Below are 56058 nucleotides of genomic sequence, written 5' to 3'. Positions count from 1 at the left end.
CGCGATGGCGGCGGCGGGGTTCGAGGATGCCGTCGCGCCGATGGGCACCGCGCTCACCGAGCGGCAGCTCGAGATGCTTTGGCGGCTGGTCGATGCGCCGATCCTCTGCTTCGATGGCGACAACGCGGGTCAGCGTGCAGCAATGCGGGCGATTTCGCGGGCGCTCCCGATGCTGGCGCCGGGCAAGACCCTGTCGATCGCGCGCCTGCCTACGGGTCTCGACCCTGACGACCTGCTCAAGCAGCAGGGTACCGGCGCAATGGAGTCGCTTCTGGCGGGGCCTGCGAGCCTGCTCGATACGCTGTGGGAGTTCGAACGCGCCGCCGCGCCCTTGCGGACGCCGGAAGACAAGGCCGGGCTCAAGGCCCGCCTGAACGCCCACTGCGAGGTCATCCAGCACCCCGATATCAAGTCCCTCTATCGCCGCGACCTGATGGAGAAATTCTCCGCATTTGCCTTCCCGCCCCGCCCTCCGCGGGAGCGCCGCGACTGGAAGCCGGGTTCATGGAAGGCGGCCCAGCCCACGATGTCGCCGGAGACCGCCGGTCGATTGCGCAAGGCCGCGAGCGGCGGCGGGCGCGACCTGCTGGCGAGCGCGGTCGTGGCCGGCCTTCTCCGCTTTCCCGACCAGATCCTCGTCCACGCCGAGCCCCTCGGCAGCTTCGCCCGCAACGATGGCAAGGTCGGCCCAGCGCTGGAATCGTTGATCGAAGCGGCGGAGATGCTTGAACCGGGCGAGGATGCGCCCATATCGTCGCCACAGGGCTTTGCGCCGCCGCCGGACATCTCTCGCTATGCCTTCCTCGATGAAGGCGCCGATCCGCGAGCCGCGCGCGAGGACCTGGCCGAAGCCGTGTCGCTGCTGGTCGAACGGCCCGCGCTGGAAGCCGCTCTAGCGGCAGCCACCGCGCGCTTCGAGACCGATCCGGAAGCGGCTTTCGCCGAGCAGCAACGGCTGCTTAAACGAAAGCTGGCATTCGAGAAACGACTCGGGCTAATGGCGAGCCGCAGGGCCGCTGGTGCGGCCCTTACCGATTCAGACTCTCCGTCGGCTCCGTCCGGCGCCGCGGACGAGGACAGCGAGTGACACAGGACGACATGGCAACCAACGACGACGGCGGCGAAGGCAAGGACGACGCCGCAATCATCGATCTCAACGAGGCTTCGATCAAGAAGCTGATCGCCAAGGCCAAGCGCCGTGGCTACGTCACCGTCGACGAACTCAACGAAGCCCTGCCGCAGGACGAGCTTTCGAGCGAGCAGATCGAGGACGTGATGTCCGCGATCAGCGAAATGGGCGTCAACATCGTCGAGAACGATGAAGACGCAGAAGCCGAGGGTGAAGGCGAAGAAGTCGACGAGATCGCCGACGACGAGGAGGACGGCGACGACGACGGCTCGCCGAAGCCTGCGCGTCCTGCCGCCGCAGCCAAGAAAAAAGAGACCATCGAGCGCACCGACGATCCGGTGCGGATGTACCTGCGCGAGATGGGCGCGGTCGAACTGCTCAGCCGCGAGGGCGAGATCGCCATCGCCAAGCGCATCGAAGCAGGCCGCGACATGATGATCATGGGGCTGTGCGAAAGCCCGATCACCTTCCATGCGATCATCCTATGGTCCGAAGCTCTCAACGCCGAGGAAATGCAACTGCGCGAGATCCTCGATCTCGATGCGATGCTCTCCAAGGAACCGCCGGTCGACAAGATGACCGACGATGCCGAAGACGACGACGACGACGGCGAAATCTCCGAAGCCACCGCCGGCCCCTCATTCAAGGAAGAAGAAGAGCCCGAGGAAGAGGAAGAGGTCGACGAGCTGGACGAGGACGGCGAGCCCCGTGCCAAGCGCCGCGAGGAAGATGACGAGGAAGACAACACCCTCAGCCTCGCCCAGATGGAAGCGGCGCTGAAGCCGGCGGCACTGGAAACCTTTGCCCGTATCACCGACCTGTTCAAGAAGTTCGAGAAGCTGCAGGCCGAACGCGTCGAAGTGCTGGGTCGGGGTGAGGACTTCCCGAAAGCGAAAGAAAAGAAATACGAGGACCTGCGCGAGGAACTTACCGCCGAGGTCGAGAGCGTGCAGTTCCACGCGACCAAGATCGAATTCCTGGTCGACAACCTCTACGCGTTCAATCGCCGACTGACGACGTTGGGCGGGCAGATGCTGCGCCTGGCCGAACGGCACAAGGTGAAGCGCGCCGATTTCCTTGCCGTCTACATCGGCAACGAACTCGACGATGCCTGGCTGCAGGACAACGCGAAAAAGGACAAGAAGTGGGCCGCCTTCGCCGAGAAGGAGGCCGACGCGGTCGAGCGCATCCGCGCCGAGATCGCCGACATCGCCAGCGCCACCGGCATGTCGCTCCCCGAGTTCCGGCGCATCGTCAACATGGTCCAGAAGGGCGAGCGCGAGGCGCGCATCGCCAAGAAGGAAATGGTCGAGGCGAACCTGCGGCTCGTGATCTCGATCGCGAAGAAATACACCAATCGCGGCCTGCAGTTCCTAGACCTGATCCAGGAAGGGAACATCGGCCTGATGAAGGCGGTCGACAAGTTCGAGTACCGCCGCGGCTACAAGTTCTCGACCTACGCGACCTGGTGGATTCGGCAGGCGATCACCCGTTCGATCGCCGACCAGGCCCGCACGATCCGCATCCCGGTCCACATGATCGAGACGATCAACAAGCTGGTTCGCACCAGCCGCCAGTTCCTCCACGAACAGGGCCGCGAGCCGACACCCGAGGAAATGGCCGAGCGCTTGTCGATGCCGCTGGAGAAGGTCCGCAAGGTGATGAAGATCGCCAAGGAGCCGATCTCTCTCGAAACGCCGATCGGCGACGAGGAAGACAGCCACCTCGGCGATTTCATCGAGGACAAGAACGCCGTCATTCCGGTGGACGCGGCGATCCAGTCGAACCTCAAGGAAACCGTCACCCGCGTGCTCGCCTCGCTGACCCCGCGTGAGGAACGCGTGCTGCGTATGCGCTTCGGGATCGGCATGAACACCGATCACACGCTCGAGGAAGTCGGCCAGCAGTTCTCGGTCACCCGCGAACGCATCCGACAGATCGAGGCGAAGGCCCTGCGCAAGCTCAAGCACCCGAGCCGCAGCCGCAAGATGCGCAGCTTCCTGGATCAGTGATCTGAGTCAGGGTCGGCGCCACGGCGTCGACCCAGACGAGTTTGGCCTGCCGCAGTTAGCTTCGACGGCCGGCCAGTGTTCCGAACTGGATGGACGTGCGCCAGCGGATCATCAGTTCGCGCGCCTGCGGACCGGTGAACCGCCCCTCGAAATTCGTCGGGCCCGGATCGCCTGGGAGAGTGAGCGTTCCCGAGAATGTTCCGTCCGCAGCGATGGTAGCGGTCGCGACCGTCACGCGAGGCTCGCCAGATCGGCCGAATGATCCCGTCAGCCGCCGCGCTGCAAAATCGGCTTCCAGGGTTCCCGTGAAGGCATCGCCCAAGCTGGCTTGGCCGGTCTGGCCCGCTGGTCGCGAAGCGGAGTACCCGTACAGCGCGAAGCTGGCCGTGCCGGACGCCGGCAGATCGGTTGCTGCCGTTGGCACGCCATAGACGATCGTGCCCGAGACCTTGTCTTCCGCGGCCGTCGCGATTCCTTGCCAGCCGATCCAGCCGGCGCTCGTGTATTCGAGCGGGAAGATCCGGTTCTGCGTACCGGGCACCAGAAGCAGCATTGCCACGCCACGATCGAAGAATGTCGAAGATCCGAAATTGGGGTCGATATGCGAAAAGCTGAGGTCGTCGGTCGTCTCGGTCGGGAATTCGATTAAAGCGCCAGTCGGAAACCCAGGGACGGTCACAACGTTCAAGCGTCGCTGCGCGTCCCAGCCGAATTGTACGAGGGCCGATCCATCGGCGTCACCCGCGACATCCGGGCGGTAGATCCAGGACAGAGCCGGAAATTGCGCTAATTGCGTCAAGCCGACCCGGGAGTTGATCCCCGAAACGGATGATGGCGTCGGCGACGGAGTTGGTGTTGGTGTTGGAGTTGGACTGGGCGTGACTGCGAGGGACTGACCTCCACCGCTCGACGATCCACCGCCACATGCCGAGAGTGCGGCGAGGGTCGCCAAGACACCGAAAAACCGACGAGACCCCATGACACCGACTCCCCGAATACCACGCGCGGAAGATCGGATCTGGACGTGAATTACGCTATGGTGGCGAGGTGATCTTTTGCCGATCGATTGCCGATCACGAGCGCAAATATTGGCAAATGCTCAGAACGGTGGTGAAATCGCGCGATGGATCAACTCGTGGCCGATCCTCTGTCGTCGACGGTGTCGCTGGCGGATTCGCCCGACTTCATGATTCGCGACCTGAGCGTTCGACCGGCGCTGCGCCTGATCGAGCATGGGACCGAACGTCACGTGGTGCAGCCCCGGGTGATGCAAGTGCTGGTCGCACTTGCACGCGCGGCGCCCGAAGTGGTCTCTCGCGATCGCCTGGTGACCATGTGCTGGGACGGGCGCGTCGTCGGTGATGACGCCCTCAATCGCTGCATCGTCATGTTGCGCAGCCTCGGCCGTGATCTCGGCGACGCATTCCGCATCGAGAACGTGGCACGCGTAGGCTACCGGATGGTCGTTACCGATACAGGCGATGATGGTGTTGCCAATACGGTCGCTTCCTCCGTTTCTCGCAAGACCCTGTTGTGGATGGCGGGTGCGGCGCTCGTTGCAGTGACGGCTGCGGCCGGCTGGTTTGCCTCCAGAGATGTAATGGCCGGGGAGCGGGCATCGAACGCTTCCCCCGCAGCGCGCAAGCTGGTCGAGGATGGAAACGCGCTTTTGCGAACCGGCAATCCGCAAGTGGCCGGCGATGCCCGCAGCGCTTTTGAAAAGGCCGTCGAGGCGAGTCCCAGTTTCGCCGAGGCGTGGGTCGGGCTCGGGCGCTCGCTTCGCGCGGAGGCTTCGCTGGAGGGCCCTGAACGGATCATCGTCGTGCTGCCCGCGATCCGCGAGCGCTTGCAACGCGCTATCGCGATAAATCCCGAACTGGCATCCGCTCATTTCGCCCTGGCCGAGGCAGCGGGAATGGATTCGCCCGAAGCGCAGTCCGAACTTGTCCGGGCGTTCCGGCTGGATCCTGCCAGCGCCGAAGCACAAATGGGCATGGCCTCGGTCCATCGTGCGCGAGGACATTTCCAAGCCGAGCTTGCCGGATATCGTCGCGCACGTGCACTCGACTCGAACTGGTACCGACCGGTCCGCGACCAAGCAATTGCGAGCGCCGAGATGGGCGATCGCAAGGGAGCGGTTCGCCTGGCGACCACGATCACCTTCGGCTCCGGCGAATGCGCCGGACCGCAGGCGCGGATTGCATTGATCTACGGCGACATCGCCCGCAGCGCACGGTGCAACGCCGACGGGACCAAAGTGGAAACGATCTGGCGCGCACCTGCGCGCGTCGCCTACCAGTCCGCGCTACTCGCGATGGGGCTCGCGACCGATCCGCTCGCCGCTGCACCGCTCCATGTCGCGGATGCCCGGCCGCCACAGGGCCGCGTCTGGATGACCAGGCCTCCCACGCCGGGAGAGTGGCGTCACCGCAATCGCAGTGCCGATGCTGCGCTGGCCTATCGCCTAGAGAATTTCGTCGCCGCCAAGATGCTGCTGGCTGAGGGAAGGTCCGCCGAACTCGTGCGAACCTACGACAGCCCAACAGGCCTGATCGGCCTGAAACGCGGCATGGCGGTCTCGGCGGCCACGCTCCCCGCTGCGCCCGTCGTCGCACTGGCTTTGCGTAAGGAGGGGCGTGGCGAAGAGGCAAACGCCATCCTCCGTTCGGCGAACGAGGCCATCGCCGCGGCGCGCCGCCATGGCGAAGTGCCCTTCACTTTCGACGCCGAGGCAGCGGCGGTTCATGCCGCCGCAGGCGAGACCGATCTCGCACTTTCAGCCCTCGAACGGGCTCGCCGGCGCGGTTGGGTGAACGTCGGATGGGGAGACATGCTCGACTTGGGGCGGGAGCCCGCCCTCCGATCTCTCCGTGGCGAACCCAGGTTCGAAGCGATCTGCGCGGAGCTGAAGGCGCTCTATGCGCGCGAACGGCGCACATTCCTCGCTACGCGGGACTGAAGCATCCCCTGACGAAAAACCCGTCCGACGGGGTGGCGGGAATCGCGCGCCTTGCCTATGTGCCCGCCATGCGCATCGCCATCGCCAGTGACCACGCGGCGGTCGACCTGAAGTCGGCCCTTCGTGAATGGCTCATCGACCAGGGGCACGAGGTCGCCGACCTTGGCCCCGACAGCCACGACAGCGTCGATTATCCGGACTACGGTTACAAGCTGGCCGCTGTCGTTGCCGAGGGCACTGCGGAGCGCGGCATCGCCCTGTGCGGATCAGGAATCGGCATCTCGATCTCGGTCAACCGCATCGCAGGCGCGCGTTGTGCACTCGTGTCCGAGCCGCTGTCGGCTGCGCTTTCCCGCGAACACAACGATGCGAACGTCGTCGCGCTGGGCGCTCGGCTGACCGGCATCGACATGGCCAAGGCCTGCGTCGAGGCCTTCCTCGCCACCGATTTCGCCGGCGGGCGCCACCAGCGCCGCGTCGACAAGCTGTCCACCCCTCCCGCCAAGGAAACGGCATGAGCACCGCCGCCACCATGACCCGCACCGACACTGCTTCCGACCCGCTCGACCGCTTCTGGGGCGACGATCTCGCCACCGCCGATCCGGCGGTTGCCGAGGCCATCCGGCACGAGTTGGACCGCCAGCGCAACCGCATCGAACTCATCGCGAGCGAGAACATCACGAGCCGTGCCGTGCTTGAGGCGACCGGCAGCGTCTTCACCAACAAGTACGCCGAGGGATACCCGGGCAAGCGCTATTACGGCGGCTGCGAATATGCCGACGTGGTCGAGAACCTCGCGATCGACCGCGCGAAGGAATTGTTCGGCTGCCAGTTCGCCAACGTGCAGCCCAATAGCGGCAGCCAGATGAACCAGGCGGTGTTCCTCGCCCTGCTGACACCCGGCGACACTTTCATGGGCCTCGACCTCAATTCGGGCGGCCACCTGACCCACGGTTCGCCGGTCAACATGAGCGGCAAGTGGTTCAATCCAGTCAGCTATGGCGTGCGCAAGGACGACGAGCTGATCGACATGGACGCGGTTCGCGCGACCGCGCTGGAGCACAAGCCCAAGCTGATCATCGCAGGCGGCACCGCCTATTCCCGCGTCTGGGACTGGGAAGCCTTCCGCAAGATCGCGGACGAGGTCGGCGCGTTTTTGATGGTCGATATGAGCCACATCGCGGGCCTCGTCGCGGGCGGCGCTCACCCCTCGCCCATACCGCATGCGCATGTCGTCACCACCACCACGCACAAGTCGCTGCGCGGGCCGCGCTCGGGCGTGATCCTGTGGAACGACGAGGAACTGACCAAGCCGCTCAACATGGCGGTTTTCCCCGGCCTGCAGGGCGGACCCCTGATGCACGTCGTCGCGGGCAAGGCGGTCGCTTTCGGCGAGGCGCTGCGGCCCGACTTCAAGGACTACGCCCGCCGCGTGGTCGACAATGCCCGCGCTCTGGCGAAAGGCGTCGAAGCTGGCGGTCTGCGCGTGGTGTCCGGCGGAACCGACAACCACTCGATGCTGGTCGATCTGACCCCCAAGGACGTGACCGGCAAGGCAGCCGAGCATGGCCTCGACCGCGCCTGGCTGACCTGCAACAAGAACGGCATCCCCTACGACACGCGCAGTCCCTTCGTGACAAGTGGCATCCGCCTCGGCACCCCGGCGGGAACCACGCGTGGGTTCGGAACCGCAGAATTCGAGGCGATCGGCGGCCTCATCGCAGAGGTCGTCACCGGCCTTTCGCGTAACGGCCCCGAGGGCGATGCTCAGGTAGAGGAAAGCGTCCGCCGCCGCGTGGCGGAACTGTGCGAGCGGTTTCCCGTCTATCCCGGAAGGAGTTGAGATCATGGACAACAACGACAGCGGCAACAACGGCGGCAAGCAGGACTGGGTCGAGGACGTGAAGTCCGAGGTGACCGGGATGGCCAAGCAAGGCATGCATCACCCCTCGACCAAACCGGTGCTGACCGGCGCCGCGGTCGGCGCGGTAGCGGGCGCGGTTCTCCCACTAGTGAGCTGGCCGCTCGGCCTCCTCGCGGGGGCTGGCTACATGCTCTACACCCGCGTCAAGAAGTAGGCTCCGCGCACGATGCGCTGTCCGTTCTGCGCGCACGAGGATTCGCAGGTCAAGGACAGCCGCCCGGCCGAGGACGGCGCCGCGATCCGTCGGCGCCGCCAGTGCGATGGCTGCGGAGCGCGCTTCACCACCTTCGAGCGGGTCCAACTGCGCGAAGTGACCATCGTCAAGTCGGGCGGCAACGACGGCGAGGCGCGGCGCGAGCCTTTCGCCCGGCACAAACTGGAACAGTCGATCGCCCTCGCCTGTCGCAAGCGCGGGATCGAGCAGGAGCGCATCGACCAGCTCGTCAGCGGCATCCAGCGCCAGATCGAGACTTCGGGCGACAGCGAAGTGCCGTCCGACCGCATCGGTGAGCTGGCAATGGAGGGTCTCCGCCGCCTCGACAGCGTCGCCTACATCCGTTTCGCCAGCGTCTATCGCGATTTCGGCGAGGCCAAGGATTTCGAGGATTTCGCCGGAAGCGTGCGCGATGTCAGCGCGGGTTGAACCACCCGTTATCGTCCTCGTCCGCCCGCAACTTGGCGAGAACATCGGCAAGGCAGCGCGGGCGATGCTCAATTTCGGGCTGGTCGAGATGCGTCTCGTCGCCCCGCGCGATGGCTGGCCGAACCCCTCCGCCGGTCCCGCCGCTTCGGGTGCCGACGTGGTGCTGGAAAAGGCGCAAGTCTACGACAGCGTGGCCGATGCCGTTGCCGACTGCGCACACGTCTACGCCACCACCGTCCGCAAGCGCGGCGTGACCAAGCCGGTCGTCACCCCGGAAGTGGCGGCGCGCGCGATTCATGCGGGGCCGGGCCGCTCGGCGATCCTGTTCGGTCCCGAACGATCCGGGCTGGAAACCGAAGACGTCGCACTGGCCCGCACGATCCTGACCGTGCCGATCAATCCAGAATTCGGCTCGCTGAACCTTGCCCAGGCGGTAATCCTCGTCGCCTATGAATGGTCGAAGGGAGAGGCGCTGGCCAGCCCGACGGTCGAGGAACTGCTGCCCCCCGCCCCGCAGGACGAGCTCGACGGGATGATCGGCCAACTGGAAGCGATGCTCGCGCCCAAGGGCTTCTACCGCCCCGCAAGCCGCGCCGCCTCGACGAGGCGCACGCTGCGCAGCGTGCTAACCAAGCCGGGTTGGAACCACCTCGAGGTGCGCACGCTACGCGGCGTTTTGAGCGCTCTCGCGAAACCTGACCGCGAGGATTAAGCGCGAAAACGGTCCCATTCGGCGAACTCGTAGGCAATCGACGCCTCGACGAGCCGGTCCCACAAGTCTTCGATCGCCTGCACCGGCAGCCCCCGCGCTTCGGCATCGTCCACCGCCGCGGCGATCACCGCAGCCTTGCGTCCGTCGTCCCGCACGGCACCGCGATCCTGCTTGATCCGCGCGGCGGCGCGCATGTAACCGAAGCGCCGCTCCAGAAGCGCCATGAGCTGGCGATCGGTCGCGTCGACACCGGCACGCACGTCGGCCATGGTTTCGCAGTCGGCGGGGGTCTTGAGGCTATCGATCATCCGCGCCCGTTGGCGGGTCGCAGCGGCTTTGTCGAGGGTTGACCATCGACCGTTTCCTGCTACGGGCGCGCATCGCATTTGATCCCGCACCCCGGTGAAGCGGCGATCGCGTCTGGCAAATCGGCCAGTCGGGCGAAACCGGGTTGAATGGCCGCCATTGGGGCGGCCGAGCAAATCGAAGGAACGACACATGTCGAAGCGCAAGAGCGCCAAGCACAAACTCGACCGCCGGATGGGCGAGAACATCTGGGGTCGCCCCAGCAGCCCCGTCAACCGCCGCTCGTACGGCCCGGGCCAGCACGGTCAGCGGCGCAAGGGCAAGACCAGCGACTTCGGCCTGCAGCTGCGCGCCAAGCAGAAGCTCAAGGGCTACTACGGCGACGTCACCGAAAAGCAGTTCAAGGCGACCTACGCCGAAGCGAGCCGCATGAAGGGCGACACCGGCCAGAACCTGATCGGCCTGCTCGAGCGCCGCCTCGACATGATCGTCTACCGCGCCAAGTTCGCGCCGACGATCTTCGCTGCTCGCCAGATCGTTTCGCACGGCCACATCCGCGTCAACGGCGTGAAGTGCAACATCGCGAGCCGCCGCGTGGCTGCGGGCGACGTGATCAGCCTGGGTGACAAGGCCAAGGAAATGGCCCTGATCATCGAAGCGCAGAGCCTGCCCGAGCGTGACATTCCCGAATACGTCTCGGCCGACGGCACCGACAAGGTGACCTTCACTCGCGTTCCGTCGCTCGACGAGGTGCCCTACCCCGTCACGATGGAACCCAACCTGGTCGTCGAGTTCTACTCGCGCTGACGCCGTCCCGGACCTGTTCCGGGATCGGTCTCACCGGCTGAACACGAAAGGGCGGTCCCGCGGGGCCGCCCTTTTCGTTTGGACCGGTCGCGGCTATCGCTGACGGCGATGAAGTGGCCGCGCCCGAGAAAGTCCGCCGTCTCGCAGGCACGTTGGGGCCTACCGAGTGCTGCCGCGCCCCCATCAAGCCGCAATTCGCTGATGGGGATCGCCTTTGCGACTGTGCTTCTCTGGCAGCTGCCATTTGGACCGATCCTGCTCTATCCATTCACCATGCTCGCTACGTGGTTCCACGAGATGGGACACGGTCTGGCCTCGATGCTCCTTGGAGCACGTTTCGAAGAGTTGATGATCTTCGCCGACGGCTCCGGCTACGCACAGTCGGCATGGTCGTTTGATGCGCCCGGCCTGTTCCGGGCCCTGACCGCCGCGGCGGGACTGCTGGGTCCGTCGCTTGCGGGCGCAGCGCTCATCGTTGCGTCCCGCTCTCGCCGCGCCACGCGCACGGCACTTGTGTTGCTGGGCACCGCGCTGCTCCTGTCGACGGTCATCTGGGTCCGTTCGATTGCGGGATGGATCGTTCTGCCGGCGATTGGCATGGCGGTTCTGGGACTGGCGGTCTGGGGTTCGGCCTCCGCAAAGCGTCTGGGAGTCGAACTACTCGGAGTGCAGGCGGCGATCAGTCTGGGGCGGGATATCCACTATCTCTTTAGCAGCGGCGCCATGGTCGGCGGCCAACTGCAGCCTTCCGACACGCAGGCCATCGCGAACGAGGTATGGCTACCGTATTGGTTCTGGGGTGGCAGCATCACTGTTCTGATCGTCTATGTCCTCTGGCGAGCCCTGACCTACGCCAGCGCGCCCCGTCGGCAGCCAGTCGGCTGAGGCACGGTCAGGGTTCGATTCGCATTCCGTCCCACCCGAAATGACCGCCGCTGTCGACCGGCTTGAGCTCGTCGATGACTTTCAGCAGATGACTCGCAGAGGCCTCGGGCGTGAATAGCTGGGCCGACGCCACGTTGCGCTGGAAGGGCTCGCTCAGCTTCGTCGCGACCGTGCCGGGATGAAGCGCGACGCACAGTCCCTCGGGGTGGGTACGGCCAAGTTCGATCGCCAACGTGCGCACGATCATCGCCAATGCTGCCTTGGACGCGCGATACGCATACCAGCCTCCAAGGCGATTGTCGGTGATGCTCCCCACGCGCGCTCCGAGAACCGCGAAAACGCTCCTCCCCTCGCGCGGCATCAGCGGGGTGAAGTGTTTGGCGACCATCAATGGGCCGATCGTGTTGACCGCCAAGACTTGGCCGACTGCATCAGGCGCGACGTCGCGCAGCGATTTCTCCGGTCTGCGGCCGTCGGGGGCCAGTATGCCCGTGGCGACGAACACGAAATCGATGGGGCCGCCCGGCTTGATCCGACGGGCGGCGTTGGCAATGGTTTCCTCGTCGGTGAGGTCGAAATCGGCGCGCGTGAGATTGAGCGTCGGCGTCCCGCGCGCTTCAAGGGTAGCCGACATAGCACCGCCAATCCCGCCGTTCGAGCCGACGATCACGGCGCGTGACCAGTTCACCTGCCTGCCGAATAACGGGCGATGAATTCCTCAGCGAAAGCCTTGATTCGGCTCTCTCCAATCGCCCCACGCATCCCCGCCATCAACTGCTGGTAGAACGAAAGATTGTGTTCGGTCAGCAGCATCGCGCCCAGCATTTCACCCGCCTTGGTCAGGTGATGAAGATAGGCCCGCGAATACGTGCCGCAGACTTCGCACGTGCATCGCGGGTCGAGCGGCTCCGCATCTTCTGCGTGGCGCGCATTGCGCAAATTGACGGGGCCGGACCAGGTGAACGCCTGGCCGTTGCGACCCGAGCGGGTGGGCAGGACGCAGTCGAACATGTCGACCCCGCGCAGCACCGCGCCGACGAGGTCATCGGGTTTGCCTACGCCCATCAGGTAGCGCGGGCGGTCCTCCGGTAACTGGCCGGGCGCGAAGTCGAGCGTGGCGAACATCGCCTCCTGCCCTTCTCCGACTGCAAGGCCGCCGATCGCGTAACCATCGAAGCCGATCTCTTGCAGCGCCTCTGCAGAGCGCCCCCGCAAACCTTCGTCGAGCGCGCCCTGCTGGATGCCGAACAGCGCAGAATTCGCGGCGTGTTCGCCCCCCGCGTCGAACGCGTGGCGGCTGCGGCGGGCCCAGCGCATCGACAGTTCCATGCTCGCTTCGATCTCGGCGAGCGGTCGGTCGGCACGGGGACACTCGTCGAACGCCATCACGATGTCGCTGCCGAGCAGTCGCTGGATCTCCATCGACCGTTCGGGTGACAGCATGTGCTTCGAACCGTCGATGTGGCTGGCGAAGGTCACGCCCTCTTCGGTGAGCTTGCGCAGGCTGGCGAGGCTCATCACCTGGTAACCGCCGCTGTCGGTCAGGATCGGCCGGTCCCAGTTCATGAACCGGTGGAGGCCACCGAGCCGCGCGACCCGCTCCGCGCCGGGGCGGAGCATCAGGTGATAGGTGTTGCCGAGCAGGATGTCCGCCCCGGTCGCCCGGACCGTCTGCGGCTTCATCGCCTTCACCGTCGCCGCGGTACCGACCGGCATGAAGGCAGGCGTGTGGATTTCGCCCCGCCGCATCCGGATCGTGCCGGTACGCGCCTTGCCGTCGGTGGCGTGGATTTCGAACTCGAAACGAGGGTTCATCGCAGCCGCGCCTAGCCTTTGTCGGGCGCCGCCGCCAGCCCGACGAGGAGTGGCGATTTCTGCCGCATTTTCGCCATGCGATTGATACTCTTTAATACCGGAACAAGGCAGGAATCTGCGCATTCAATCAGCGACATGACCAAGTATCGTTTCGTGACACCCAATCGCGCCGGCAAGTGGTATTCGTCGCTTGAGCAGGCGCAGCGTTTTGCCGAAAAGATCGGTGCGGGATTCTTCGAACGGATGACCCGTCGTTTCGTGGCGTACAAGGATACGCGGCTCGAAAGCGCCGAGTTTGCCGACTAGGCCCGCAGCCGCCACCCGCTGCGGAAGATCCACGCGATAATCGTAACGCACGCCGCGAGGAACGCGAGGGTCAGGCCGAGCGAAACCTCGATACCCACGTCCGCCTTGCCGAGGAAGGTCCAGCGAAGGCCGCTGACGAGGTAGAAGATCGGATTGAACTGCACGACCGTCCGCCAGGGCTCGGCCAGCATGTCGGTCGAGTAGAACGTCCCGCCCAGGAACGTCAGCGGCGTCAGGATCAGCATCGGGACCATCTGCAACTTCTCGAACCCCTCGGCCCAGACGCCAAGGATGAAACCGAGAAGCGAGAAACTCGCCGAAACGAGGATCACGAACAGCAACGCATAGACCGGGTGCGCGATGGTGTAGTCGACGAACAGCGTCGCGGTGAGGAGGATGACACCGGCCAGAATAAGGCTCTTGGTCGCCGCCGCGCCGACGAAGCCGAGCAGCGTCTCGGCCACGCCCACCGGAGCGGACAGCAGTTCGTAGATCGCGCCGGTGAAGCGCGGCATGTAGATGCCGAAGCTCGCGTTGCTGGTGCTTTCGCTCAGCAGCGTCAGCATCAACAAGCCGGGCACGATGAAGGCGCCGTAATCGACCCCGCCGACTGCATTCATCCGCCCGCCGATCGCAGCGCCGAAGACGATGAAGTAGAGGCTGGTCGTCAGCACCGGAGAGACGATCGAACCGAAGACCGTGCGCATGAAGCGCACGAGTTCGTTGCGGTAGATTGCGTAGGTCGAACGCCAGGAAATCATGCCGCCTTCTCCTCGACCAGGCCGACGAAGATGTCTTCCAGCGAGCTTTCCTTCTGGTCGAGCGCTGTGAACGCGATGTTCTCGCGGGCGAGCGCCTGCGCGATGGTCGCGATCTCTCCCTTCCCCTTCCCCGCTCCGTCGCCGCCGCGATAGACGAGCGTGCGATCGTCGTCCTCAAGCTGAAGCGGATAAGCGCACAAGCTGTCGGGAATGGCGGACAGCGGCTCGGCAAGACGGAAGCGCGCCTCAGTCCTGCCCATGCGCGCCATGATCGCGGCCTTGTCGTCGACGAGGAGAATCTTGCCCTTGTCGATCACGCCAACGCGGTCGGCCATTTCCTGCGCTTCCTCGATGTAGTGGGTGGTGAGGATCACCGTTACGCCCTGGTCGCGCAGGCGGTCGATCTGGCGCCACATGTCGCGTCGCAGCTCTACGTCGACACCAGCGGTGGGCTCGTCGAGAAAGAGCAGTTCGGGATCGTGGCTCAGTGCCTTGGCGATCAGCACGCGGCGCTTCATCCCACCAGACAGAGCACGGATCTGCTCCTTGCGCTTGTCCCACAGGCTGAGCGAGCGGAGCACGTCCTCGATCCGCGCCGGGTCCGGTGCGCAGCCGAACAGCCCGCGCGAATAGGCGACCTGCCGTTCGACCGTATCGAACATGTCGAAGCCGAGTTCCTGCGGCACCAGCCCGATCCGCCGCCGCGCATCGCGCCAGTCGTGCGAGAGGTCTTGTCCGAAAGCTCGAATGGTGCCGCCGGTAACCCGCACCAGTCCGCACACCGCACCGATGAGCGTGGTCTTGCCTGCCCCGTTGGGTCCGAGCAGCGCGAAGATCTCGCCGCGCCGGATCTGGAGGTCGACACCATCGAGCGCCTTGAGGCCGGTGGGATAGACCTTGGTCAGCCCGGCGATGTCGAGAATCGTTTCCATTCGCTACTTGAATGGGTCGCAGCCTCGCGAAGGGCAAGGGGCGCTACGGAATCAGCAGGGAAGAATCCCCGTAGCTATAGAACCGGTATCCGTTGGCGATCGCATGCGCATAGACCGCCTGCATCCGTTCGCGTCCCATGAGCGCGCTGACCAGCATGAACAGCGTCGATTTGGGCAAGTGAAAGTTGGTCATCAGTCCGTCGATCGCGCGGAAGCGATAGCCGGGGGTGATGAAGATCGAGGTATCGCCCTCGAAAGGCCGGATCGTGCCGTCTTCTCCCGTCGCGCTTTCGAGCAAGCGAAGCGAGGTGGTGCCGACTGCGATCACCCGTCCACCGCTCGCGCGAGCGGCGTTGAGCCGGTCGGCGGTCGCGGCATCGATCCGGCCCCATTCGGCGTGCATCGCATGGTCGTCGGTATCGTCGGCCTTGACCGGCAGGAACGTCCCCGCGCCCACGTGGAGCGTCAGATTCTCGGTCGCCACTCCGCGCTCGGCCAGCGCCGCCATCAGGTCGGGCGTGAAGTGAAGCGCCGCGGTGGGAGCGGCGACCGCGCCGTCCTTGTCGGCAAACATCGTCTGGTAGTCGGATTTGTCCTGCTCGTCGGTCGGCCGCTTGCCAGCGATGTAGGGCGGCAGCGGCATCCGCCCTGCCCGCTCGATCAGTACCTCGACCGGCTCGTCACCCGCGAAAGCAAGCGTCCACGAACCATCCGGCAGACGCGATCCTGCGACGGCCGTCACACCTGCGCCGAAATCGATCGCGTCCCCCTCGCGCAGCCGTTTGGCGTTGCGGACGAAGGCCTGCCAGTGCCTGAGGTCGATCCGCTTGTGCAGCGTCGCGCCGATCCGCGCCCCGCCCCGCAGCCCTTCGAGCTGTGCGGGGATGACGCGGGTATCGTTGAACACCAGCACATCGCCGGACCGCAGCAACGACGGCAGATCGCGCACGGTGCGGTCGGCGAAAGCTGCGGGGCCGTCGACCACCAGCATCCGCGCGCTGTCGCGCGGGCTCGCAGGCCTGAGCGCGATCAGCTCGGGCGGTAGTTCGAAATCGAAGAGGTCGACGCGCATCCGCGCCCGCTAGCAGAAAATCAGTTGCTCTGCGGAGCGTTGAGCATGTCAGCGGTCACTTCAGTCGCAGGAGCGGCGACCGGAGCGAACTTCTGCGGCTTGCCGTCGGCGGCGATCGAGGCTTGGACCACGACCGTCGGACTGGCGGGCGGCTCGCCCCGGTTTATCGCGTCGACCGCATCCATTCCGGCGATCACGCGACCGAGGTTGGTGTATTTCCGGTCGAGGCTGAAACGCGGGTAGAACACGATGAAGAACTGGCTGTTCGCCGAATCATCGCTCGCTGCACGGGCCATCGACAAAGTGCCGCGCAGGTGCGGCATCGGATTGAACTCGGCCTTGAGGTCGGGAAGCTCGGATCCGCCGCGACCGGTCCCCGTCGGATCTCCCGTCTGCGCCATGAAGCCTTCGATCACGCGGTGGAAGATCACCCCATCGTAGAACCCGTTGCGGGTGAGCGTCTTGATCCGCTCGACGTGCGCCGGGGCCCAGTCGGGCATCAAACGGATGGCCACTCGCTTACCGTTCGACAGGTCGAGCAGCAGGATATTCTCGGGATCGTTGGCGATGTTGAAATCGACCGGCTGATAGACGCGCGGCGCCGCAGGGGCAGCGGGAGCGGCCACGGCTTCCGGCGCGGCAGCGGCGGGCGCGGCGGCCTCGTCCTGGGCGGCAGCGGGAGCAAACACCAACGCGGCGAGCGCACCGGCGGCAATCAGTCGGTTCAGCATTGTGGACGGCGTCCCAGGAAGTGATGTCATCGAGTGCGCGCCTCTAGCCGCGACGGTCTGTCGATACAATGAATGGTTGCTAGCGTGCGGTGATCCGAGCGAGCACGTCCTCGCGCACCGCCGGTGTGACGAAGCGCGAGATGTCGCCGCCGTAGGTCGCGATCTCCTTGACGAGGCGGCTGGCGATCGGTTGCAGGCTCACGTCCGCCATCAGGAAGATCGTCTCGATCGCGTCGTTCAATTGGCGGTTCATGCCGGTGAGCTGGTATTCGTATTCGAAGTCTGTCACGCCGCGAATTCCGCGGATGATCGTCGCCGCGCCCATCTGCGCCGCGAAATCGACCAGGAGCGAATTGAAGCCGATCACCTCGACGTTGTCCGCAATGCCGGTGACCTCGCGCCGGACGATGGCGATCCGCTCGTCGTCGGAAAACATCGGCGACTTCGCCATGTTGGTAGTCACGCCGATGATCAGTCGGTCGACCAGCTTCGCTCCGCGCTCGATGATGTCCATGTGGCCGAGCGTGATCGGGTCGAAGGTGCCCGGATAGATGCCGATGCGGGTGGTCAAGCTAGCGATCCCTTTCGACGATGTAGCGGGCGAGCGCGCGGAGCAGGTCCGCCTCGCTGCCATGTGCCGACAAATGCCCGACCGCCTGATCGACCAGCGCCCGCGCCTGGGTGCGAGCGGCGTCGACACCCATCAGGCTGACGAAGGTCGCCTTGCCCGCCGCGTCATCCTTGCGCAGCGCCTTGCCCGCGAGTTCGGCGTCCCCTTCGACGTCGAGCAGGTCGTCGGCGATCTGGAACGCGAGGCCGATGTCGCGCGAATAGGCGCGCAGGTGCCCTCGCCCTTCGTCCGGTATGCGACCGAGGATCGCCCCCATTTCGACCGCCGCGCCGAGCAGCGCGCCGGTCTTGAGCTGTTGCAGCCGCGTGATCGTGTGGAGATCGTGCGCCCCGCCTGTCTCGGCCGCGATATCCATCATCTGGCCGCCGGCCATCCCCCCCCAACCGCTCGCCCCGGCGAGCGCGGCGACGAGCTCGGCGCGCACGAAAGGATCGCTCGAGGTTTCGGGCATCGAAAGGATCTCGAACGCCAGCGCGTGCAGTGAATCGCCCGCAAGCACCGCGGTCGCCTCGTCAAAGGCCTTGTGCAAGGTCGGCTTGCCGTGGCGCAGGTCGTCGTCGTCCATGCACGGCAGGTCATCGTGGACGAGCGAGTAGGCGTGGATCGCCTCGACCGCGCAACCCGCGCGAACCGCGGGATCGCGCGCGACGCCGTAGAGCCCCGCCACCGCGACCGTCAGCAGTGGGCGAATCCGCTTGCCACCGCCGATCGCGGCATAGCGCATCGCCTCGACCAGCGGTGCGCGGGTATCTTCGGGCACGGGCAGGAACTGGTCGAACGCCGCATCGACCTCGCGCTGGATGCGCGTCAGCGCATCGGCCAGCAGCGTGTCTTCGGCGAGGCCGGAATCAACCATCGCTTTCAGCCATCGGTGTCGAACGGAACGGTATGGCTCGGCGTGCCGTCGGGACCGGCGACGATCTTCTCGATCCGCGCCTGCGCCGCGTCGAGCCGTGCCTGGCAGTGCCGGCGCAGCGCTTCGCCACGTTCGTACAGGGTGATCGACTGGTCGAGCGGCACATCCCCGCTCTCGAGCCGTCGGACGATATCCTCGAGCGCGCGCAGCGCGTCTTCGAAAGTCATCGCTGCGATCTGGTCGGCGCCCTCATCCATCGTGCCTGCATTGACCGCGCAGCGCGGCACGGTCAAGTTGCCACCTGAGGGAGAGCCGTCATGAAATGGATCGTCGCGTATATCGGAGCGGGCCTCAGTTTCGGAGTGCTCGATGCGCTGTGGCTGCGCTGGGCTGGGCCGAACCTCTACCGACCGGCCTTGGGCGACCTGCTCGCACCCAGCTTTCGCCTCGCCCCGGCGATCGCGTTTTATGCGCTCTACATTGCGGCGATCGTCTGGTTCGGGGTGCGCGCGGGCCATGCGCACGGCGGGATGGGAATGGCGATGCTCAACGGCGCGCTGCTCGGTGCGATCTGCTACGCCACCTACGACCTCACTAACCAAGCGACGATGAAGGTCTGGCCGGTCCACATAACGCTGATCGACATCGCCTGGGGCGCGTTCGCCAGCGCCGTTGCTGCAGGAGCCGGTTGCTGGGCGGCGGTGCGGTTCGGCTGAACTCGGGAAAACCGTGCCCTGCGGGGCTAGCCCCCCGCCCCGCCCGTCGCTAAGGGCGCGGGCAATGTCCCAGATAACGCCCGATGTCGTCGAGGCCCACGGCCTCAGCCCCGAGGAATACGAGCGCGTCCTGCACGCGATGGGGCGCGAGCCCAATCTCGTCGAACTCGGCATCTTCTCGGTCATGTGGTCCGAGCATTGCTCGTACAAGTCGAGCCGCCTGCATCTCAAGAAGCTGCCGACCGAGGCGCCGTGGGTGATCTGCGGACCGGGCGAGAACGCGGGCGTGATCGACATCGGCGATGGGCAGGCTGCCATCTTCAAGATGGAGAGCCACAACCACCCGAGCTACATCGAGCCTTATCAGGGCGCGGCGACCGGCGTGGGCGGCATCCTGCGCGACGTGTTCACGATGGGTGCGCGCCCCGTCGCCAACATGAACGCGCTGCGCTTCGGCCGGCCCGACCACCCGAAGATGAAGCACCTCGTGAAGGGCGTCGTCGCGGGGATCGGCGGCTACGGTAACTGCGTCGGCGTGCCGACGGTGGGCGGCGAGACCAACTTCCACCCAGCCTACGACGGCAACATCCTCGTCAACGCGATGACCGTCGGCGTCGCCGATGCCGACCGTATCTTCTATTCGGCCGCCACCGGACTCGGCAATCCGATCGTCTATGTCGGTTCGAAGACCGGGCGCGACGGCATCCACGGTGCGACCATGGCGAGTGCCGATTTCGGCGACGACGCCGATGCCAAGCGCCCCACCGTCCAGGTCGGCGATCCGTTTACCGAGAAGCTGCTGATCGAGGCCTGCCTCGAACTGATGGCGACCGATGCGATCGTTGCGATCCAGGACATGGGCGCGGCGGGCCTTACCTCGTCGTCGGTCGAGATGGCGACCAACGGCAAGGCGGGAATCCGGCTGGTCATGGACAACGTCCCCTGCCGCGAAGAGGGGATGACGCCCTACGAAATGATGCTGTCGGAAAGCCAGGAGCGGATGCTCATGGTGCTGAAGCCCGGCAAGGAGGCGATGGCCGAGGCGATCTTCCGCAAATGGGAGCTCGATTTCGCGGTGATCGGCGAGGTGACCGATACCGGCCACATGGTGCTCGAATGGCAGGGCGAGGTCGTCTGCGACATCCCGCTCGGCCCGCTCGCCGCCGATGCGCCGCTTTACGACCGACCGGCGATGAGCCGCGAGGAGTACAAGGCCTGGGCAAACGTCGCGCCGCTCGGCGAGGTGCCGACAAGCACCGACATCGGCGCTGACCTGCTCAAGCTGATGGCCTCATCCGACCTCGCCTCGCGCCGGTGGATCTGGGAGCAGTACGACAGCCAGGTCGGCGCCGACACGCTCCAGCTGTCGGGCGGCGATGCTGCGGTGGTGCGCGTCCACGGCACGCGCAAGGCGCTGGCGATGACCACCGACTGCACCCCGCGTTATTGCTACGCCGACCCCTACGAAGGCGGCAAGCAAGCCATCGCCGAGGCCTATCGCAACCTCTGCGCAGTCGGCGCGAATCCGCTTGCAGTGACCAATTGCCTCAACTTCGCCAACCCCCAGCGCCCCGAGATCATGGCCCAGCTCACCGGCTGCCTCGAGGGCATGGGCGACGCATGCCGCGCGCTCGACTTCCCGATCGTGAGCGGCAACGTGAGCCTCTACAACGAGAGCAAGGCGACGGGCGGCGGCAGCGCGATCCTGCCGACCCCGGCGATCGGCGGCGTGGGCGTGATCGACGATTACTCCACGATGGCGACCATCGCGTTCAAGTCGGAGGGCGATACCCTCATACTGATCGGGCACACCGGGGGCAGCGTCGGCCAGAGCCTCTGGCTGCGCGAATGCCATGGCTTCGAAGGCGGGGATGCACCCACGGTCGATCTGGCGCTCGAGCGTCGACATGGCGAGCTTGTCCGCAGCCTGATTGCCACTGGGGCGATCAACGCGGTCCACGATTGCTCCGACGGTGGTGGGTTGGTCGCAATCGCCGAAATGGCCCTCGCCAGCGGAATTGGTGTCGACGTGAGCTTGCCGAATGTCCCCAACCCGGCAGCGATCTTTTTCGCGGAGGATCAGGGTCGATACCTCGTCAGCACGAACGATCCCGATGCCGTTCTTTCCGCCGCTCGCGATGCGGACGTGTTCGCCGCGCCCGTTGGCAAGGTGGGCGGAGCGCAAGTGAGCGGCCCCGGTTTCTCCGTCCCGCTCGCCGACTTGCGCGAAGCCAGCGACAGCTTCTTCCGCGACTGGATGGCGAACTGATCCGATGGCCAGCGGCTATTCCGGCACTCCGCTCGCGAAAAAGCTGTCGTTGCGCGACGAGCAGCGGGTGTGGTTCAGCGGGATGCCCGAGGACGTCGCCGACGAGATCGACGAGTACGCGCTCGACCTGACGTTCGTCGCCGACCCGGCCGAGGGGGTCGATGCGGCGCACATTTTCGTTACCGAACGCGCCGACATGGAGGCGAAGCTCGCTGAACTCCGCAGCCAGATCGCACCCGACGGGCAAGTCTGGGTCAGCTGGCCCAAGAGGGCCGCCAACGTCCCCACCGACATCACCGAAGATACCATTCGCGAGGTCGCGCTCCCCCTGGGTTTCGTCGACACCAAGGTCTGCGCGATCGACGAGACGTGGTCCGGCCTCAAGCTGGTGATCCGCAAGGAGCTGCGCTAACTCCCTCTCCGAGGGAGGCGGGGCGATGCAGTTGCGGTGGCCGGTATTGCTGGGGCTTGTCGCCGGAATGGCTTCGCTGGCCACCGGTTTCTTAATCGGCCACACTCCCACCGAGGACTGGCAACTCGCCGCCCGCTACACCGCGCGGGTCGGGTTTCCGCTGCTGATCCTCGCCTACATCGCCCGCCCGCTGCACCAGCTTCGGCCGAGCGGCTTCAGCAAGGCGATCCTTGCGCGGCGCAAGTGGATCGGGCTCGGGTTCGCGATCAGCCACACGATCCACTTCGCCGCGCTGGTAACGTTCTTCCGGGTGAGCGGGACCGCGCCGGACCCGGTGACCGTCGTCGGCGGCGGGCTCGCCTACCTGCTGCTGTGGGCAATGGCGCTCACCTCGACCGCCGCGGCGCAGCGGGCGATGGGGCACTGGTGGAAGCGGCTGCACCGCACCGGCAGCCACTACCTGTGGTTCATCTTCGCGCAGAGTTATGTCGGGCGCATGTTCGACCCCGAGCGAATGGAGATCGGCCTGGTCTTCGCGCCTATCGCCTTCACAGCGGCGGGCATCCGGCTTGCGGCTTGGCTGAAATCGCGGCGGAAACGCGAGGCGCTCGTCGCTTAAGCGGCAAGCTTCTCTTCCGGGATTGCTTTACCGAGCAGGTCGTATGGGTCGATTCCCTCGCTGCGCCAGACCTCGTGGCACTTCGCATACCAGCGGGCGGGCGTGATGCCGAGCTTCTCGCGCGCCACGTCCAAGTCCATCGCGAGCAGCTCGCGGATCGACATCGCGAGGAGCGGCGGACACGTCTTGCCGAGCCGGTGCGCCTCGCGCACCGCGCGCCAGATCGGCGCCTTCGACTTGACCTGCCTGGTGATGTTCCAGGCACCTGCATAGCCGAGCAGGAGGTGGCCCGGCGCGGGCTGCTGGCCGTGGGTGAACAACAGCACGCACTGTTCGCCGAGCGCGTCGCGGCCATAGCCGGTGAGGACGTGCATCAGGTCGTGCGTGTCGCGCTGGCGGAAGCCGTACCACTGCACCAGGTCATCGTACTTCGGCCGACCGGTCTTTTCCGATTCGGCGACCAGCCCGGCGGCGGTCAGGCCCTCGCGCTCCATGAAGTCGCAATACGCGTGCGCCACGCTCCCGGCGGGCAGCCTGCGGAGCGCCGCATGATCGTCGAGGATCGGCGGCAGGAACGGCTCGTCCGCGCGGAGCCGCTCGCCCGCCTCGCTCAATGTCAGTGCCCGGGCGCGCGGAAGGTAGTTCTTAGACGGCAGTGCCTCGTAGATATCGAACACCAGAGCGGTGTTTTCCTTGTCCTTGATCAGTGCATTGAACTTGGACAGCGCCAGCGGAATGTCGCGCTTCGGCATCGGGCGAGCCGGGTTCCGGAACACTGTGCCGTCGGCGGCGCAGGCGAGGTTCGGGTCGGCAGCGGGAAAGGTCTGGTGCGCGGTCATGGCAGGGTCTCTACTGACAGAGATGTCAATATAGCGTTGCGATCCGCAACTGGAAAGCGCGAATCTAGCCCGAGACCCACTCGGTCCGGGCAATGCCCAGCAGCGAAAGGACCGCCGTCAAGTCGCCCCTATCGATCCAACCGTCGGCTGCAGCACGCGCCTTGGGCTTCGCGTGATAGGCGACACCCCAGGTCGCCGCCTCGATCATCGGGATGTCGTTCGCGCCGTCGCCGGTGGCGAGACTGGTCGCCCCCGCTCCGAGCTCGGCCGCGTGCTGCAGCAACACGTCGCGCTTCACGCCGCTGTCGGTAATCCCGCCCACGAGCGCACCGGTCAACTTGCTGCCCGCCACTGCGAGCCGGTTGCCGACCACGTGCTCGAACCCGAGCTGATCGGCCACCGGGTCCGCGAAATGGTGGAAGCCACCGGTGACGAGCACGGTCCGGCATCCTTTCGCCTTCAGCGTCGCCACAAGGGTTCGTGCGCCGTCCATCGGGCGGATCCGCTCGGCAAGGCACGTCGCGATGGTATCCTCGGGCAGGCCGGCGAGTAGTCCCACGCGCTCGGTCAAGGCGCTGGCGAAGTCGAGCTCGCCCTGCATCGCCCGCTCGGTGATCGCGGCGACGCGTTCCTTGAAGCCAGCGAAATCGGCCAGTTCGTCGATGCACTCCTGCCCGATCATGGTCGAATCCATGTCGGAGACGAAGAGAGACGGAATGCCGATCTCGTGCGTCGACACCAGCATGTCGGTGGCCGGGAAATGCGCGTCGAGCACCCGGCGCAAGGTTGCGGAATCGCCATCGGGCAGGCTGAACTGCAGGACTTCAGGACAGTATTCGAGCATCGCGGCCGCAGCGATCCGCAACCCATCTGCCTCGAGCGCAGCCACGGCAGTGTCGAGCCGTGTTTCAAGGTCCTGCGGGTCTGCTATCAGCCGCGCGATGAGCACTGCGAATTCTCCGAAAAGCGAAGGCGGGAAGCCGGCCGTGGCGCTCATCGCAGGGCCGACCGCGAGCGGCAAGAGCGATCTCGCCGTACGGCTCGCGCTCGCGTACATGGCCCAAGGCAGAGGCGCGGTGGTCATCAACGCGGACAGCGCGCAGGTCTATGCGGACCTTCGCGTGCTCAGCGCGCGCCCGAGCGAGGAGGAGATGCGGAGCGTGCCCCATCGCCTGTTCGGCGCATGGGACGGCGCTGTCGCCTGCTCGGCGGCCGACTGGGCCGCTGCGGCGGCGGATCAGGTCGATGCGGCGCACAGCGAGGGGAAGCTGCCCATCCTCGTGGGCGGGACCGGCATGTACCTGCGAACATTGCTCGACGGGATTGCCCCGATACCACCGATCGATCCCGCGATCCGGGCCGCAGTGCGCGCAATGCCTGTCGCCGAGGCGTACGCCGCGCTGCTACGCGAGGACCCGGACCGCGCCGCCGCCCTCGCCCCTGCCGACACCACCCGCAGTGCCCGCGCGCTCGAGGTCGTGCGCTCGACCGGCAAGCCGCTCGGTTACTGGCAGGAGCACAAGGAAGGCGGGATCGACGCGCGCATCGCGCTCGCACCGCTGGTGCTCGATGCGCCGCGCGACTGGCTCGCCGAGCGGTGCGACCGGCGCTTCGTGATGATGGCGGACGGCGGAGCGCGAGAGGAAGTCGCCGCGCTGCTGGCGCGCAGTCTCGATCCCGCACTCCCGGTGATGCGCGCGATCGGGGTGCGCGAGATCGCCGGCTGGCTTTCCGGCGAAACGACGCGGGACGAGGCGATCGCCGCCGGGCAACTCGCCACGCGTCAGTACGCCAAGCGCCAGACAACCTGGTTCCGCCACCAGCCACCGGATGATTGGCCAAGATCGACGCCAGAAGATTACCTTGCGCCGAATGCGGTTGAAACTTTATTTCCACATTTACTGTTGACATGACATTTCCTGTCGCATAGGCGGGACTTCTCTTTGAGAGGAGAGGCGACCCGGCGTGCTGTCCCCGCGCCGGGTCGCTTTTATTCTGGGCAGGCGTTAAGGCGCAGTCCGCAGCTGGAGTGTGTGTGGTGGAAGAGCGCAGCGGCGCCAAAATCCTGATCGAGTGTCTGGTGCGTCAGGGAGTCGAATTCGTATTCGGCTATCCCGGCGGCGCGGTCCTGCCGATCTACGACGAACTGTTCGCCGACACGCGCATCCGCCACATCCTCGTGCGCCACGAAGCCGGTGCGGCCCACGCGGCCGAAGGATACGCCCGCTCGACCGGCAAGCCCGGCGTTGTGCTCGTCACCAGCGGTCCGGGCGCGACCAACGCGGTCACCGGCATCGCCGACGCCTTTATGGATTCGATCCCGATGGTGGTGATCACCGGGCAGGTCGCCACTGGGCTGATCGGCACCGACGCCTTCCAGGAAGCCGACACGATCGGCATCACGCGCCACTGCACCAAGCACAACTACCTCGTGAAAGACCCGGCCAAGCTGCAGGCGACGATCGACGAGGCGTTCCGCATCGCCACCACCGGCCGCCCCGGCCCGGTGCTGATCGACATTCCCAAGGACGTGCAGGTCGCGATCGCGACACTAGACGCGCAGGATACCGCACCGCTGCCCTCGGCGCGCTATGTCGCACCCTCGACCGGCAGTATCGACGAGATCCTCGACGCGGTGGAGATGATCGCCGCGGCCGAACGCCCGGTGTTCTACACCGGTGGCGGCGTGATCAATTCCGGCCCCCGCGCGACCGAGTTGCTGCGCAAGCTGCAGGACCTGACCGGCGCGCCCGTCACCAGCACCCTCATGGGCCTCGGCGCGTTCCCCGCCGACCATCCCGACTGGCTCGGGATGCTCGGGATGCACGGCACGTTCGAAGCCAACATGGCGATGAACAAGTGCGACCTGATGGTGAATATCGGTGCGCGGTTCGACGACCGGGTGACCGGACGGCTCGACGCCTTCAGTCCCGATTCGAAGAAGATCCACATCGACATCGACCGGGCGAGCATCAACAAGATCGTGCCCGTCGACGTCGGCATCGTCGGCGATTGCACCGCGGTGCTCGAACAAATCGTCTCGGCCTGGGGCAACCGCAAGGGCCAGGACCTCGGCGAATGGAAGGCGCGGATCGCCGGGTGGCGCGCCAGAGAGAGCCTCGCCTATCCGCCGAGCCGCACCGAGATCATGCCGCAGCTCGCCGTCGAGCGGCTGTTCGCGCTGACGCGGGACAAGGACCCGATCATCACCACCGAAGTCGGACAGCACCAGATGTGGGCGGCGCAGTACTTCGGGTTTTTCGGGCCCAACAAGTGGCTCACCAGCGGCGGCCTCGGCACGATGGGCTATGGCCTCCCGGCCGCGATCGGCGCGCAGGTCGGCAACCCCGATGCGCTGGTGATCGACGTTGCGGGCGAAGCATCGATCCAGATGAACATCCAGGAACTCGGCACCGCGAGCCAGTATCGCCTGCCGGTCAAGATCTTCATCCTCAACAACGAATACATGGGCATGGTCCGCCAGTGGCAGGAACTGACCTACGAGAGCCGGTATTCGAACTCGTATTCGGACAGTCTGCCCGATTTCGTGAAGCTCGCCGAAGCATACGGCTGGAAGGGCATCCGCATCGAGGACGAGGGCGGGCTCGACGCGGGCATCCAGGCGATGATCGACCATGACGGACCGGTGATCGTCGACTGCCGCGTGTCGAAGGAAGCAAACTGCTTCCCGATGATCCCGTCGGGCGCGGCGCACACCGAGATGCTGCTCTACGGCGACCGCGTGGAAGGCACGATGGACGACGAAGCGAAGGCGCTGGTGTGATGAAGATCAAGACCGCCCAGGCCGAGCGTCACGTGCTCGCCATCACCGTCGACAACGAAGCGGGTATACTCGCCAAGATCGCCGGGCTGTTCACCGCGCGCGGCTACAATATCGACAGCCTGACGGTGGCGGACATTTCCGACAACCACCAGATCAGCCGGATCACCATCGTCACCAACGGTCCGCCCGAGGTGATCGACCAGATCCACGCCCAGCTCGAGCGGCTCATCCCGGTGCACAAGGTCATCGACCTGACCGAGGCGGGACCGCACGTCGAGCGCGAGCTGGCGCTGGTCAAGGTGGCAGGCACCGGAGACAAGCGGGTCGAGGCGCTGCGCCTCGCCGACATTTTTCGCGCCAAGCCGGTGGATACCACGACCGAAAGCTTCATCTTCGAGATCACCGGCGCGCCGGAGAAGATCGACACCTTCGTCTCGCTGATGCGCGAGCTTGGCCTGGTCGAGGTCGGCCGCACCGGCATCGTCGGGATGATGCGCGGGGCCGAGGGGGCCTGAAGCCGAACTGGATGCGACTAAACAAACATCGTTATTCCCGCGAAGGCGGGAATCCAGCTACGGCTGTCGCAACTGGATCCCCGCCTTCGCGGGAATGACGAAATCGAGGGATTGATACCGTGAAAGTCTACTACGACGCCGACGCCGACCTGAACCTGATCACCGACAAGAAGATCGCGATCGTCGGGTATGGCAGCCAGGGGCACGCCCATGCGCAGAACCTGCGCGACAGCGGCGTAAAGGACGTCGCCATCGCGCTGCGCGCGGGCTCGGCCACTGCAAAGAAGGCGGAAGGCGCAGGCTTCAAGGTCCTGTCGAACAGCGAAGCGGCCAAGTGGGCCGACATCGTCATGATCCTCGCACCGGACGAGCACCAGGCGGCGATCTGGGAGAACGACCTCAAGGGAAACATGAAGCCGGGCGCCGCGCTCGCTTTCGCCCACGGGCTCAACATCCACTTCGGGCTCATCGAGGCTCCGGCGGACATCGACGTGATCATGGTCGCGCCCAAGGGCCCGGGCCACACGGTCCGCTCCGAATACCAGAAGGGCGGCGGCGTGCCGTGCCTGATCGCGGTCCACCAGGATGCGACGGGCAACGCGCACGACGTGGCGCTCGCCTATGCCAGCGGCGTCGGCGGCGGCCGTTCGGGCGTGATCGAAACCAACTTCAAGGAAGAGTGCGAGACCGACTTGTTCGGTGAGCAGGCCGTGCTGTGCGGCGGCGTCACTCACCTGATCCAGGCCGGGTTCGAAACGCTGGTCGAGGCGGGCTATGCCCCCGAGATGGCCTATTTCGAGTGCCTCCACGAAACCAAGCTGATCGTCGACCTGCTCTATGAAGGCGGCATCGCCAACATGCGCTATTCGATCAGCAACACCGCTGAGTACGGCGACATCAAGACCGGCCCGCGGATCATCACCGACGAAACCAAGGCCGAAATGAAGCGCGTGCTCGCCGATATCCAGTCGGGCCGCTTCGTGAAGGACTTCGTGCTCGACAACCGCGCTGGCCAGCCCGAGCTCAAGGCGAGCCGCAAGGCCGCCGCCGCGCACCCGATCGAGCAGGTCGGATCGAAGCTGCGCGCGATGATGCCGTGGATCGGCAAGAACAAGCTGGTCGACAAGACCGTCAACTGAGCGCCGGGATAACCAGGCGGGGTTCGCGCGTTCCTTCTCCACGAAATTCGTGGAGAGACCCATGCGAACCCTGTTCCTGACCCTTGCCGCCGCCAGCTCGCTGGCACTTGCCGCATGCGCGGATTCGACGCCCGATGACGCTGCGGCCACCGACCCGGCCGGTGCCGCGACCGCTTCCGACGGGACCATGACGACAACCCCCGAAGCGACTTCGAGCGCACCGGTAACGACGGGCGCAACGCCCGCCGCACGGACCGCCAGCACCGATGTCGACAGCAATCCGCCGGGCGACGCGTGTGGCGCGAGCAAGGTCGCGCAGTTCGTCTCGCAACGGGCCACGCCCGCCGTCCGGGCCGAGGTCGCCAGGGAAGTCGGCCACGACCGCATCCGCTGGGTCGGCCCCGATACCGTCGTGACGATGGACTATCGCGCGGATCGCCTGAACGTTACGCTGGACGCGAACGACATCATCACCGGAGGAAAATGCTCGTGATCAAACGCCCGCTGATCGCCCTTGCGCTGGCCGCGGCTTCGGCCGCCGCCATCGCGCAGATGCCGACCGAGAAGCCGGGCACGGCCGATCCGGCACGGGTGAGCGGGGGGACCTATACTGTCGATCCGAACCACACACTGGTCGGCTGGCGGGTCGATCATCTCGGCTTCAGCGACTATTTCGGATTGTTCGGGGATGTGACCGGCACCCTGGTACTCGACCCGGCGAATCCCGCCGTCGCCAAGGTCGACGTGACCATCCCGATCAACCCGCTCACCGCGAGCAAGGGGCTCAACGAACACCTCGTGCGCCCCGGCAAGGACGGCAAGGTGCCCGACTTTTTCGGCCCGAACCAGAAGCCGGCCCGGTTCGTGTCGACGTCGGTCATGCCCAATGCTGATGGGCGCACTGCCTACATCCTCGGCAACCTCACCCTAAACGGGATCACAGCGCCGGTCGCGATCCAGGCGACCTTCAATGGCGCGGGCAGCATGATGGGCAGCGAAACGGTCGGGTTCGAGGGGCGCGCGATGATCCGCCGCTCGGTATTCGGCATCAACGGCGCGCTGCCGCTGGTGGGCGACGAGGTCGAACTCGAAATCACCGCCGCATTCGAGAAGAAGATGACCGCCGAACGCCAGCCCCGCCCCGACCCGGGTGCCAACGCCTGCAACCCCGACAAGGTCGGCCCGTGGATCGGCAAGAAGGCGACCGCCGCCGTCCGCGCCGAGGTGGAAAAGGCGACCGGGGCCAAGCGCACGCGCTGGCTCTACCCCGACAGCATCGTGACCATGGACTACCGCGAAGACCGCCTCAACGTGACGATGGACAAGGGCACCGACGTGATCCGCTCGGCCAAATGCGGCTGAACTGATTGCACTTGAAACATTTGCCGCGTCCTGACTTTTCGCGCATGGGACGCGGCATGATCCGTAACGCGCTATCGCTGCTTCGACTTATCCGCCCTTGGGCGTGACCGGCTGCGCGACCTGAACGGGCGCGCCGGGCGCCCAAGGGACAGCCGCCCGCAGCCACCCGATCGTTACGAGACCCTTCCGATGACCATGCTCCGAAACCCCGGCGTCAAATACAGCGCCTTCCCGCAAGTGCCCCTGCCCGATCGCCAGTGGCCGAGCCGCACGATCACCGCCCCGCCCCGCTGGCTCTCGACCGACCTGCGCGACGGCAACCAAGCGATCGTCGACCCGATGGACGCGGTGAAGAAGAACCGCTTCTTCGACCTGCTGGTCGAGATCGGCCTCAAGGAGATCGAGGTCGGCTTTCCCAGCGCGGGCGCGACCGAGTTCGATTTCATCCAGGGTCTCGTCCGCTCGGGACGCATCCCGGACGACGTGACTGTCCAGGTGCTGACGCAGAGCCGCGAGGACCTGATCCGCACCAGTTTCGCCAGCCTCGACGGCGCGCGCGCGGCGATCGTCCACCTCTACAACGCGGTCAGCCCGGCGTGGCGCGACATCGTGTTCCGCATGAGCAAGGCTGAGGTCATCGGCATCGCGGTCGCCGGCGCCAAGGTCCTGCGCGACGAGGCCGCCGCGCGGCCCGGTACCGAGTGGCACTTCCAGTACAGCCCCGAGACGTTCTCGACCGCCGAACTCGATTTCAGCATCGAGGTTTGCGAGGCGGTGATGACCGTGCTGCAACCTACGCCCGAACGGCCGATCATCCTCAACCTGCCCGCGACGGTCGAGGCGGCGACGCCCAACATCTACGCCGACCAGATCGAATACTTTTGCCGCAACCTGCCCAATCGCGAGAGCGCGGTGATCTCGCTCCACACCCACAACGACCGCGGCACCGGGGTGGCCGCGGCCGAGTTGGGGCTGATGGCGGGCGCGGACCGCGTCGAGGGATGCCTGTTCGGCAACGGCGAGCGCACCGGCAACTGCTGCCTGGTGACAGTCGCTCTCAACATTTACACCCAAGGCATTGATCCCGGTATCGATTTCTCCGACATCGACCGCGTGATCGAGACCGTCGAGTACTGCAACCAGATCCCCGTCCACCAGCGCCATCCGTATGGCGGCGAACTGGTCTTCACCGCGTTCTCGGGCAGTCATCAAGACGCGATCAAGAAGGGGTTCGAGGCGCTCGAGCAGCAGAACGACGAGCACTGGCGCGTCCCCTACCTGCCCATCGACCCCGCGGACCTCGGTCGTAACTATGAGGCGGTGATCCGCGTCAACTCGCAGTCCGGCAAGGGCGGTTTCGCCTGGGTGTTGGAACAGGACCAGGGCCTCAAGCTGCCCAAGGCGATGCAGGCCGATTTCTCGAAGGCGGTGCAGCGCATGGCCGACGACCTCGGGCGAGAGCTGAACGCCACCGACATCTGGCTCGCCTTCCGCGAAACCTATCACGTCGGCACCGCCGAACGGCCGTTCCAGCTCGTCAATTACGAGGAAAGCCGCGCCGCCGACGGCACCCGTGTGTTCGCCGGCACGATCTCGGTCGAAGGCAAGGCGCAGACGGTGAGCGGCCGGGGCAACGGCCTGATCTCGTCGGTCGTGGCGACGGTGCGCGAGGCGTTCGGCGTCGACCTCGAAGTGCTCGATTACTCCGAACACGCCCTCAAGGCTGGCTCAGACGCCCGCGCCGCCACCTACGTCCTGTGCGCGGGACCTGGCGGCAAGCAAGTCTGGGGATGCGGCATCGACGAGGACGTCGCAACAGCGAGCGTCCGCGCCATCCTCAGCGCGGCGAATTCGGCGGTGGCGGGTTGACCGTGGACTGTGCGGCACCAATTTAGCGACTCATCGCAAAAACGACCGACTTACTATTTCGAAGCGAATATCCAGTTGTCATGAATCGCCCACAAGCGGCATCTAGCTTGGAGACGAAGTGATCATCCTGAGGAATGCGATACTTTATTTGAAGGCTACCCCCTTTAAGCTCAAAGCCTTGATCACTGAATGCTTTAAAGTTACCCGAGTGACCGCATTCAAAGACGTACAGATAACCGACATCGCCATCTGGAACGATCGAGTGTAAATCCTCCGTGGAAAAGCGAAGCTCAATGTTGAGTGCGTTGGCCGTGTCTTCAATTTCTACCGACATTTCATCGGAGCGGATTTCGCGACCAGAGCAACCTGCCAAGAACGTGGTGCAGCCTAATGCAATGATTGAGATTGCGACCCGCACGCGGTTTTAATGACAGAGTGTTTGTCGTTCTACAACGCAAAGCGTCATTGTCCTTTGATGGTAAGAGCGCCCGCAAGGGACCAATTGCGGACGGTCCGCTTTCCTACATCGGCATCACTGGCTTACAGTCGCCCCATGACCACCCGACCGCCTTCCGCCCACGCGCAAAACCAGCCACCGGCCCCGGTAAGCATTCTTGTTTCTGGACAGTGTGACACGTGTGACATGCCCTCGGCAAAAGGGGCCCAGCGGGAGTGCGTGCAGTGACCGAAGCGATCATCGAACCCGACCTGCCGATCATCGATCCGCACCATCACTTGTGGGACCTGCGGCCGATGATGGGCCTGATGCAGGAGCCGCTCCATCCGTTCTCGGCGGCGCTGGTCGATGCGGCGTATTACACTTTCGACGCGCTCCATGCCGATACGCACAGCGGGCACCGCGTGATCGGCACCGTTTTCCTCGAATGCCGCGCGTTCTATGATCCCGGACGTGGCGGCGGCCTGCAGCCGGTGGGCGAGGTCGAATTCGTCAATGGGGTCGCGGCGCAGGGTGCCAGCGGCCTCTACGGCGAATACCGCCCCTGCGCTGCGATCGTGGGTCATGCCGACCTGACGCTGGGCAGCGGTGCCGGCATGGTGCTCGATGCGCTGGCGGCGGCCTCTCCGCGCTTCGTCGGCATCCGTCACTCGGGGTCGTGGGATGCCGACCCCGGCGTGCTCGGCCCGATCGTCCGGGCGGGCGAAGGACTTTATCGCGATGCGAAATTCCGCGAAGGTTTCGCCGAGCTCGGCAAGCGCGGACTGACCTTCGACGCCTGGCTGCTCGAGCCGCAACTCGGCGACCTGGTCGATCTCGCCCGCGCCTTCCCCGACCAGCCCATTGTCCTCGACCACTGCGGCACCCCGCTCGGCATCGCGAGCTACAAGGGTACGCTGGAGGAGAACTTCGAGCGCTGGCGGAGCAGCATCCGCGAACTCGCCGCGTGCGAGAACGTCAGCATCAAGCTCGGCGGCCTTGCCATGTGCTTCAGCCAGCTGCCCGACGAGGGGCCCGCTTCCGGGTTCGGCAGCGAGGAGTTGGCTGCCATGTGGAAGCCCTACATCGACACCTGCATCGAAGCGTTCGGAGCAAAGCGCGCGATGTTCGAAAGCAACTACCCGGTCGACCGCTGGGGCGCGACCTACCCGGTGTTGTGGAACACCTTCAAGCGCCTCGTCAGCGGTGCATCCGACAGCCAAAAGCGAGACCTGTTCGCGGGCACCGCCGCCCGGTTCTATGGCCTGGAGCATCTGATGCCGGGATAAAGCTACCGCGCGCCGAGCAGCCGTTACGGTGTATACTTCGTGTCACCATTCGCCCGGCCCACCTCGACAGCACCGCGAACGCGCATTAGGCGCGTTGCAAACAGCAACCGGAGAGACACCCCCGATGCCGACCACCCTGCCCGCCCCGTTCGACCGCCTGCGCCTGCCCGTGATCGGATCGCCGCTGTTCATCGTCTCGGGTCCGGAACTGGTCATCGCGCAATGCAAGGCGGGGATCGTCGGCAGCTTTCCGGCGCTGAACGCGCGGCCGTCAGGCGTGCTCGACGAATGGCTCCACAGGATCACCGAGGAACTGGCCGAGCACAACCGCGCCAATCCCGACCGCCCCGCCGCGCCATTCGCGGTCAACCAGATCGTCCACAAGTCGAACAACCGGCTCGAAGAGGACATGGCGGTCTGTGCCAAGTGGGCGGTGCCGCTGGTCATCACCTCGCTCGGTGCGCGCGAAGACGTGTTCGCCGCGGTCAAGGGCTGGGGCGGCATCTCGATGCACGACGTCATCAACGACCGCTTTGCGAGGAAGGCGATCGAAAAGGGCGCGACCGGACTGATCCCCGTCGCCGCCGGCGCGGGCGGCCATGCCGGCACCCTCTCCCCCTTCGCCATGATGCAGGAAATCCGCAGCTGGTTCGACGGGCCGGTCGCGCTGTCGGGATCGATCGCGCACGGACGCTCGGTCCTTGCGGCGCAGGCGATGGGGGCGGACTTCGCCTATATCGGCAGCCCGTGGATCGCCACCCACGAGGCGAACGCCGATCAGCGCTACAAGGACGCCATCGTCGCCGCGCGAGCCGACGGGATCGTCTATTCCAACCTCTTCACCGGGGTGCACGGCAACTACCTGCGCTCCTCGATCGAGGCGGCAGGCATGGACCCCGACAACCTGCCGGTGAGCGATCCCAGCGCGATGAATTTCGGCAGCGGCGGCAACACCGAAGCCAAGGCGTGGAAGGACATCTGGGGTTCGGGTCAGGGGATCGGGATGGTGTCGGCGGTCGAGAGCGTGGCCGAGCGCGTCGACAGGCTGGCCGCACAGTATCAGGCGGCGAAGGACGAGCTCGCCGCCAAGGCGATCTGAGTTCCGCCCCATAACTGCTCGGCCAGCGCATCGAGCTCAGCGAAGTCGAACCCGGTACCGACCGGATCGTGCCGGTTGAGGCGCAGCCGCGCATGGGCAGGATCGGTCAAGCGGCGGCGCAAGGCGCGTTGCAGCAGTGCGAGGCGGAACAGCGCCTCCTCTCCCGCGGCACCCGGTGCGGTCGCATTGGCGGACACCCATCGCGCCTCGATCTGCCCGACCCGCTCGATCACCATCGCGTTGTAGGCGCGGTGCGGTCCGCGATGGAGCGGCAGCATCAGCCGCCGCGCCGCTTCGTCCCGCGCGGGCAGGAGCAGGCCGTTGCGGCGAAAATCGTCGAACCCCAGTCGCCGCGCGTCGACGGCGCCGAGGAGCCGTGCGAAGCATCGCCTTCCGAGGACCTGCCGGGGCAGCAGGTGATGGCGTTGGAGCGCAGGGTCGTAGTCGGGACTCTCGGGCCGGTTGACCGCACGGAACGGCAGGCGCGCGCGAGCGGCAAACTCGACGGTCGAACTCAAGCCCGGCGGACCCTGACCGTCTTGCCGTCGCTCGAAGGCTCCAGTGCTAGGCGCCCACCATCGGGAGCGACGATTGCCTCGCTCGCGGTCAACCGGCCCTGCAGCACGAGCTGGTTGACGAGCCGGATCGCAAGGCGCGCCGCCGCCACCCGGTCCTTCGCGATGTCTGCCGCGATCAGCACCTCCTGCCCGGTGAACCAAGCCAACCCCTCGGTTCGCATCCCGCCTTCGGAATCGTCGCTCAACGCGGTCAGGCCGAGCGCTGGGAACGCCCCGCCCGCCAGCCACGTCGACATGCTGGAAACGAACAGCCCCGGCCCCACGAGTGTACGAGCAGGCGGCCAGGCGATACCCGCAAGTCCGGGCAGGTACGGGGCGAGATCCGTCACGACACCCATCATCGTGCGCACCACGGGCAGCGACCGCGCCCCGGCCGTGAGATGCGGACCGGGCTGGATGCCCAGCGCCTCGAGCGCCGCAATGTCGAGCGCATGGTCCGAATCGAAACGATGCGCGATGGACGCGAGCGGCATCGGCTCGCCCGGCGCCAGCCCGCAGACGTCGTACGTCATGCCATCGCGCAGTACCTCTACATCTGTGACGGCAGCTTCGGGTCCATCTCCGGGAAGCTCCTGCGTCACCGACAGACGACCCGCGCCAGCTACCGCCGCCCGAAGCGTTCCCGCATCCGGCCGTTGGTCCCGCTGAAACAAGAGCAGCAGCGCCCCTTCCCTGGCGCGCCCCGCGTCTGAACGGCTCAAACCGATGAGACGACCTTCCCCTTCAAATCCCGACGTTTTTGTGCCGGAAAAGCGAAACGGCGTCGAGTCCCTCGTGAGCCAGTCCCAGCCACTTTGGAGGTAACGCTCAGAACACGCCCGTAGCGAGTCCTTCGGCAAGGGCTTCCCCGACGTCGCGGCACTTCTGCAGCGCATCTGGCGGCACGGTCTTTTGGGCCATGATCGCCTCCGGCGTCTGGGCGGACAGGTTGACGATCACCGACTCCGCCACCCGCCTGAGCCGCCACCCAGTGGCGATCCGGTCGAGCTGGCGCTGGGCCCCCTCACCGTCCGATCCCGCGGCGATGAGCGTTGCGTAGGGCCGACCCTCGATCTGGCCGAGGACGGGATAATAGCAGCGGTCGAACATCTCCTTCATCGCTCCGCTGAGCGCGGCGAGATTTTCCGGGCACACGAAAAGATAGCCGCGCGCGGCAAGGAGATCGTCAGGCTGAACGCTGTCCGCACCGAGCAACCGCGCCCGTCCGACGGCGCCTTCGAACGCCGCGTGCGCCATCGCTTCCGAGGCGCCGGTCCGGCTGTGCCACACGATCAGGAGCGGAGTTTCCATCGACCGACCATCGCCCCGTGCTGTCGATTGTCAATCGTCCGTGGGTAGGCGCGGCGTGGCGGGTGGTTTAGACGGGTCTGCGATGGCCTCCCGCTCGCTCTCCACCGTTTTCGGCGTCGATCGCTCGCTGTCGGGCAAGGCCTGGCGCTGGCGTGGCGGCAACATGGATGTCGGCAGCCTCGACGGCGGCACGACCGGCGCGCTCGACGATGTGGTCACCCAGTTGCTGCTGTCGCGCGGCGTGGAGCGCGACGACCTCGACCGGCACAAAGCGCCGACCCTGCGGGCGTTCCTGCCCGACCCATCGCACTTCCGCGACATGGACACTGCCGCCGAGCGGCTCGCGCAGGCGGTGATGAGCAACGAGACCGTCACGATCTACGGCGACTACGACGTCGACGGGGCGACGAGCGCGGCGCTGCTGATCCGCCTCCTGCGCGACCTCGGGAACTCGGCCCGCTATTACATCCCAGACCGCCTGCTCGAAGGTTACGGTCCGAGCGGCGAGGCACTCGTCCGGCTGGGCGAGGAAGGGGCGAGCCTTATCGTGACCGTCGATTGCGGCGCGATGGCGCATGAGGCCCTTGCGCAGGCGCATGCAGCCGGGATCGACGTCGTGGTCGTCGATCATCACAAGTGCAGCGCCGAGCTTCCGCTTGCCGCAGCACTCGTCAATCCCAACCGCCTCGACGAAAGCGAAGAGGGCGCGGAACACGGCCACCTCGCGGCGGTCGGCGTGGCGTTCCTCCTTGCGGTCGCGCTCGTGCGAACTCTGCGCCAGCGCGGATTCTTTGAAGGCGGTCGGGCCGAGCCGGACCTGATGAGCCTACTCGACCTGGTCGCGCTCGGCACGGTGGCCGACGTGGCGCAAGTCCGGGGACTCAACCGCGCGTTCGTCGCCCAGGGGCTCAAGGTTATGGCGCGTCGGGCGAACACTGGCATGGCGGCGCTCATCGACGCAAGCCGGCTGAAGCGCGCGCCCGCCTGTTCCGATCTCGGCTTCGCGCTCGGCCCGCGCATCAATGCCGGCGGTCGCGTGGGCGAATCGACGCTGGGCGTGCGCCTGCTAACGACCGAGGATGCGGGCGAAGCGGCCGACATCGCCGCGCAGCTGTCCGCCCTCAACGAAGAGCGCCGCGCGATCGAGGCCGAAGTGCAGGCCGCCGCCGAGGCAATGCTCGAAGGGCAGCATAATCGCGCGGTGCATCTCGTTGCGGGAAATGGTTGGCATCCGGGAGTGATCGGCATCGTCGCGGGACGCATCAAGGAAAAGACCGGAAAACCCGTACTCGTCGTGGCGCTCGACGGCGATATCGGAAAAGGGTCGGCGCGATCGATCGCGGGGGTGGACCTTGGTGCCGCGATCATCGCCGCGCGCGAGGAAGGCCTTCTCGTGGCGGGCGGCGGGCACGCGATGGCGGCCGGGCTCACGATCGAAGCGGGCAAGATCGGCGCACTGGCGGACTGGCTCGACGCGCGGCTCGGCGCAGCGGTGGCGCGCGCCAAGGAAAGCGATTCGATGCCGCTCGACCTCGCCCTGTCACCCGGCGCGCTGACGCCCGATCTCGTCGAGACGCTCGATTCGGCAGGCCCTTTCGGCGTCGGCTGGCCCGGCCCGCGTGTGGCGGTTGGCCCGGTGAGGCTGGTCAAGGCGGATATCGTCGGCACCGATCACGTGCGCGCGATCGCCAGCGGGCTCGACGGGAAGAGCTTCAAGATGATCGCCTTCCGCGCCGCTGAGACGCCGCTGGGCCAGGCCCTGCTTCACGGCTCGCGCGGACGGTTGCTGTGGCTCGCGGGCCGCGCGAAGATCGACGACTGGGGCGATCGCCCGCAGGCCGAACTCCAGCTCGAGGATGCCGCCTGGGCGGATTGAGGCGGATATTGCCGAACGCGTTCCACGGGGTTGACCGCGCTCGCCACCACCCCTAATGGCCCCGCCACGCTTCCGGGCGTGGCCCCTTCGTCTAGCGGTTAGGACGCGGCCCTTTCACGGCTGAAACACGGGTTCGATTCCCGTAGGGGTCACCATCGGAACGCATCGCCATCCCGGCACGGATGGCCCCTTCGTCTAGCGGTTAGGACGCGGCCCTCTCACGGCTGAAACACGGGTTCGATTCCCGTAGGGGTCACCAACTTCCCAACTTTTATGACAGCACCCAAGCACACTGGCGCTGCGGCTGCGGCGCGGCTAGGGCCGCGCGCGATGGAGCCGCGTCGCACTTTGCCCTGGCCCGGAATGGCGCTGGCCCTTTTGGGTGCGGTCGGCTTGCTGGCGCTTGGCGAGCAACCTTGGCTCGCGCTCGCGGTCCTGCTGCTGTGGTTCGGCTCGTTGTGGCTCGCCATTGCCGAACCGCCACCCGTCGTGAGCGCCAACGGTGGCGGCGGCCTCAACCGTGACCGCATGGCGGAGCTGATCGAGCACTCGGGCACGCCCCTCCTCCTGACCGAGAAAGGGCGGATCGTCATCGCCAACCAGTCGGCGCGCGAAGTGCTGGGAGGGCACATCGTCAACCAGGACGTGCGCGTCGCGCTGCGTCACCCGGATGCGATTGCCCTGACCGAATCCGACCGGCCGCAAGTCCGCACCGTCCAGGGCCTCGCCAGGCGCCACGATATCTGGCGGATCAGCCGGCAACCGATGGGTGACGGTATGGCGGTGATCGAGCTTATCAACCGCACCGCGGAAGCCGACATCAGCCGCGCGCACACCGACTTCGTGGCCAACGCCAGCCATGAGTTGCGCACCCCGCTCGCTTCGATCATCGGCTATGCCGAGACGCTGGCCGAAGAGAGCGGCTCGGGCGACCCGGCGATGCGCGAGAAGTTCCTCGGCACGATCCTGCGCGAATCGCGCCGCCTGAAAAGCCTGGTCGACGACCTGATGTCGCTATCGCGGATCGAGGCCGAGAAGCACGACCAGCCCGCCGAGCGAATCGACCTGCGGCCGCTGGTCGACCGTGCCGCGCGCGACGCAGCTGGCCCCGACCGCGCGGATCGGCTTGTGCTGACCCTCGCGGACGATCTCGTCGTGCGCGGAGACCAGCAACAGCTCGAACAGCTCGTCCGCAACCTCGTCGACAATGCGCTCAAATACGGCGCCGAAGATACTGCCGTTACGATCATGCTCGAGCCCGGACAGGCGGAAGACGCCCGACTGACGGTGACCGATCTTGGCGAAGGGATCGCGCCCGAACACCTGCCCTACTTGACCCGCCGCTTCTATCGCACCGACCCGGGCCGCAGCCGGGCGTCGGGCGGGACCGGCCTGGGTCTCGCGATCGTGAAACATATCGTGGAGCGCCATCGCGGACGGCTCGACATCGACAGCAAGCTGGGCAAGGGAACGACGGTCGCTGTCCGCATTCCGTTCAGCATCGACGCCGATGGCCCGTTGTCATGAAATTGTCACGCAAATGACGCATTGGCCGCCCTGCCCTCTGGCATCCTGAAGAAGCCACTCCCGCAACCATGTCGCTGTCTCTCCTTCTCCTGCTGACGATCGGCCTCGCCCTTGCAGGCTGGCTGGCCGGCCGTGCGCGTGCGTGGAGCCTGCGCCGAGCCAATCCGGGCACGCGCCTCGCCGCGTTGCCGAGCTATCATGGCTGGTACGTGGCGCTATGGATCGTGGTCCCGCTGCTTCTGTTCATGGCGATGTGGACCTCGTTCGCGCCCCAGCTCGTCCAGCAGTCGGTCTTGGCCGATCCAGCGGCAGCAAACCTTCCCGCGTTCGATTTCCAGCGCAACGCGATCCTGTCGCAGGCGCAAGCGGTGGCGACCGGACAGGCGACCACCACGGCGCATCCGCAGGCCGGATCGCTGGTCGAGCCCTACCGCGCGGCGATCGCCCGTTTCCGCCTGATCGGCATCCTCGCGACGCTTGGCATCGCGGTCGCTGCAGGCACCTTCGCTTTCCTGCGGCTGAAACCGCAGTTCACCGCGCGAACGCGGGTGGAGCGCATCGTCCTCGCCATCCTGCTGCTGGCGTCGCTGGTCGCGATCCTGACCACGCTGGGTATCCTCGTCAGCCTCGTGTTCGAGACTGTCCGGTTCTTCAACATGATCTCGCCGGTCGACTTCCTGTTCGGCACGATGTGGGCCCCGGATCCGATGGTCGCCGCGGCTTCGGCTGACCCGACCCGCTACGGTGCCATCCCGCTTTTCTGGGGCACGATCTTCATCGGTGCGATCATCGCCATGATAGTCGCGATCCCGCTCGGCCTGATGAGCGCGATTTACCTGACGCAGTACGCGAAGCCCTCGTACCGGAAGTGGCTCAAGCCCGCGCTCGAGATTCTGGCAGGCGTACCCACGGTGGTTTACGGCTATTTCGCCGCACTGACGGTTGCCCCGGCGATCCGCGACGGCGCGCAGGCGATTGGCTTCGCAAGCGCGAGCTCCGAAAGTGCGCTGGCCGCAGGCCTAGTCATGGGCGTCATGATCATCCCCTTCGTCTCGTCGATGGCCGACGATTCGATCGCCGCCGTGCCGCAGGCCATGCGCGACGGCAGCCTGGCGATGGGGGCGACCAAGTCCGAGACGATCCGCCGCGTCCTGATCCCTGCAGCCCTCCCCGGCATCGTCGCGGGCGTCATGCTTGCGGTCAGCCGCGCGATTGGCGAGACGATGATCGTGGTGATGGCAGCCTCGACCGCGGCCAACCTCAGCGCCAACCCGCTCGAGGCGATGACGACGGTGACGGTGCAGATCGTCGCGATGCTGACCGGCGAAGGCAGTTTCGACCATCCGGCGACCCTCAGCGCCTTCGCGCTGGGGTTCGTGCTCTTCCTCGTGACGCTGGCGCTCAACTTCGTCGCCCTGCGCGTCGTCAAGCGGTTCCGCGAAGCCTATGAGTGAGTTCGCCGCCCCCACGCGCACCGCGGTTTTCGATGCGCGGCTGAAAAAGCGTTACGCCGCCGAACGCCGGTTCAAGGCGCTCGGACTGTCGGCGATCCTCGTCTCGGTCGCGGTTCTGCTGTTCCTGCTGACCACCATGCTTATCAACGGCGTCGGCGGCTTCCAGCGCGCCGAAGTGCGCTTCGCGATCGACTTCACGCAGGCCGGGCTCGCGCTCGACCCGTCGCTGACCGACCAGGTCGCCATCCAGCAGAGCCTGCAGGGTCAGGGCCTGCCGCAAGTGATCGAGTTCTTCGCGGCCAAGGAGCTTGGCGAAGCGGGCGCGGCGGAAGTCTCGCCCGATGCGTGGCGCGAAGTCGCCGCGCAGATCACCGCCGATCCAGGGATGCTCAAGCGCAGCGAGACGTTGGCGCTTCCCGCAAGCTCGCGCCTTGCCGCCGGGCTCGCCGGTGAAGGCCGACCCGAAATGCGCTCGCTCGCCACCTCGCTGGCGGACCAGGGCAAGCTCGACGAGGCTTTCGACTTCGGCTTCTTGACGCGATCGGACGCGACCGACCCGCAGGCGGTCGGCATCTGGGGCGCGCTCAAGGGATCGATGCTGACGATGTTCGTCACGCTCCTGCTGGCGTTCCCGATCGGCGTGCTGGCGGCGCTCTATCTCGAGGAATACGCGCCGAAGAACCGCTGGACTGAGATTATCGAGGTGTCGATCAACAACCTCGCCGCGGTACCATCGATCATCTTCGGCCTGCTCGGGCTCGCGGTGTTCCTGTGGATTTTCCCGAACATGCGATCGGCCCCGCTGATCGGCGGCATGACGCTGGCTCTGATGACCATGCCGGTGATCGTGATTGCCGGGCGCAACGCGATCAAGGCAGTGCCACCGAGCATCCGCGACGGTGCGCTGGCGATCGGTGCCTCGCCGGTGCAGGTGGTCTTCCACCACGTCCTGCCGCTCGCCCTTCCCGGCATCCTGACCGGCACGATCATCGGGATGGCCCGCGCGCTGGGAGAGACCGCGCCGTTGCTGATGATCGGGATGCGCGCCTTCGTCGCCACCCCGCCCGACGGATTCACCTCTCCCGCGACCGTGCTGCCGGTGCAGATCTTCCTGTGGTCGGATGAAATCGATCGCGGCTTCGTGGAACGCACCAGCGCGGCGATTATCGTGCTACTGCTGTTCCTGCTCGTGATGAACGGGCTCGCCATCTACCTGCGCAACAAGTTCGAGAAGACCTGGTGACCGTAGTCCATCCCAATCTGCACGATACCGATGCCAAGATGCAGGCGCGCGACGTCTCGGTCTTCTATGGCGCGAAGAAGGCGATCGACAACGTCTCGATCGACATCCCCGCCAAGTACGTCACCGCGTTCATCGGTCCGTCGGGTTGCGGGAAGTCGACCTTCCTGCGCGCGCTCAACCGCATGAACGACACGATACCATCGGCCCGCGTCGAAGGCACGATCGAGCTCGACGGCGAGGATATCTACAAGTCCGGCATGGATGTAGTGCAACTGCGCGCCCGCGTCGGCATGGTGTTCCAGAAGCCCAACCCCTTTCCCAAGTCGATCTTCGAGAACATCGCCTATGGCCCGCGCATCCATGGCCTGGCCGAGGGCAAGGCCGAGCTTGACGCGATTGTTGAGCGCTCGCTCAAGCGCGCCGGGCTGTGGAACGAGGTCAAGGACCGGCTGACCGACAGCGGCACCGCGCTGTCCGGCGGCCAGCAGCAACGTCTGTGCATCGCCCGCGCAATCGCGGTCGATCCCGAGGTGATCCTGATGGACGAGCCGTGCTCTGCGCTCGACCCCATCGCGACCGCCAAGATCGAGGAACTGATCGACGAACTGCGCGGGAACTACGCGATCGTTATCGTCACCCACTCGATGCAGCAGGCCGCGCGCGTCAGTCAGCGCACCGCGTTCTTCCACCTCGGCAACATGGTGGAATACGGCCGGACATCGGATATCTTCACCAACCCGCTCGAGGAGCGGACCAAGGATTACATCACCGGCCGCTACGGCTAGGATACGGACGACTCATGGAACACACCGTCAAGGCCTTCGACGAGGACATCACCCGGCTGCGCGGCCTGATCGCCGAGATGGGCGGCATGGCCGAAGTCGCCGTGCAGAAATCGATCGACACCCTGGTCAAGGGCGACGACGCCCTCGCCGACGAGGTGATCGCCGACGACAAGAAGCTCGACGCCCTTGAATCCGAGGTCGACAAGCTGGCGGTACGGATCATCGCCCTGCGCGCGCCGATGGCGGACGACCTGCGCGAGGTGATCGCCGCATTGAAGATCGCCGGCGTGGTCGAGCGGATCGGAGACTATTCGAAAGCCATCGCCAAGGCTTCCAAGCAGATCGAGGACCGCAAGAAGTTCGGCCCCTTGACGCTTATTCCCGCGATGGGCGAGATCGCCGCCGAGATGGTCCACGATGCAATGACCGCCTACGCCGCCCGCGACGCCGTGCTCGCCCGCGAAGTCATCGCGACCGACGAGAAGGTCGACAACTTCTACGAATCGCTATTCCGCAACCTCGTCAGCCACATGGTCGAGAACCCTTCGACCATCAGCTCGGCGGCACAGCTCCTGTTCGTCGCCCGCAACATCGAGCGGATCGGAGACCATGCGACCAACGTCGCCGAGATGGTCTATTACGCCGCGACCGGACTCTATCCGGCCGAGGACGATTGACGCATGACCGTCGTGAAGGTGTAACAAAACTGGTGTGTGGTGATCTGCGATGACCACCGCCAAGCTCCTTCTCGTCGAAGACGATCCCGCGCTCGCCGAACTGCTCGAGTACCGGTTCGCCAACGAAGGCTACACCGTTCGCGCGACTCCCGACGGCGACGAGGCGCTGCTCCTCGCTGCCGAAGATACGCCGGACCTCATCATCCTCGACTGGATGATCGAAGGGACAAGCGGGATCGAGGTCTGCCGCCGCCTGCGCCGCGACAAGGCGACCGCACACGTGCCGATCATCATGCTCACCGCTCGCGAGGGCGAGGACGACAAGATCCGCGGTCTCGAGACCGGCGCCGACGATTACCTGACCAAGCCGTTCTCTCCCCGCGAACTGCTCGCCCGAGTGGCCGCAGTGCTTCGCCGCATCCGTCCGGCGCTGGCCGGCGAGAGCATCACCGTGGGCGACCTGTCGCTCGATCCCGTGGCGCACCGCGTGTCGCGCCGCGGCAAGGCGCTCCACCTCGGCCCGACCGAATATCGCCTGCTGCGCTTCCTGATGGAAAGCCCGGGCCGCGTGTTCAGCCGCGGCCAGCTGCTCGACGGGGTCTGGGGCACCGAGAGCGAGATCGAGTTACGCACGGTCGACGTTCATATCCGCCGCCTGCGTCAGGCGATCGCGCTCGACGGCGCGAAAGATCCGGTGCGCACGGTGCGCAGCGCGGGCTATTCGCTCGAAGGCTAGAACAGCCGCGTCAGCATGTAGAACGCCGCGCCCACCGCGGCGCTCGCCGGGATGGTAATAAACCACGCGGTCACCACGCGCGCCGCCACCGTCCAGCGCACCGCGCTGGCCCGCCGCGCTGCGCCCGTGCCGACTACGCTGCCGGTGATCGCATGGGTCGTCGATACCGGAATGCCGAGCGCGCTGGCGCTGAACACCACGATCGAACCTGCCGTCGAGGCGCAGAAACCCGAATGGTGGTTGAGCTTGGTGAGGCCGGTTCCCATCGTCTGGATGATTCGCCATCCTCCCGACAGCGTGCCGAGGGAAATCGCCACGTAGCAGCTCAGTACGACCCACTCCGGCACATGGAACTCTCCGCCGAGGTAGCCGGTCGAATAGAGCAGGACGGTGATGATCCCCATCGTCTTCTGCGCATCGTTGCCGCCGTGGCTGATCGAATAGGCGGCCGAAGAGCACAGGTGCAGCACCTTGAATGTGTTGTTCGCCTTGCGCGGCGTTGACCGCTGGAACAGCACGCTCGTCACCAGCATCAGCATCATCGCGATGAGGAATCCGATCAACGGACTGATGAAGATCGCGAGAATCGTCTTCGTGGTGCCGGAGCTCTCGACCGCATCGAACCCGGCAGCCGCCACGCCTGCGCCGAGTAGGCCACCGATCAGTGCGTGGCTCGACGATGACGGGATGCCCTTGATCCACGTCGCAACATTCCAGAACATGGCCCCTACGAGCGCGCCGAACACGACTGCCGGGCTGACGATATCCTTGTCGACGATGCCCTTGCCGACCGTCTCGGCGACGTGAAGCCCGACGATCCAGTAAGCCGCGAAGTTGCCCACCGCCGCGAAGATCACTGCCTGCACCGGCCCGAGCAACTGCGTCGACACCACCGTCGCGATCGAGTTGGCCGCGTCGTGCAGGCCGTTGAGAAAGTCGAACGCCAGCGCGAGGACGATCAGCGCGACGAGCAGCGGAAAGGCGAGATCGTGCATGGTCTGCGCCTCCTCAGGCGTAATCGATCACGATGCCGTCGATCTGGTTCGCCACGTCCTCGAATGCGTCGGCGATCTTTTCGAGGTGCTTGAATATCTCGCGATCGACGATGAAGCGCACCGCATCGCCGTCGGAGGTGGCCGTCGCGAAGTTCGCCTTGAGGCCGCGCGTGTGAATCACATCCACCTCGCCTTCCGCCGTCACGATTTCACGCGTCAGGTCATGGAGCTTCGCGCCGTTCCGGGTGACATCGCGCAGCAGCGGCAGGGCAGCATCGATCTGATGCAGGGCGCGGCAAATATGCTCCGCCATTGTCTTCATGTCGGGCGCGAACTCGGTGATCTCGTAAGTCTCGATGGCGGACGCGGCCGACTGGATCTCGTCGGTCACATCGTCCATCGCGCCGATCAGGCCGGTGATCGCACCGCGATCGAACGGGGTCAGGAAGGTCTGGCGCACTTCGTGCAGCACTTCGCGGATGACGTCGTCGGCATCGTGCTCGCGGTCGCGAATCTCGTGAACCAGCGCAGTCCGGTCGCCTTCGCCGCGGACGAGCTTGGCAAGCGCCTCGCCAGCGGCGACGGTCGCGGCCGAGTGGCGTTCGAACAGGATGAAGAAGTCGGCGGACTTCGGCACGAGCCGGCGGAACCAGTCAAACACCTGTCATATCTCCGTCTTCTAGGCGGTCCGATGCCGCCGTTGCCCGAGCGGGGCGCGTTTCACAAGCCAATGGCGAAGTGCGTCCCCGGCGATCGCTTCAACGGCACACGCTCCCGAAGCCCCGCGCTTGCTGGTCGAGGTGGAAATGGTCGCGGTGCGCCGTATTGTAATCGGGGCTGAGGACGGTGCCGAACACGCGACACGCCTTGTCCCGCACGCGGCGAAGGAATGCCGCTTCGTCCGGATCGCCGCTCCAGTCGCCCAGGACCGAGATGCGGCGGCCGTCTGCCAACACGAAGGCCGAGATGTCGATCGCGTTGCCGGTCGCGTGTTCGCTCCACGGGCCGGAATCGCGGCCATAGAGGCGGCGGCACGAATAGGTACCGAAGTGCTCGATCCGCGCCAGCGGAGAGCCGAGTCCTTCCTTGGCTGCCGGTTTCACGCCCCGCTCGAGCCACAGTTCCATCGCGGCGGCGAGTCCGCAGGTCGTCGGAGGCCGGTTCGGGGCCAGTGGATACCCGTCGAGCACGGTGCGGTCGGGACGCGCGCAGGCGCCCTCGCCCGCCGGATCGAGCACGGTGAAGGCCACCTCGCTCCGCTCCAGCACTGCGCGGCAGGCAGGCGCATCGCCACGCAGGGCGGCAAGCTTACGTTCGGTCGCCCACCCCGGCGGATCGCGCAGATCGAGCGGCGCCCAGGGGTTGTGCTCGGGGTGCGCGTCGAGGCAGGCCTTCGCGGCGAAGAACAGCGCGCCCGATGTCAGCAGGGCGAGCGCGACGATGTCGAAGGGGAACCGCATCGATTTGCCAACGCGCGGGCGGCGCGAAGGGTTCATCGCCCCATCAGATCGATGAGCACACCGGCAGCGATCAGCAGGTAGGTCACCCCGATTGCGCGATTGACGCGGCGGCGCGTGACCGGCCTCGCCATCGCGGACGTCAGCCCGCGCCCCGCCCCGATGTAGACCGCCCCGACCGCCACATCGATCACCAGCGCGACCACGGCCAGCAGCGCGAGCTGCGGCGCGACCGGCGCGCGGGCATCGACGAACGGCGGAATGAGCGCGACCATGTAGATGAGCGACTTCGGATTGCCGAGCGCCACGAACACGCCGCTGGCAAACGCGTGGCGGCCCGAGCGCGGGTTGCTCTCGCCCTCTCCCGGCGCCGGGTCGGCCGCATGGCGAATGGCCTGCATTCCGAGCCATGCGAGGTAGAGCCCGCCGGCGATCGCAAGCGCCTTGAACAGCGCCGGGAATGCGGTCGCCAGCGTGCCCAGGCCGAGTGCGGCGAGCAACCACCAACCGAGATAGCCGAGTTGCATCCCGGCCAGCGCCGCCGCGCCGCTGCGCCAACCGCGGCGCACCGCCTCACCCATCGCGAACAGCATCGACACGCCGGGTACCACGCTGGTGGCAGCGGTCATCAGGGTGAAGGCAGCGAGGCGCTCGGGATCGATCACGCGCCGCCGCTAGGGCGATCCGCCCGATTCGGGAATGGTCAGCGCGGGACGAGCGGCGGCGGGACGTCCCAGCCCTTCTTGCGCTGCCAGTCGAAGCCCAGCGGCACCGTGCAGTCCGCACTCGCGAGCGTTACCGCGACAGTGCCGCCCTCGCCCCGGTTGGTGCGGAAGGGAATGTAGTACTCGCGCCACTCGCCGTCGCCGTTCGCGCGCACAGAGCGCGCGATTGGGGTCATGTCGCCATTGGTGATAGTCAGGAAGGCAGGCTCGCCCGGCGTCAGGCCGCTGACCGAGATTACGTAGAATTGTCCGTTTGTGCCCACTTCGCCCGCGCACTCCTCGCCGTCGAAGCGATCGACGCGGTACCAGCCCCGCTCCAGCACGACGGGATCGTATGCGATCGCGGTGCCGGCGATGGCGGACGCGGCGAAGACGCCGACGGTGAGCTTGGCGAGGGTCGTGCGCATGGTTGACGTGTAATTTACCACACGCCGCAGTTCACGGTTTGCTTGTCCACCGCCCCGTTTCGGGACGGTTTCGCGCTAATGAAAGTCGCGGCTTGGCGGTAGCGGCAACAACTTGGGGACGATGCGGACATCGCGCGGATGGCCGCGCGCGTCCGGCCCGTGAAAGCCGCATTCGCGGTTCCCGGGACCGGGCGGCTCCCACTGCTCGACCGCGCCGTGCGGATCGTCCGCCCCTTCTCGCAGGTCGTCGCGCGGGCCCCAGCGCGTGGGCAGCGGGTTGTTGCAGTGGTCGGCGCGCGCAATAGGCGTCTTGATGAGGTCGTCGCTGAGGCGGTGAAGCTCGTGCGTGGCGTCGGTCATGTGCTGGGCGATCACGTGGATCACCTCGTCGTCGTATTCCACCCGGCCGCGCACCTCCATCAGCCGGCTGCCCATCACGACCTTGCGCTGCTTTTCCTTGAGGTCGGGCCAGACGACCAGGTTGATCACCCCGGTCTCGTCCTCCAGCGTGATGAAGCACACGCCCTTGGCGCTGCCGGGGCGCTGGCGGATCAGCACCACGCCCGCGACCTGTACCATGCTGCGGAACTTGCGTGCGCGCAGGTCGGCGGCGCGCACAAAGCCACGCTCGGCCAAGCTGGCGCGCAGGAACGCCATCGGGTGCGCCTTCAGGCTGAGGCGGGTAGTCTGGTAGTCGGCGACGACCTCTTCCGACAGCGGCATGCGCGGAAGTGAAGTGGCCGCTTCGCTCCCCTCGTCGCGCGCCTCGGCAAAGGCAAACAGCGGCAGGTCCGGCCCGCCGATCAGGCTGCGCGCATCCCACAGCGCCTGCCTCCGCGGCAGGCGGAGCGACTGGAAGGCGTCGGCGCTGGCAAGCCGCTCGATGTGCGCCGGGCTCACGCCGGCACGATCCCGCAGCGCCGCGACGTCGTGGAACGGCCCGCGCTCGGCCCGGTCGGCAAGCAGGCGCGCGGCGACGTGCTCGGGCAAGCCGTCGATCTGTCGCAGGCCCAGGCGGAGAGCGATGTGGCGGTCGAGGCGGCCGCGATCAAGATTGGCGCTGTCGCGACGTCCTTCTGCCGCCTCCCCGATGACTTCGAGGGTGCAATCCCATTCCGACGCGTTGACGTCCACGGGCAGCACCGTGACGCCATGCTCCGCGGCGTCACGCACGATCTGCGCCGGGGCGTAGAAACCCATCGGCTGCGAATTGAGCAGCGCGCAGCCGAACGCCGCCGGGAAGTGGCACTTGAGCCAACTCGACACGTAAACGAGGTGCGCGAAGCTCGCCGCGTGGCTCTCGGGGAAGCCGTATTCGCCGAACCCGCGGATCTGGTTGAAGCAGCGCTGCGCGAACTCGCGGTCATAGCCCCGGTTCACCATCCGCTCGACCATCATGTCCTGCAGCTCGTCGACCATGCCGCGGCTGCGGAAAGTCGCCATCGCCTTGCGGAGGCGATTGGCCTCGAGGCTGGAGAACTTCGCCGCGTCGAGCGCGATCTTCATCGCCTGTTCCTGGAAGATCGGCACCCCCAGCGTGCGTTCGAGGATGCTCGACAGCTCGTCGGGCGGGCCGTGCTCGGGCGCGGGTGCGGGGATGACGACCTGTTCCGCACCCCGCCTGCGCTTGAGGTAGGGGTGGACCATGTCGCCCTGGATCGGCCCGGGCCGGACGATCGCGACCTGGATCACCAGGTCGTAGAACTCGCGCGGGCGCAGGCGGGGCAGCATGTTCATCTGCGCCCGGCTCTCGACCTGGAACACCCCGAGCGAATCCCCCTTGCGCAGCATCGCGTAGGTTTCGGGATCCTCGCGCGGGACGGTCGCCAGCGTCAGGGTACGTTCGTGCGTGTTTTCAAGCAGATCGAGGCACTTCCTGATGCAGGTCAGCATTCCCAGCGCGAGCACGTCGACCTTGAGGATGCCCAGCGCTTCGATATCGTCCTTGTCCCATTCGATGAAGCTGCGATCGGGCATCGCCCCGTTGCCGATCGGCACGGTCTCGGTCAACGGTCCGTCGGTGAGGATGAACCCGCCGACGTGCTGCGACAAATGTCTCGGCATACCAATCATTTGCTCGGTCAGTTTGAGAACGCGCTTCAGGTGCGGATCGGTCACGTCCATGCCGGTCTCGGCGACGTGCTTGTCGCCGATTTCCTTGCCCCATCCGCCCCATACGGTGCGTGCGAGCGCGCTGGTCACGTCCTCCGACAGGCCCATAGCCTTGCCGACCTCGCGGATTGCCATGCGCGGGCGGTAGTGGATGACGGTCGCACACAACCCTGCGCGGTCGCGGCCATACTGCCTGTAGATGTGCTGGATTACCTCCTCGCGCCGCTCGTGCTCGAAGTCGACGTCGATATCGGGCGGCTCCTTGCGCTCCTCGGAAATGAAGCGGTCGAACAGCAGTGCGTGCTTCGCCGGGTCGACACTGGTGATGCCGAGGCAATAGCAGACCGCCGAGTTCGCCGCCGAGCCGCGCCCCTGGCATAGGATCGGCGGATCGACCCCGCGCGCATAGTCCACGATGTCCTTGATGGTCAGGAAATAGCGCGCGAGGTCGAGCTTGCCGATGAGTTCGAGTTCGCGGTGCAAGGTCATGCGAACCGCGTCGGGTAAGCCACTGGGATAGCGCCATTTCGCTCCTTTCCATGTCTCGGCTTCGAGGAACGCCTGTGGCGTCATGCCGTCGGGATAGATCTCCTCCGGATACTCGTACTGCAGTTCTTCCAGACTGAAGGTGCAGGCATCGGCCACCTCGCGCGCCGCCGCGATGGCGTGGGGCCAGCGGTCGAACAGCACCGCCATCTCGGCGGGCGACTTCAGGTGCCGCTCGGCATTGCCGAACAGCAGGTGGCCCGCGCGGTCTACCTTCGTCTTGTGCCGGATCGCCACCATCACGTCCTGCAAGGGCCGCCGCTCGGGCGTGTGGTAATGGACGTCGTTGGTGGCGAGCAGCGCCAAGCCGTGCGCCTTCGCCAGCGCATCGAGCCGGTCGATCCGCGCGATATCGTCGCCCGCGTGAAGATGGCTGGCGGCAAGGTGGCGCATCGTCGGCAGACCGGCGGCCAGATGCCCGACGAGTTCAAGGAACCGTCCGCCCACCGCCTCCTGCACCTGCTCGCCGCCAAGCGTAACCACGTTGCTCGCCCACGCGGGGATTACGAAGTGCACCTTGAGATCGTCCGGGGGCAGCAGGACCAGTTGCACCCCCTCGGCGTGCGCGGCGAGCATCGCAAGATCGATGTCGCACGCACCCTTGGCCTGCCACTCGCCCTCGAGCGTGCGCATCCGCCCCGCGCTGATGAGCCGGCACAGACGGCCATAGGCGGCGCGGTCCTTCGGGTAAGCGAGGAAGGCCAGCCCCTCGACCGTCTCGATCCGGCAGCCGATCACGGGCCGCATCTTGAGCGTCCGGGCCTCGGTATGGACGCGCACCACGCCCGCCATCGAGTTCGCGTCGGCGATCCCGATCGCGTCGTAGCCGAGCGCGTGGGCGGTCAGCACGAGGTCGACCGCATCGGACGCGCCGCGAAGGAAGCTGAAGTTGGAGACGAGCCCCAGCTCGACGAACGTCGCGCGCGGCGGCGCGGCTATTGCGGCCGGATCGTCGAGTTCGATCCGCCTGCGCGGGATGAGAAGGTCGTTCTCGGGCATGTCATCCCGCCAGCTCCGCGAGCCGCGCCTTTACCGCCGCAAGGTCGGCGTCGAACAGCCGCGACTGCTCCTCCTGCGCCGCGCCGTCGAGGCGCAGCAGGTAGCTGGGATGCACGGTGACCCACAACTCACTGCCGTCGTCGAGCGGAATCGGCGCTCCCCGCGCCTTGGTCACGCTCACCGTCTTGCCGAGCATCCCGCGCGCCGCGCTCGCGCCCATCGCGAGGACGAGCTTGGGCTGCACGATGTGGCGCTCGCTCTCGACCCACCAGCGGCAGATGTCGATCTCCTTCGCGGTCGGCGACTGGTGCAGCCGCCGCTTGCCACGGTGGACGAACTTGAAGTGCTTGACCGCATTGGTGACGTAAGCGCTGCGCCGGTCGATATCGGCACGCTCGAGGTGGCGGTCGAGCAACTGGCCGGCAGGACCGACGAACGGTCGACCTGCAAGGTCCTCCTGATCGCCCGGCTGCTCGCCCACGATCATGAGGGCCGCATCCTGCGGCCCCTCGCCCATCACCGCGTGATTATCGAGCTGGCCGATCGGGCACTTGCGACATCCGTGGATCGCGGTGTCGATCGCGGCCAGCGTATCGGGCCGTTCGTCGAATTCCAGCGCGCCTGCTGCGACCATCTGCGACTCCCGCGATTGCGCCCCGGCTACCAGCGCGGGAATGAGCGCCGCCTCGGGCATGTTCTTCCAGTATTTGCGGGGCATTTCCTTGAGCATCGCGCCGATCTTCAAGCGTGCGGGGTTGAAGATCGATGCGTAGTAGGTGCGCCAGAGGTCCTCCATCGGATCGCCCGCGGGCGCATCGGACCGCTGCGCGGGCGGGCCCTCCTCCAGCACATCGCCGTCCCAGTGGAGCGACCCCTTCGGCGTCAGGATCGACCACTTCATGTTGGCGAAACGCCGTACGAAGAACCCGGCGTTGGTGCGCAGGATGTGGTGCTCGGGCTCGAACCACGCGACGTAATGCTCGCCCGCCTCCCCGCGCTCTTCAGCCTCGCCGTCCTCGACCAGCCGGAAGCGGACGAAAGCGCGCATCTTGTGGATGTCGCGCCGCACAGTGCGCGCCAGTTCGTCGAGCTTGCGGACTTCCGGGTCGGCGCCATCCTCGAGCAGGCGCGGATTGGCCTGCAACCGCCACAGCAGGCGATAGAGCAGCGCGAACCGCTCGGGGTCCGAGTGGCAGATCGCGCTCTTGGCAAGCTGCACGAACGCCTTGCTCGCGCGCACCGGAGCGGCATCGGCGGGCGGCACCGGCAGGCGGCGGTCGCCGTGCGAGAACAGGCTGCCCGAGCCGCCCGGCTCGACCCACGCGATCCGGTCGGGCGGCACGTCGCACTGCACCAGCCCCCGCGCCCGCTCGCGCCAGAAGTCGAAGTCGTCCGCCTCAGGCAGCGCGACGACGTAATAAATGCCGAGCTTGACGTGCTGGAGTGCGGTCATGCCGCGAACAGCTCGAGCTGCTCCTGTTTCGGCGCGAGCAGCGCGCGCAGGTCGGCGCGGTCGGTCAGCAGCAGCGGGCGCCAGTCGGCGGTGACGATGAACGGCCGCACCTTGGCGATCGACACGGTGAGCTTGGCGACATCGTCGAGCCGCATGGTCCGGTGCCGCCGGCTCGCGAGGATGCGGCCGACCGCGCGCACGCCAAGGCCCGGCACGCGCAGGAGTTGCTCCTTGGTCGCGCGGTTGACGTCGACCGGGAAGCGCTCACGAAACTTGAGCGCCCAGGCGAGCTTGGGATCAATGTCGAGCGGCAGGTTGCCGTCCGCCTCGGTCGCCTGCATCACCTCGCCCGGCTGGTAGCCGTAGAACCGCATCAGCCAGTCCGACTGGTAGAGCCGGTGCTCGCGGATCAGCGGCGGACGCTTCAGCGGCAGCACCGCGCTCGCATCGGGGATCGGACTGAACGCGCTGTAGTACACGCGGCGCAGGCGGAAGTTGTCGTAGAGCCGGCTGGCCTTGCCCACGATGTCGGCATCGGTCGCCGCGTCCGCGCCGACGATCATCTGGGTCGACTGGCCCGCGGGCGCGAAGCGCGGCGCGTGCTTGAACCGCTTCCTGCTATCCTTCGCCTCGACGATGTCGCTCTTGAGCTTGCCCATCGCCCCTTCGATCTGCCGCGCGCTCTTGTCGGGCGCGAGGCGGACGAGGCCAGCATCGGTCGGCAGTTCGACGTTGATCGACACGCGGTCGGCATAAAGCCCGGCCTGGTGAACCAGCTCGGGATCGGCCTCGGGTATCGTCTTGAGATGAATATAGCCGCGAAAGTCGTGCTCCTCGCGCAGCATTCTCGCGACCTCGACCAGCTGCTCCATCGTGTGGTTCGAGCTCTTGATGATGCCCGAAGAGAGGAACAACCCCTCGATGTAGTTGCGGCGGTAGAAGCTCAGCGTCAGGTCCACAACCTCCTGCGGCGTGAACCGCGCACGGCGCACGTTCGAGCTCTTGCGATTGACGCAGTAGTGGCAATCGAACACGCAGTGGTTGGTCAGCAGGATCTTGAGCAGCGAAATACAGCGGCCGTCGGGCGCGTAGGCGTGGCAGATACCCATCCCCTCGGTCGAGCCGATACCTTTCCCCCCGCTCGAATTGCGCTTGGTCGTGCCGGACGACGCGCACGAGGCATCGTACTTGGCGGCATCGGCCAGGATTTCGAGCTTCTCGAGGACAGACGGCAAACCCATCTGTTCCTTATATGTTCTCATATTGGATTCGCCAAGGGGTTGAACCATAAAAGATTTCATCTCGGCGCGAAGCAGGAACGGCCTCCCCCCCAAAGCGATTGAGCAAGCGGACGAGTCGAAAGGAAGGAATTCTCATGCCCTATGCAACAACCCAGGACGGCACGAAGCTGCGTTACAAGGAACTCGGCACGGGCCGCCCTGTCGTGCTGATCCACGGCTGGCCGCTGAGCGCGGACAGTTGGGATCCGATCATGATTGCGCTTGCCGATGCAGGCTATCGCGCCATCGCCTACGACCGCCGCGGCTTCGGGCATTCGGACCACGCCCCGGGCGGTTACGATTACGACACCTTCGCGGCCGACCTGGCCGACGTGATGCAGGCGGCGGGCGCGACCGACGACGTGGCACTGGTCGGCTTCTCGATGGGTGGCGGCGAGATCGCCCGCTACATGACCAACCACGGCGGCAAGGGCGTGACGCAGGCCGCACTCGTCGGATCGGTCGTGCCGTACATGCTAAAGACCGACGACAATCCCAACGGCGTGCCGCAGTCGACGTTCGACGAGATGACCGCCGGCATGAAGAAGGATATCCGCCACTTCTTCACCGGGTTCTTCAAGGACTTCTACGGTGACGGCGTCCTTGTCGACAAGGTCAGCGAGGAAGAGAAGCAGTGGGCCTGGAGCACCGCGATGATGGCGAGCCAGTATGCCACGCTGAAGGCGGCCGAGGCATTCGCCACGACCGACTTCCGCCCCGATCTGCCCAACTTCAAGGTGCCCACGCTGGTCATCCACGGCACCAAGGACGTGACCGTTCCGATCGAGGCGACGGGCCGCGAGGTCGCCAAGGCCGTTCCGAGCGCGACTCTCGTCGAGTACGACGGCGAACCGCACGCCGTGTTCGCGACTCAGACCGAGCGGTTGGCCAACGATCTCGTGGTGTTCCTCGGTCGCGGCGGGTCGACAGGCGTCCAGCAGGGACAGTCGGTGGCTGAACCCGCCTGACGTGCCAAATGGCGGGCGCGCGGGATCGCTCCCCGCGCCCGCTTCGGCACGGCAGATAAGCGATTACCTGACGCGCCGTTTACCTTATGCGCTCACCCGATTTTCACGCAGAAGTTCAATC

57 protein-coding genes and 2 tRNA genes (1 of these 59 only partly in view) are annotated in these 56058 nt (G+C 66.2%); 34 read left to right on the top strand and 25 right to left on the bottom strand.

The features are described from left to right. Positions 1-1087, top strand: the 3' portion of a protein-coding gene (dnaG, locus tag ACWPMX_RS05560; protein WP_455699041.1) for a DNA primase. The gene continues 803 nt to the left of window position 1, outside the view; 1087 of the gene's 1890 nt are visible here — the last part of the coding sequence; its start codon lies off the left edge, out of view; the stop codon is at positions 1085-1087. An 11-nt stretch (positions 1088-1098) separates the two neighbouring features. Further along, the gene (rpoD, locus tag ACWPMX_RS05555; RefSeq protein WP_455699040.1) at positions 1099-3141 is read left to right on the top strand and encodes an RNA polymerase sigma factor RpoD; all 2043 of its coding nucleotides are present in this window, start codon (positions 1099-1101) and stop codon (positions 3139-3141) included. A gap of 55 nt (positions 3142-3196) precedes the next feature. Here the strand turns inward: rpoD and ACWPMX_RS05550 are convergent, their stop codons facing one another. Next, the gene (locus tag ACWPMX_RS05550; protein WP_455699039.1) at positions 3197-4093 is read right to left on the bottom strand and encodes a hypothetical protein; all 897 of its coding nucleotides are present in this window, start codon (positions 4091-4093) and stop codon (positions 3197-3199) included. A gap of 183 nt (positions 4094-4276) precedes the next feature. Here ACWPMX_RS05550 and ACWPMX_RS05545 point away from each other — a divergent pair, with 183 nt between their 5' ends. The 6 genes from ACWPMX_RS05545 (at position 4277) to ACWPMX_RS05520 (ending at position 9379) form a co-directional block, all read left to right on the top strand. Further along, on the top strand, positions 4277-6100 hold the full coding sequence (locus tag ACWPMX_RS05545) for a winged helix-turn-helix domain-containing protein (protein ID WP_455699038.1): 1824 nt from the start codon (positions 4277-4279) through the stop codon (positions 6098-6100). A gap of 68 nt (positions 6101-6168) precedes the next feature. Further along, positions 6169-6618 carry a ribose 5-phosphate isomerase B gene (gene rpiB, locus ACWPMX_RS05540; RefSeq protein ID WP_455700738.1) on the top strand — a complete coding sequence of 150 codons (450 nt, stop codon included), beginning with the start codon at positions 6169-6171 and terminating at the stop codon, positions 6616-6618. A 14-nt stretch (positions 6619-6632) separates the two neighbouring features. Next, entirely contained in the window at positions 6633-7943 is a 1311-nt protein-coding gene (glyA, locus tag ACWPMX_RS05535; protein WP_455700737.1) for a serine hydroxymethyltransferase, read from the top strand. A 4-nt stretch (positions 7944-7947) separates the two neighbouring features. After that, complete coding sequence (locus ACWPMX_RS05530; RefSeq protein ID WP_455699037.1) at positions 7948-8178, top strand: hypothetical protein; 231 nt, start codon at positions 7948-7950, stop codon at positions 8176-8178. Positions 8179-8190: 12 nt separating this feature from the next. Further along, positions 8191-8667: a transcriptional regulator NrdR gene (nrdR, locus tag ACWPMX_RS05525; protein WP_455699036.1), complete on the top strand. Its 477-nt coding sequence runs from the start codon at positions 8191-8193 to the stop codon at positions 8665-8667. Next, positions 8651-9379 (top strand): RNA methyltransferase, encoded by a 729-nt coding sequence (locus ACWPMX_RS05520; RefSeq protein ID WP_455699035.1) that lies wholly within the window; start codon positions 8651-8653, stop codon positions 9377-9379. Before nrdR ends, ACWPMX_RS05520 begins: the two co-directional genes overlap by 17 nt. On the opposite strand, the gene ACWPMX_RS05515 is transcribed toward ACWPMX_RS05520, so the two are convergent. After that, complete coding sequence (locus ACWPMX_RS05515; RefSeq protein WP_455699034.1) at positions 9376-9687, bottom strand: chorismate mutase; 312 nt, start codon at positions 9685-9687, stop codon at positions 9376-9378. The two genes, ACWPMX_RS05520 and ACWPMX_RS05515, sit on opposite strands and share 4 nt — an antisense overlap. Before the next feature lie 190 nt (positions 9688-9877). Here ACWPMX_RS05515 and rpsD point away from each other — a divergent pair, with 190 nt between their 5' ends. Next, positions 9878-10492, top strand: a complete 615-nt coding sequence (rpsD, locus tag ACWPMX_RS05510; RefSeq protein ID WP_455699033.1) for a 30S ribosomal protein S4 — start codon at positions 9878-9880, stop codon at positions 10490-10492. Positions 10493-10693: 201 nt separating this feature from the next. Next, positions 10694-11377: a M50 family metallopeptidase gene (locus tag ACWPMX_RS05505; protein WP_455699032.1), complete on the top strand. Its 684-nt coding sequence runs from the start codon at positions 10694-10696 to the stop codon at positions 11375-11377. A gap of 7 nt (positions 11378-11384) precedes the next feature. Here ACWPMX_RS05505 and ACWPMX_RS05500 read toward each other — a convergent pair whose 3' ends face one another. Both ACWPMX_RS05500 and tgt read right to left on the bottom strand, forming a co-directional pair. After that, complete coding sequence (locus ACWPMX_RS05500; RefSeq protein ID WP_455699031.1) at positions 11385-12065, bottom strand: SDR family NAD(P)-dependent oxidoreductase; 681 nt, start codon at positions 12063-12065, stop codon at positions 11385-11387. Beyond that, complete coding sequence (tgt, locus tag ACWPMX_RS05495) at positions 12062-13192, bottom strand: tRNA guanosine(34) transglycosylase Tgt (RefSeq protein ID WP_455699030.1); 1131 nt, start codon at positions 13190-13192, stop codon at positions 12062-12064. The genes ACWPMX_RS05500 and tgt overlap by 4 nt, the downstream gene beginning before the upstream one ends. 135 nt (positions 13193-13327) lie before the next feature. Between tgt and ACWPMX_RS05490 the strand changes: the two genes are divergently transcribed. Then, positions 13328-13498 (top strand): hypothetical protein, encoded by a 171-nt coding sequence (locus tag ACWPMX_RS05490; RefSeq protein ID WP_455699029.1) that lies wholly within the window; start codon positions 13328-13330, stop codon positions 13496-13498. Here ACWPMX_RS05490 and ACWPMX_RS05485 read toward each other — a convergent pair. The 7 genes from ACWPMX_RS05485 to ACWPMX_RS05455 form a co-directional block, all read right to left on the bottom strand. After that, on the bottom strand, positions 13495-14259 hold the full coding sequence (locus ACWPMX_RS05485) for an ABC transporter permease (protein ID WP_455699028.1): 765 nt from the start codon (positions 14257-14259) through the stop codon (positions 13495-13497). The two genes, ACWPMX_RS05490 and ACWPMX_RS05485, sit on opposite strands and share 4 nt — an antisense overlap. Continuing rightward, positions 14256-15191, bottom strand: a complete 936-nt coding sequence (locus tag ACWPMX_RS05480) for an ABC transporter ATP-binding protein (protein WP_455699027.1) — start codon at positions 15189-15191, stop codon at positions 14256-14258. The genes ACWPMX_RS05485 and ACWPMX_RS05480 overlap by 4 nt, the downstream gene beginning before the upstream one ends. Before the next feature lie 43 nt (positions 15192-15234). Then, positions 15235-16263 (bottom strand): tRNA preQ1(34) S-adenosylmethionine ribosyltransferase-isomerase QueA, encoded by a 1029-nt coding sequence (gene queA / locus ACWPMX_RS05475; protein ID WP_455699026.1) that lies wholly within the window; start codon positions 16261-16263, stop codon positions 15235-15237. Between the two features lie 20 nt (positions 16264-16283). After that, positions 16284-16994 (bottom strand): peptidylprolyl isomerase, encoded by a 711-nt coding sequence (locus tag ACWPMX_RS05470; RefSeq protein WP_455699025.1) that lies wholly within the window; start codon positions 16992-16994, stop codon positions 16284-16286. Between the two features lie 79 nt (positions 16995-17073). After that, positions 17074-17565 carry a pantetheine-phosphate adenylyltransferase gene (coaD, locus tag ACWPMX_RS05465; RefSeq protein ID WP_455699024.1) on the bottom strand — a complete coding sequence of 164 codons (492 nt, stop codon included), beginning with the start codon at positions 17563-17565 and terminating at the stop codon, positions 17074-17076. 1 nt (position 17566) lies between these two features. After that, positions 17567-18481 carry a polyprenyl synthetase family protein gene (locus ACWPMX_RS05460; RefSeq protein WP_455699023.1) on the bottom strand — a complete coding sequence of 305 codons (915 nt, stop codon included), beginning with the start codon at positions 18479-18481 and terminating at the stop codon, positions 17567-17569. Positions 18482-18486: 5 nt separating this feature from the next. After that, on the bottom strand, positions 18487-18738 hold the full coding sequence (locus ACWPMX_RS05455; protein WP_455699022.1) for an exodeoxyribonuclease VII small subunit: 252 nt from the start codon (positions 18736-18738) through the stop codon (positions 18487-18489). Positions 18739-18798: 60 nt separating this feature from the next. Between ACWPMX_RS05455 and ACWPMX_RS05450 the strand changes: the two genes are divergently transcribed. From ACWPMX_RS05450 to ACWPMX_RS05435, 4 genes are all read left to right on the top strand, one after another. Further along, positions 18799-19197: a DUF2177 family protein gene (locus tag ACWPMX_RS05450; protein ID WP_455699021.1), complete on the top strand. Its 399-nt coding sequence runs from the start codon at positions 18799-18801 to the stop codon at positions 19195-19197. 64 nt (positions 19198-19261) lie between these two features. Continuing rightward, positions 19262-21466, top strand: a complete 2205-nt coding sequence (purL, locus tag ACWPMX_RS05445) for a phosphoribosylformylglycinamidine synthase subunit PurL (RefSeq protein WP_455699020.1) — start codon at positions 19262-19264, stop codon at positions 21464-21466. 4 nt (positions 21467-21470) lie between these two features. Continuing rightward, positions 21471-21878 (top strand): DUF3052 family protein, encoded by a 408-nt coding sequence (locus ACWPMX_RS05440; protein WP_455699019.1) that lies wholly within the window; start codon positions 21471-21473, stop codon positions 21876-21878. Between the two features lie 25 nt (positions 21879-21903). Continuing rightward, positions 21904-22497: a ferric reductase-like transmembrane domain-containing protein gene (locus tag ACWPMX_RS05435; protein ID WP_455699018.1), complete on the top strand. Its 594-nt coding sequence runs from the start codon at positions 21904-21906 to the stop codon at positions 22495-22497. Here the strand turns inward: ACWPMX_RS05435 and ACWPMX_RS05430 are convergent. Beyond that, positions 22494-23336: a Coq4 family protein gene (locus tag ACWPMX_RS05430; protein ID WP_455699017.1), complete on the bottom strand. Its 843-nt coding sequence runs from the start codon at positions 23334-23336 to the stop codon at positions 22494-22496. The two genes, ACWPMX_RS05435 and ACWPMX_RS05430, sit on opposite strands and share 4 nt — an antisense overlap. 64 nt (positions 23337-23400) lie before the next feature. Beyond that, the gene (gene serB / locus ACWPMX_RS05425) at positions 23401-24333 is read right to left on the bottom strand and encodes a phosphoserine phosphatase SerB (protein ID WP_455699016.1); all 933 of its coding nucleotides are present in this window, start codon (positions 24331-24333) and stop codon (positions 23401-23403) included. Between serB and miaA the strand changes: the two genes are divergently transcribed. From miaA to leuA, 7 genes are all read left to right on the top strand, one after another. Next, the gene (gene miaA / locus ACWPMX_RS05420; protein ID WP_455699015.1) at positions 24278-25249 is read left to right on the top strand and encodes a tRNA (adenosine(37)-N6)-dimethylallyltransferase MiaA; all 972 of its coding nucleotides are present in this window, start codon (positions 24278-24280) and stop codon (positions 25247-25249) included. The genes serB and miaA overlap by 56 nt on opposite strands. Before the next feature lie 122 nt (positions 25250-25371). Continuing rightward, positions 25372-27120: a biosynthetic-type acetolactate synthase large subunit gene (gene ilvB / locus ACWPMX_RS05415; RefSeq protein ID WP_455700736.1), complete on the top strand. Its 1749-nt coding sequence runs from the start codon at positions 25372-25374 to the stop codon at positions 27118-27120. Next, positions 27120-27635: an acetolactate synthase small subunit gene (gene ilvN / locus ACWPMX_RS05410; RefSeq protein ID WP_455699014.1), complete on the top strand. Its 516-nt coding sequence runs from the start codon at positions 27120-27122 to the stop codon at positions 27633-27635. Before ilvB ends, ilvN begins: the two co-directional genes overlap by 1 nt. A 119-nt stretch (positions 27636-27754) precedes the next feature. Further along, a complete protein-coding gene (gene ilvC, locus ACWPMX_RS05405) occupies positions 27755-28774 on the top strand; it encodes a ketol-acid reductoisomerase (protein WP_455699013.1) in 1020 nt (339 codons plus the stop codon). 61 nt (positions 28775-28835) lie between these two features. Beyond that, positions 28836-29267 (top strand): I78 family peptidase inhibitor, encoded by a 432-nt coding sequence (locus ACWPMX_RS05400; protein WP_455699012.1) that lies wholly within the window; start codon positions 28836-28838, stop codon positions 29265-29267. Beyond that, a complete protein-coding gene (locus tag ACWPMX_RS05395; protein WP_455699011.1) occupies positions 29264-30136 on the top strand; it encodes an I78 family peptidase inhibitor in 873 nt (290 codons plus the stop codon). Before ACWPMX_RS05400 ends, ACWPMX_RS05395 begins: the two co-directional genes overlap by 4 nt. Positions 30137-30325: 189 nt before the next feature. Further along, positions 30326-32005 carry a 2-isopropylmalate synthase gene (gene leuA, locus ACWPMX_RS05390; protein ID WP_455699010.1) on the top strand — a complete coding sequence of 560 codons (1680 nt, stop codon included), beginning with the start codon at positions 30326-30328 and terminating at the stop codon, positions 32003-32005. Between the two features lie 22 nt (positions 32006-32027). Here the strand turns inward: leuA and ACWPMX_RS05385 are convergent, their stop codons facing one another. Continuing rightward, complete coding sequence (locus tag ACWPMX_RS05385; RefSeq protein WP_455699009.1) at positions 32028-32423, bottom strand: hypothetical protein; 396 nt, start codon at positions 32421-32423, stop codon at positions 32028-32030. 263 nt (positions 32424-32686) lie between these two features. Here ACWPMX_RS05385 and ACWPMX_RS05380 point away from each other — a divergent pair, with 263 nt between their 5' ends. After that, positions 32687-33730 carry an amidohydrolase family protein gene (locus ACWPMX_RS05380; RefSeq protein WP_455700735.1) on the top strand — a complete coding sequence of 348 codons (1044 nt, stop codon included), beginning with the start codon at positions 32687-32689 and terminating at the stop codon, positions 33728-33730. A gap of 124 nt (positions 33731-33854) precedes the next feature. Continuing rightward, the gene (locus ACWPMX_RS05375; protein ID WP_455699008.1) at positions 33855-34829 is read left to right on the top strand and encodes an NAD(P)H-dependent flavin oxidoreductase; all 975 of its coding nucleotides are present in this window, start codon (positions 33855-33857) and stop codon (positions 34827-34829) included. On the opposite strand, the gene ACWPMX_RS05370 is transcribed toward ACWPMX_RS05375, so the two are convergent. From ACWPMX_RS05370 to ACWPMX_RS05360, 3 genes are all read right to left on the bottom strand, one after another. Next, positions 34790-35347 carry an AHH domain-containing protein gene (locus ACWPMX_RS05370; RefSeq protein WP_455699007.1) on the bottom strand — a complete coding sequence of 186 codons (558 nt, stop codon included), beginning with the start codon at positions 35345-35347 and terminating at the stop codon, positions 34790-34792. The two genes, ACWPMX_RS05375 and ACWPMX_RS05370, sit on opposite strands and share 40 nt — an antisense overlap. Continuing rightward, complete coding sequence (locus tag ACWPMX_RS05365) at positions 35344-35919, bottom strand: hypothetical protein (RefSeq protein ID WP_455699006.1); 576 nt, start codon at positions 35917-35919, stop codon at positions 35344-35346. Before ACWPMX_RS05365 ends, ACWPMX_RS05370 begins: the two co-directional genes overlap by 4 nt. A gap of 295 nt (positions 35920-36214) precedes the next feature. Continuing rightward, entirely contained in the window at positions 36215-36697 is a 483-nt protein-coding gene (locus ACWPMX_RS05360) for a flavodoxin family protein (protein WP_455699005.1), read from the bottom strand. 82 nt (positions 36698-36779) lie between these two features. On the opposite strand from ACWPMX_RS05360, the gene recJ reads away from it, so the two are divergent. From recJ to phoB, 9 genes are all read left to right on the top strand, one after another. After that, positions 36780-38573 (top strand): single-stranded-DNA-specific exonuclease RecJ, encoded by a 1794-nt coding sequence (gene recJ, locus ACWPMX_RS05355; protein ID WP_455699004.1) that lies wholly within the window; start codon positions 36780-36782, stop codon positions 38571-38573. An 80-nt stretch (positions 38574-38653) separates the two neighbouring features. Then, positions 38654-38728 (top strand) — tRNA-Glu (locus ACWPMX_RS05350). A gap of 29 nt (positions 38729-38757) precedes the next feature. After that, positions 38758-38832 (top strand) — tRNA-Glu (locus ACWPMX_RS05345). A gap of 89 nt (positions 38833-38921) precedes the next feature. Beyond that, entirely contained in the window at positions 38922-40100 is a 1179-nt protein-coding gene (locus ACWPMX_RS05340; protein ID WP_455699003.1) for an ATP-binding protein, read from the top strand. Positions 40101-40168: 68 nt separating this feature from the next. Continuing rightward, on the top strand, positions 40169-41554 hold the full coding sequence (pstC, locus tag ACWPMX_RS05335; RefSeq protein ID WP_455699002.1) for a phosphate ABC transporter permease subunit PstC: 1386 nt from the start codon (positions 40169-40171) through the stop codon (positions 41552-41554). Then, the gene (pstA, locus tag ACWPMX_RS05330) at positions 41547-42797 is read left to right on the top strand and encodes a phosphate ABC transporter permease PstA (RefSeq protein WP_455699001.1); all 1251 of its coding nucleotides are present in this window, start codon (positions 41547-41549) and stop codon (positions 42795-42797) included. The genes pstC and pstA overlap by 8 nt, the downstream gene beginning before the upstream one ends. Positions 42798-42835: 38 nt before the next feature. After that, positions 42836-43582, top strand: a complete 747-nt coding sequence (gene pstB / locus ACWPMX_RS05325) for a phosphate ABC transporter ATP-binding protein PstB (RefSeq protein ID WP_455700734.1) — start codon at positions 42836-42838, stop codon at positions 43580-43582. A 14-nt stretch (positions 43583-43596) separates the two neighbouring features. Next, positions 43597-44259, top strand: coding sequence for a phosphate signaling complex protein PhoU (gene phoU / locus ACWPMX_RS05320; protein ID WP_455699000.1), 663 nt, complete (start codon positions 43597-43599; stop codon positions 44257-44259). Between the two features lie 49 nt (positions 44260-44308). Continuing rightward, positions 44309-44995, top strand: a complete 687-nt coding sequence (phoB, locus tag ACWPMX_RS05315; protein ID WP_455698999.1) for a phosphate regulon transcriptional regulator PhoB — start codon at positions 44309-44311, stop codon at positions 44993-44995. Here the strand turns inward: phoB and ACWPMX_RS05310 are convergent. The 8 genes from ACWPMX_RS05310 to ACWPMX_RS05275 form a co-directional block, all read right to left on the bottom strand. Further along, complete coding sequence (locus ACWPMX_RS05310) at positions 44992-45990, bottom strand: anion permease (protein ID WP_455698998.1); 999 nt, start codon at positions 45988-45990, stop codon at positions 44992-44994. The genes phoB and ACWPMX_RS05310 overlap by 4 nt on opposite strands. Positions 45991-46003: 13 nt before the next feature. Then, a complete protein-coding gene (locus tag ACWPMX_RS05305) occupies positions 46004-46651 on the bottom strand; it encodes a DUF47 domain-containing protein (protein ID WP_455698997.1) in 648 nt (215 codons plus the stop codon). A 97-nt stretch (positions 46652-46748) separates the two neighbouring features. After that, positions 46749-47450 (bottom strand): extensin-like domain-containing protein, encoded by a 702-nt coding sequence (locus ACWPMX_RS05300; RefSeq protein ID WP_455698996.1) that lies wholly within the window; start codon positions 47448-47450, stop codon positions 46749-46751. 32 nt (positions 47451-47482) lie between these two features. Continuing rightward, a complete protein-coding gene (locus ACWPMX_RS05295; protein WP_455698995.1) occupies positions 47483-48112 on the bottom strand; it encodes a LysE family translocator in 630 nt (209 codons plus the stop codon). Between the two features lie 38 nt (positions 48113-48150). Further along, complete coding sequence (locus ACWPMX_RS05290) at positions 48151-48579, bottom strand: hypothetical protein (RefSeq protein ID WP_455698994.1); 429 nt, start codon at positions 48577-48579, stop codon at positions 48151-48153. A gap of 75 nt (positions 48580-48654) precedes the next feature. Further along, on the bottom strand, positions 48655-52236 hold the full coding sequence (locus tag ACWPMX_RS05285) for an error-prone DNA polymerase (RefSeq protein WP_455698993.1): 3582 nt from the start codon (positions 52234-52236) through the stop codon (positions 48655-48657). 1 nt (position 52237) lies between these two features. Continuing rightward, positions 52238-53689 carry a UdgX family uracil-DNA binding protein gene (locus ACWPMX_RS05280; RefSeq protein ID WP_455698992.1) on the bottom strand — a complete coding sequence of 484 codons (1452 nt, stop codon included), beginning with the start codon at positions 53687-53689 and terminating at the stop codon, positions 52238-52240. Further along, complete coding sequence (locus tag ACWPMX_RS05275) at positions 53686-54930, bottom strand: putative DNA modification/repair radical SAM protein (RefSeq protein ID WP_455698991.1); 1245 nt, start codon at positions 54928-54930, stop codon at positions 53686-53688. The genes ACWPMX_RS05280 and ACWPMX_RS05275 overlap by 4 nt, the downstream gene beginning before the upstream one ends. Before the next feature lie 134 nt (positions 54931-55064). On the opposite strand from ACWPMX_RS05275, the gene ACWPMX_RS05270 reads away from it, so the two are divergent. Continuing rightward, complete coding sequence (locus ACWPMX_RS05270) at positions 55065-55937, top strand: alpha/beta fold hydrolase (protein ID WP_455698990.1); 873 nt, start codon at positions 55065-55067, stop codon at positions 55935-55937. The last annotated feature ends 121 nt before the right edge of the window (positions 55938-56058 follow it).

The sequence above is a fragment of the Tsuneonella sp. HG094 genome (genome assembly GCF_053819285.1).
The sequence above is the reverse complement of the archived record's forward strand: the minus strand, read 5'-3'. Positions and strand labels throughout refer to the sequence as shown.

Bases quoted from the DNA above. Each gene is read 5' to 3' on its own strand.
- rpoD (WP_455699040.1), top strand. From the start codon at position 1,099: ATGGCAACCAACGACGACGGCGGCGAAGGCAAGGACGACGCCGCAATC.
- rpiB (WP_455700738.1), top strand. From the start codon at position 6,169: ATGCGCATCGCCATCGCCAGTGACCACGCGGCGGTCGACCTGAAGTCG.
- glyA (WP_455700737.1), top strand. From the start codon at position 6,633: ATGACCCGCACCGACACTGCTTCCGACCCGCTCGACCGCTTCTGGGGC.
- ACWPMX_RS05530 (WP_455699037.1), top strand. From the start codon at position 7,948: ATGGACAACAACGACAGCGGCAACAACGGCGGCAAGCAGGACTGGGTC.
- nrdR (WP_455699036.1), top strand. From the start codon at position 8,191: ATGCGCTGTCCGTTCTGCGCGCACGAGGATTCGCAGGTCAAGGACAGC.
- ACWPMX_RS05520 (WP_455699035.1), top strand. From the start codon at position 8,651: ATGTCAGCGCGGGTTGAACCACCCGTTATCGTCCTCGTCCGCCCGCAA.
- ACWPMX_RS05515 (WP_455699034.1), bottom strand. From the start codon at position 9,687: ATGATCGATAGCCTCAAGACCCCCGCCGACTGCGAAACCATGGCCGAC.
- rpsD (WP_455699033.1), top strand. From the start codon at position 9,878: ATGTCGAAGCGCAAGAGCGCCAAGCACAAACTCGACCGCCGGATGGGC.
- ACWPMX_RS05505 (WP_455699032.1), top strand. From the start codon at position 10,694: ATGGGGATCGCCTTTGCGACTGTGCTTCTCTGGCAGCTGCCATTTGGA.
- tgt (WP_455699030.1), bottom strand. From the start codon at position 13,192: ATGAACCCTCGTTTCGAGTTCGAAATCCACGCCACCGACGGCAAGGCG.
- ACWPMX_RS05490 (WP_455699029.1), top strand. From the start codon at position 13,328: ATGACCAAGTATCGTTTCGTGACACCCAATCGCGCCGGCAAGTGGTAT.
- ACWPMX_RS05485 (WP_455699028.1), bottom strand. From the start codon at position 14,259: ATGATTTCCTGGCGTTCGACCTACGCAATCTACCGCAACGAACTCGTG.
- ACWPMX_RS05480 (WP_455699027.1), bottom strand. From the start codon at position 15,191: ATGGAAACGATTCTCGACATCGCCGGGCTGACCAAGGTCTATCCCACC.
- queA (WP_455699026.1), bottom strand. From the start codon at position 16,263: ATGCGCGTCGACCTCTTCGATTTCGAACTACCGCCCGAGCTGATCGCG.
- ACWPMX_RS05470 (WP_455699025.1), bottom strand. From the start codon at position 16,994: ATGCTGAACCGACTGATTGCCGCCGGTGCGCTCGCCGCGTTGGTGTTT.
- ACWPMX_RS05460 (WP_455699023.1), bottom strand. From the start codon at position 18,481: ATGGTTGATTCCGGCCTCGCCGAAGACACGCTGCTGGCCGATGCGCTG.
- ACWPMX_RS05455 (WP_455699022.1), bottom strand. From the start codon at position 18,738: ATGGATGAGGGCGCCGACCAGATCGCAGCGATGACTTTCGAAGACGCG.
- ACWPMX_RS05450 (WP_455699021.1), top strand. From the start codon at position 18,799: ATGAAATGGATCGTCGCGTATATCGGAGCGGGCCTCAGTTTCGGAGTG.
- purL (WP_455699020.1), top strand. From the start codon at position 19,262: ATGTCCCAGATAACGCCCGATGTCGTCGAGGCCCACGGCCTCAGCCCC.
- ACWPMX_RS05440 (WP_455699019.1), top strand. From the start codon at position 21,471: ATGGCCAGCGGCTATTCCGGCACTCCGCTCGCGAAAAAGCTGTCGTTG.
- ACWPMX_RS05435 (WP_455699018.1), top strand. From the start codon at position 21,904: ATGCAGTTGCGGTGGCCGGTATTGCTGGGGCTTGTCGCCGGAATGGCT.
- ACWPMX_RS05430 (WP_455699017.1), bottom strand. From the start codon at position 23,336: ATGACCGCGCACCAGACCTTTCCCGCTGCCGACCCGAACCTCGCCTGC.
- miaA (WP_455699015.1), top strand. From the start codon at position 24,278: ATGAGCACTGCGAATTCTCCGAAAAGCGAAGGCGGGAAGCCGGCCGTG.
- serB (WP_455699016.1), bottom strand. From the start codon at position 24,333: ATGAGCGCCACGGCCGGCTTCCCGCCTTCGCTTTTCGGAGAATTCGCA.
- ilvN (WP_455699014.1), top strand. From the start codon at position 27,120: ATGAAGATCAAGACCGCCCAGGCCGAGCGTCACGTGCTCGCCATCACC.
- ACWPMX_RS05400 (WP_455699012.1), top strand. From the start codon at position 28,836: ATGCGAACCCTGTTCCTGACCCTTGCCGCCGCCAGCTCGCTGGCACTT.
- leuA (WP_455699010.1), top strand. From the start codon at position 30,326: ATGACCATGCTCCGAAACCCCGGCGTCAAATACAGCGCCTTCCCGCAA.
- ACWPMX_RS05375 (WP_455699008.1), top strand. From the start codon at position 33,855: ATGCCGACCACCCTGCCCGCCCCGTTCGACCGCCTGCGCCTGCCCGTG.
- ACWPMX_RS05365 (WP_455699006.1), bottom strand. From the start codon at position 35,919: ATGACGTACGACGTCTGCGGGCTGGCGCCGGGCGAGCCGATGCCGCTC.
- ACWPMX_RS05360 (WP_455699005.1), bottom strand. From the start codon at position 36,697: ATGGAAACTCCGCTCCTGATCGTGTGGCACAGCCGGACCGGCGCCTCG.
- recJ (WP_455699004.1), top strand. From the start codon at position 36,780: ATGGCCTCCCGCTCGCTCTCCACCGTTTTCGGCGTCGATCGCTCGCTG.
- pstC (WP_455699002.1), top strand. From the start codon at position 40,169: ATGTCGCTGTCTCTCCTTCTCCTGCTGACGATCGGCCTCGCCCTTGCA.
- pstA (WP_455699001.1), top strand. From the start codon at position 41,547: ATGAGTGAGTTCGCCGCCCCCACGCGCACCGCGGTTTTCGATGCGCGG.
- pstB (WP_455700734.1), top strand. From the start codon at position 42,836: ATGCAGGCGCGCGACGTCTCGGTCTTCTATGGCGCGAAGAAGGCGATC.
- phoU (WP_455699000.1), top strand. From the start codon at position 43,597: ATGGAACACACCGTCAAGGCCTTCGACGAGGACATCACCCGGCTGCGC.
- phoB (WP_455698999.1), top strand. From the start codon at position 44,309: ATGACCACCGCCAAGCTCCTTCTCGTCGAAGACGATCCCGCGCTCGCC.
- ACWPMX_RS05310 (WP_455698998.1), bottom strand. From the start codon at position 45,990: ATGCACGATCTCGCCTTTCCGCTGCTCGTCGCGCTGATCGTCCTCGCG.
- ACWPMX_RS05300 (WP_455698996.1), bottom strand. From the start codon at position 47,450: ATGCGGTTCCCCTTCGACATCGTCGCGCTCGCCCTGCTGACATCGGGC.
- ACWPMX_RS05290 (WP_455698994.1), bottom strand. From the start codon at position 48,579: ATGCGCACGACCCTCGCCAAGCTCACCGTCGGCGTCTTCGCCGCGTCC.
- ACWPMX_RS05285 (WP_455698993.1), bottom strand. From the start codon at position 52,236: ATGCCCGAGAACGACCTTCTCATCCCGCGCAGGCGGATCGAACTCGAC.
- ACWPMX_RS05280 (WP_455698992.1), bottom strand. From the start codon at position 53,689: ATGACCGCACTCCAGCACGTCAAGCTCGGCATTTATTACGTCGTCGCG.
- ACWPMX_RS05275 (WP_455698991.1), bottom strand. From the start codon at position 54,930: ATGGGTTTGCCGTCTGTCCTCGAGAAGCTCGAAATCCTGGCCGATGCC.
- ACWPMX_RS05270 (WP_455698990.1), top strand. From the start codon at position 55,065: ATGCCCTATGCAACAACCCAGGACGGCACGAAGCTGCGTTACAAGGAA.